The sequence below is a fragment of the Thioalkalivibrio sp. AKL6 genome, assembly GCF_000376905.1.
GTDB classification, from domain to species: domain Bacteria; phylum Pseudomonadota; class Gammaproteobacteria; order Ectothiorhodospirales; family Ectothiorhodospiraceae; genus Thioalkalivibrio; species Thioalkalivibrio versutus.
Window position 1 is genome coordinate 392,170 of the sequence record NZ_AQXS01000009.1, and the last position, 56,428, is coordinate 448,597.

The following is a 56,428-nucleotide window of genomic DNA, read 5'->3' on the forward strand; positions in this document are numbered from 1 at the left end:
CGCGTGGACATCCTCGACTTCCTTGATGGTTGCTCGACCTCGTCGATGATCGAGCGCATGCGCAAGCCCGCGGACTCCTGACGGACCGCTGCCCTGCACGTCGCTTTCCCCGCCTTTCGTGCGCCGCGTACAATGCGGCGCATCCCCAGCTTTTTCAGGAGTCGTCCCCGTGATCATCGTTACCGGCGGTGCCGGATTTATCGGCAGCAATCTGGTCAAGGAACTCAACCGTCGTGGTCGCACCGACATTGTCGTGGTCGACAACCTGACCCACGGCCAGAAGGCGCTGAACCTGACCGACTGCATCATCGCGGACTATCACGACAAGGAAGACTTTCGCGACCTGATCGAGGCCGATGCCCACCTGGGGCCGGTGGAGGCGGTGTTCCACATGGGCGCCTGCTCGGCCACCACGGAGTGGGACGGGCGCTACATCATGCGCAACAACTTTGCCTACACCCGCGAGCTGTTCCACTGGTGCCAGGATCGTCGCATTCCGTTTATCTATGCCTCCTCGGCCGCGGTGTACGGCGGCAACGACACCTTCCGCGAGGAACCCGCTCACGAGCGCCCGCTGAATGCCTACGGCTACTCCAAGCTCGCGTTCGACCAGTACCTGCGCCGGCACATGGACTCACTGACGGCCCAGGTCGTGGGCCTTCGCTACTTCAACGTCTATGGTCCGCGCGAGGGCTACAAGGGGGGGATGGCGAGCGTGATCCATCACTTCAGCAACCAGTTGCGCGAGGGCAATACGGTCCGCCTGTTCGAGGGCTGTGATGGCTATGCCGATGGCGAACAGCGCCGCGACTTCGTCGATGTCCGCGACTGCGTGAACCTGAAGCTGTGGCTGCTGGAACATCCCGAAGTGAATGGAATCTACAATTGTGGGACCGGGCGCGCGCGGACCTTCAACGACATGGCGCGTGCGACGATCGACTGGTTCGGCCGCGGCGAGATCGAATACATCCCGTTCCCGGATCACCTGAAGGGCCGCTACCAGAGCTATACCCAGGCGGATCTGTCGCAGCTGCGTGCGGCCGGCTGCGACCTGGAGTTCCACGATATCGAGGACGGTGTGCGCGCCTACCTCGATGCGGTCGCGGCCGATCAGGCCGACTGACGCCGGAGAAGGACCATGACTGACCAGCCCCTGCATCGCGTTCGCGCGGACGAGTACGAAAGCCCCGGTGATCGCCTGGAACGCTCGCTGGAAGAGGGCCAGGTGCTGCTATTCGAGCCGGGGCGGCTGCCACTTCCGAACGAACAGGACCTGGCGTTTCTGCGAGACGAGGTCGGCCGGCTGCTCAGCCTGAAGAACATCAGCTATCACCCGCATGGCGACTTTATCAGCGGCCTGAAAAACGAGGGCGATGCCGGCGAGCGCGTGCGTCGCATCCTGCGCGAGTATGGCGAGCGGGTGGAGGGTTTTCTAGGGCACTTGCTGCCGGGGTTCACCAGCGGCTGGAGCCCGCGCAAGATCAACTTCCGCCCAGTGCAGGAGAAGGGCCGGGTGATCAAGCGACACTCCAACAACGAGCTGCTGCACGTGGACGCCTTTCCGGCCGGGGCCACCCACGGCTGGCGACCGCTGCGCTTCTTTACCAACATCAACCCGGAGGAGGCGCGCATCTGGCGGGTGGCCGAGGAATTCGGCGAACTCTACCGCCAGTTCGGCGGCGCCGCCGGCATCGCCCCGCCGCCGCGCCTGCGTCAGGGGCTGGCGGAGCGCGCCTGGACCGGCAGTCTTCGGGCGTTGTCCGCCCTGAACCTTCCGCAGCTCGAGGTGGTCGGCGACACCTCGCCCTATGACCGCGCGATGCGGCGCATGCACAACTGGATGAAGGACAGCGACGAATTCCAGAATGCCCCCGGCCGCGGGACCGAGCTCGCCTTCGATCCCTACCACAGCTGGTGTGTGCTGACTGACCAGGTCAGCCATGCCGCGCTCGCCGGCCAGCACGCGCTGGTGGCGACGTTCTATGTGCGTCCCGAGGCCTGCCATCTGCCCGAGCGCTCTCCGTGGGGAGTGCTGGAGGCTGCCGGCCGGGCCGCCTGAGCGTGGAGGGGCGCCACTGGCGTCGCGGGCGGGTCCGCGTGCTTTTTGACGCAGCGTTGCCCGCACCCCCGGAGCCCTGGTGGTTCGATTTCGCCGCGCTGGAGCAACGTGGTCTCGTGACCGGGCGAGGCGGTGGGCGTGGCAGCGTCGTGTTCTTCCGCAGCCCGCTCGAAAATGGCGAGGAGTGGGTGCTGCGGCATTACATGCGCGGTGGCACCGTTGCGCGAATCCTCGGTGATCGCTACCTGTGGCAGGGCCTTGACGATACGCGACCGTGGCGCGAATGGTTCTATACCGCGCGCTTGTTCGACGAGGGTTTGCCCGTACCGCGTCCGATCGCCGGACGGGTGGCACGCGCCGGGCCGCTGTACGTTGCGGACCTGATTACGGTTCGGGTTCCGGGCGCGCGTTCGCTGGACGAGAACCTCGGCGAGGCCGGGATTCCGGATGCGACGTGGCATGCAGTCGGGGCCTGCATCCGGCGTTTCCACGATGCCGGGCACTGGCACCCGGATCTCAACAGCCGCAATATCCTGGTCGCCCCCGACGGTGAGATTTCGATCATCGACTGGGATCGCGGCCGGTATCGCGCAGGCACGGATGGCGACTGGCGGGAGGCCAACCTGCAGCGACTTCGGCGCGACCTGGAAAAGCGCCTGCGAATTCGCGAACGCTGGGTCTACACCGACGCCTGCTTTGCGCAGTTGCGCGCCGGTTACGAGGCAGGGGCGCCCTCGGGCGGTTGATCGGTGACCTCCGGCGGCAGGGCGCGCGGGGCACCGGCAGTCATCAAGGCGTCCAATCGTTCGATCACGTCCTCCGGGCGAATCAGTTCCATCACGCCGGGGCGTTCGATCTTGGTCCCCCAACGGATCTCGCTAGCCGGTTTGCCCAGTTCGCGGCGTGCTGCCTCGTCATAGCGATCCACGCACCACTGGCCGCTGTAGTAAGGGCGGGCCCGGGCCGGGTTGGTGCAGGCATACAGCCCAATTACCGGCGTGCCCATGGCGTTCGCCATGTGGGCGGGGCCCGAATCGGGGCTGACCACGGCCGTGGCGCGGCCCAGGATGGCCAGCATTTCCTTGATCGAGGTTCTCCCGGTCAGATTTTCGTGCTGTTCCTGGCTTTGTGCCAGCACCGCCTCGCCCATCTCTTGTTCGCTTCGGGACGGTCCTCCAGTGATCAAGACCTTCAAGCCGTGGGCCCGCGCTGCGTGGTCGGCGACCTTTGCGCAGCCCTCGGCAGTCCAGTTGCGCAGGCTGTGACTGGAGCACGGGCTGATCACCAGGGTGGGGACATCGTCCGGGATAAGCTCGCGAGCCCGTTCAGCCGCGTCATCCGGCACGGGGATGTCCCAGACCATGTGGCGCCGGGCGAGCCCCAGGGCCTCGATGAAGCTGAAATAGATGTCAATCACGTGCTGCCCGGGGTGCGGGGGGATGCGCGCGTTGATGAACAGCCCATGCAGGTCGCGCGAACGGGCGCGGTCATAGCCCAGGCGCAGGTCGGCGCGGATGCCGAGGCTCGCGATGTTGGCGCGCAGGGCAAACTGATTGTGCAGCAGCACATCAAAGCGCCGGCCTTTCATTTGGTGCCACAGTGCCCGGTAGCCGGCCCATCCTGCGCCCTTGTCGAAGACCACGAACTCCACACCCGGGATGTCGCCGACCAGGGCGCGTTCGGCCTTGCCGACGACCCAGGTCAGACGGGTCTGCGGCCACTCGCGCTGAAGCGTGCGAACGACCGGAGTCATGTGGGTGACGTCGCCCAGCGCGGAAAAGCGCAGGATGCACAGCGACGCCGGCGGCTCGCTCAGGGGGAGTTGCGGAGGCATTTCCGGGTCAACTCCCATCCCGATGGGACTGTCGCCGCTGGCGCCTTTCGCGGCGGTGATCCTTGACGCCAGGATACATGTCCACGTCGGGATCGGGCTGACTCTTGAACCGGCGATGGGCCCAGAAATACTGGTCCGGGTGTTCGCGAACGGCCTCTTCGACGATGCGGTTCATGCGCTCGGCATCGGCCTGGTCATCCCCGGTCGGATAGTTCTCCAAGGCGGGCTTGAGGACGATCTCGTAGCCTTTCCGGTCCGGCAGCGCGTGGTAGAACAGTGGCACTACCCGCGCCTTGCTCATGCGCGCGAGCCGCGGGAGCCCCGTCACCGTGGCGGCCGGAATGCCGAAGAATGGCGCAAACACGTTCTGCCGACTGCGGTAGTTCTGGTCGCCGGCATACCAGACCGGGATGCCTCGGCGGAGGGTGCGCACAATCCCGCGAACGTCGTCCTTGGACAGCACCGGCCCGATACTGGCGCGTCCCTTGCGCATGGTGGCATCAGCCAGGGGGCGGCGATCCATGGGCTTGTAGATCACCGCCATGTCGATCCGGCGGCTCAGCAGGCGGCCGGCCATTTCGATCGATGTGAAATGCCCCGACAGCAGGATTACCGGCGACCCTTCGGCCTGGGCGGCTTGCAGGTGCTCCAGCCCCCGGATCTGCAGGGGGATGCGATCGACACGCTGACCGCCAAACCAAGCCAGGGCCAGTTCGGCAAACCCGCGACCTGTATGCCGGAAGTTTCTCCGTACCATCGCCTCGCGCTCGGCCGGGGATGCTTCAGGAAAGCACAGGTCGAGGTTGCGCCGAATGATCAGGCGACGCTGGCGAGCGAGGGCATAGGTCACGGGACCCAGTGCTTCGCCCAAGCGCAGGACCAGGCTTGGGGGCAGGTGCCCCAGAAGCCACAGCAAGCCGACGCCGAGGCTGTGGCCCCAGTTGGACAGGTGTGCCGGATGCGTGCTTTGCGGCTTTGGCATGGGTGGGTGTCGCTGCTTCCAAACGCGCGATTATATCAGGCCCGTTCGAGCCCCCAGGGTACAGGGGCGCCTTGTGGAGGAAGACCGCCCGGATTATTGCGGACCGGTCGATGATGGGCTCAGTTTTGGAAGGATTCCGAGTACTGACGCGGGCCGCCCTTGAGGCGGCCGCCGACGCGCGCGGCCCTAGCTTGCGCGGACGAGAAGACGGCCAGCAATGGCTTGCCAAGAAGGGTGTCCTGGGGAGAAGCCATATCCGAACCTTCGGGGAGACGGTGTTAGGGCTCTTGATGCTCGGCGTCGGCTGATTCGCCTGCCCTGTCAGCTAAAGATGCGCGGCGCCGGTGCGTGACTCCATCTATTCTGGCTGAGGTCATCCAGCAGGGTTGGTCCTAGAAGAACCCCTCTTGGGCCCCACTGTTTCTAGTCCTTGGCGAACTGGACCTTTTGCAGGGCGGCGTAGGCGCCGTTCTGTGCGAGCAGTTCGGCGTGAGTCCCGGATTCGACGATCTGCCCAGCGTCCAGCACCACGATGCGGTCGGCGTCCTCGATGGTGGAAAGACGATGCGCGATGACCAGAGTGGTGCGGTTGCGCATGAGCGTCTCCAACGCGTCCTGGATTTTCTGCTCGGATTCTGAGTCCAGCGCGGAGGTGGCCTCGTCCAGGATCAGGAGGGGTGCGTCCTTCAGGAGTGCACGGGCAATGGCCACACGCTGGCGCTGCCCCCCGGAGAGCATGATCCCGTTCTCGCCGACGACCGTGTCGAAACCCGCGGGAAGTCTTTCGATGAATTCCAGGGCATTGGCCGCTCGGGCGGCCTCGCGTAGCTGCTGTTCGGTCGGCTTTTCCGGCAGGCCGTAGGCGATGTTGTTGGCCAGAGTGTCGTTGAATAAGACGACATGCTGGCTAACCAGTGCCATCTGGCTGCGAAGGTCCTTCAGGCGGTATTCCCGGACCGGGTGGCCGTCCAGCCGGATCTCGCCCCGTTCGGGCTCGTAGAAGCGTGGTAGCAGCCGTGCCAGGGAGGTCTTGCCGCTGCCTGATCGGCCGACCAAGGCGACGGTCTCGCCCGGTGCAATGTCCAGACTCACGTCCTTCAGAACCCACTCGGTCTGATGTGGGTAGCGCAGCCAGATACGGTCGAACTCGATTTGCCCCTCGGCGTGTTCCAAGGGGCGCTGGCCATGGTCGGGCTCCGGGGGCGTATCCAGTATTTCGAACACGCTTTCGCCGGCGGCCAGGGCCTTCTGGATCTCGGCATTCACCCCGACAATCCGTTTCAGCGGCGGCAGCATCAGCAGCATGGCCACGATGAACGAAATCATGCCGCCGGGCGTGATGGTTTCGAGCACCATGTCCATCGTGGCCAGGTACACGATGACCGCCAGTGCGACGATCGCACCCAGCTGTGACAGCGGCTGGCTGGCGGCCTGTACCGCCTTGTGTCGCATCAGCTGACGATGGTATCGCTCGTTGGTGCGCTCGAACCGATCCGCCTCGTAATCCGTGGCGCCGAAGATCTTTACCTCCGCCTGCCCGCGGATGCCGTCCTCCGCGATCTGTGCATAGTCGCCCACGGACTTTTGCATCCGCCGGCTGATCTTGCGGAACTTCTTGTTGGCGCCCACCACCACTAGGCCGACCAGCGGGGCGATGCTGAACACAATCAGCACCAGCCACCCGCTCAGGTAGGTCATGTAGGCGAGCAGGAAGATGACCGTGAACGAATCGCGGACCAGTACGATGATGGCCTTGGACGCCGCTGCATTGATCTGGGTGACGTTGTAGGTGAGCTTGGCCAGCAGGGTGCCCGGGGAGTGGCGGTCGAAGAACGCTGCTGGCAACCGTAGATACTGTTCAAATACAGCCTGCCGGACATCCTTGACGACCTTTCGGCCAATCCACGCCACACTGTAGTCGGACGCGAACATGGTAGCGCCATGGAACAGGAAGATCCCGATGAGCGCGGCCGGAACCCAGATTCTGGCGGCAGGATCCTGCTCGATGAATGTCCCGTCCACCAGCGGCTGGATTACCCAGGCGAAGGCCGCCTGACCGGCCGCCGCGAGGATCATCGCCACAATCGCGAGCACCCCCAGGCGCCAGTACGGCTTGACGAACGCAAAGATCCGCTTGTATAGCCGCCAGGATTCGCTGGCCGTCGGATGTTCCGGGTTCTGATCGCTCGAGCGTTCGCCCATCAGGGGTTCCTTACCAGGCTAAGGGCCTCCCGCCAAGCGCGCGGTCCAACCCAGGTCAACCGGTATCGGGCGGGCGCAGGCAGCGGGAATTAAGGGATGATATCAGAGCAAACACTTTTGTCCCCGGCGACGACGCCGGCATGAGCGCGTGGTAGTATTCCAAGCAGCTTGTCTCCTTGTTGCCAGCGCCACCGACACCCCGATCGGTCTCTATTATGTCCTGCCACGTCAACGTTTCTGTCCGCATAAGTGTTTCGATACCTGCTGAGGCGCTCTGCCGCCAGCTTGTGCCCCGACGCGGAGTCGCAGGAGTGCGCCATCTCGCAGGAGCACTCAGGAGCGCCGACCAGTCGGGCGCTGTTCATGAGTGCTGACACTGTCGCAAGAACAGCTGCATGCTCGCCGGTCCTATGCGGAAGGCTAAGGCTCGATTGTTTATATGGCGGTTAGAGAGGTTCTGATGGATAGAGCCGGGCTGTGGTCCGCGAAGCGCCAGTCCGGCTTATTGCCGGCATTTATCGGTTGGATGCTGGCCGTTTTTCTTGCCGGTTTTATTGCGGCCTGGGATACAAGAATCCACCGTGACATCTTGTATTTCGGGGTCTTTTTTCCGTCAATTGTGTATTTCTCCTCCTTTCATTGGCGAGCGATCGGCTCCAGCTGGGTCATCAGGCTTTCGGCTCTTTTTTTGTTCTATTTGGTTCTCACTCTACTGTGGGGCGGGGGCGCCCCGATCGGGGAGGCGTACGATAGGGTCCGTTACGCCTTTATTATTTTGGGCGCGATTGCCGTGCTCGCATGGATGTTTTCCGTAGATGAGCAATGGTTGAGTCGGTCTCTCGTTATTATGCTCCCCGTCGGGGGGGGCGTCCTCGCGTATTCTATATTGACGTTTTACGCTGAAGAGCCGTTTCCTTATGCTCGGCTCCAGAACCAAGTATTTTACCATGAAAACCCCAACTCTGGTGCTGTTGGGTTTTATCTCTTGTCTATTATTGGGGCCTACGGAGTTCTGGCAGGAAAAACGGTAGTTCAGAAGTGCTGGGGGTTACTTGCCTTGCTCGTCGGGTCGGTGTTTATTGTTCTGGCACAAAGCCGAGGTCTGTTGCTGGGTGCCGTGCTCGCGATCTTTGTGCAACTGATCTATCTGAGGTACTGGAAAACCATAGGTGGGCTGCTGCTTGGGAGCGTGGTGTTTGTAGTCGCTTTCGAGCTCTTTGACTGGACGGGTCGAGGGCTTCTGGCGAGGGCCGATGCGCATCGTATTGAGATCTGGTCGATCACTGTAGACAAGATCCTCTCCGCTCCTATTTTGGGGCACGGAGTTGGCAATGGTTTGGAGATTGTCCTTGAGTCCGGCAAGGCCATGATCAGCCCTCACAACTTTTTCCTCGCAGTGCTTCTCGTCGGAGGAGGGGTGGCCGGGATCCTTTTTTCTGTACTTGTCGGGAGGTCTCTTTGGGTGCTGCGCGATGGCTTAGTACGAGGCCTCCCGGGTGCATTGATTGCGACGTCGTTGCTGGCTGGTGGATTGGTGATTATTGGTTTTGATAGTCACGAAATCGTCACGAGGGTTCATCCTCATTTGTGGGTTGGCCTATGGCTTCCTCTCGCGGCTGTGGCAGGTCTTGAGTTGAGAAATCGGGTTGTTTTCCGCGATGATTGCGGGATTCGAAACGCCGGTAAAATAAGATGATGGACGAGGCTGATTCCGATGGTATTCAAGGGATCCTGCACTATCTGAATCTCAGCGTGGTGGGCGGGGTCGAAACGCTGTTTAGCGATCTCATTGAATCCGGGTGGATGAGTGAGTTCTTCGCGCATCATGTGGTGAGTGGGACGTCTGTTCATGAACAGTTTCTGCGCCCTCTAGCTCACAGAGTGTCAACGTTATCCTATTTGAAGAAAACCCGTTTTGGCGTTTATCTTCCACGCCGCCCCCGCGTGTTCAGGGAGGCGAGGGCGCGGCGGTTGTCCCGGCGTATTGCGCCGATGGTTATAGTTGCATGGAACAACTTGGGTCGGCCCGAAACTCTTGGGATGAAACGATCGTCGCCCAGAGCGTCATTGGTGTATTTGGAACACGGCGCATGTTGGGATGCGGAGCCGATAAAGACTCGGGTTTTCCTCGAGCAGTGTGATCGGGTGGTTTGTAATTCCCATGCAGCGAAACGGGTGATGGAGGAACGGTTTGGGGTAGTCGCGGACAAGGTGATTCGAGTGCCCCTTAGGCTCGGGGCGTTAGCCGGCGGTGGGGCGCCGCAGCCAAGGCCTGCTCTTGGAAATCGCTCGCTGCAGTTGGGGATTGCGGGACGACATATCCCGCTGAAGGGCTTCACTGTGGTGCTTCATGTTCTGAAGGCACTTGTTAGCTGGGGATATGATGCGGAGTTGCAGGTGGCGGGGAGCGGGCCGGAGCTCCCGCGGTTTCAGGACCTGGCCACGCGTCTGGGTATGGCGAAGCGGGTTCATTGTCACGGGCATGTCAGTGACATGGGGCGCTTCTTCCGGCGCATCGACATGCTTCTGGTGCCTTCCGTCAGGGAACCGTTCGGTCTTGTTAGCGTGGAGGCGGCGGCCCATGGGTGCGTTGTGATTGCATCCGCGGTGGACGGTCTCCCAGAAACGATGAGCGATGGTTACTCCGGAATTCTGGTGAGACCGACCGAGCCCTTGACTGTCCTGAAGGAACTGGGAGGCACCTGTGATCGGATTCCTGATCGAGTGTACGATCCAGCCACAGATGCGCTGGGGAACCCAAAGATACTAGATCCAGGCACGTTGGCCAGGGCCGTGTCAGCGCTTGTGGATGATAGTGCTCGCTTCCGGTCCATAAGCCGATATGCCATCGATTATGCCCGGAGCGCTCATTGTTTCGAGGCCTATGCGCGGGCACTGGGCGATGAGATACGGGCTTTGTCGGCTACGTTCGCCCGCTGATGGTGGATTGAAGACACCCGGGGATACTTGCATGGTAGACGCAGTGGTGACTTGGGTGGACGGCGACGATCCGGAGCACTGTCGGGAGAGGATTCGGTTTCTGGATGGTCGTGCCGAAGGATTAGGGCGGGAGGCCACGGATGCGACGCGCTTCCGCTCGAAAGGGGAAATCTATTACTGCCTGCACCTGCTAAGGCAGAACGCGTCTTGGATCAGGAAGGTGTTTCTTGTGACTGATCGCCAGCGGCCCGACTTTCTCACCCCTGAGGAGGAGGTTAGGTTGGGGGTGACCGTTGTGGACCACCGGGAGATATTCCGTGACTACGAGGACGCCCTCCCCACGTTTAACTCTTTGTCTATCGAGACAGTCTTGCATCGCATCCCTGGCCTTGACGATGAGTTTCTGTATCTCAATGATGATATTTTCTTACTGAAGCCGGTTGTCCCTTCTGAGTTCTTCGCGGATAGAGTCGCATTGTGGCGCGGGCTGATCTGGCCCGGTAACCCTGTGGCCTTCCGTGTGCAGAGAAAGCTGAGACGGTTGCAGAAGCGCTGGGCGCGGAGATGGTATGTCGATGGTCTAGTGGGGTTCTGTTACGAGAGACACTGGCTTCGGGGGCGAGATCACCTGCAGCTGGGACATGCCCTGCATCCGATGAGGCGGAGTTTACTGACGGAGTGTCTCGAGGGGCGTATCGCCGCCAACGTACGGTATCGATTTCGACACGCCGATCAGTTCAACCCGGTTACGTTGGCGGCGAATTATGAGCTGGGCAGGGGAATGGCTAGACTCGGACCGAGGGACTGGGGGTACCTGGACTGTAAGAAGGAGCCGGGCGAAGCGATATGTCGAAAGATGGCCGAGTTTATTGATGATCCGAAGGTTCGGATGGTGTGCGTGCAGTCGATGGATAGGGCTAGCCCAGAAGTGGCGGAGGAATTGAAGTCTATGCTGCAGCAGGTATTGGACGGTGGGGGAGCGCTACATGAGTAGCTACACTGGTTTCAGCTGGGCAGCTGCTGGCGGATAGCTTCGATTACTGGATTCAGCTCGATACTGTCCATTGCGCGCCCATCAGGGTAACTCTTTTTGCCTTGGCCTGGGGGTATGGGCCGGGTTCCACGGACGATGAGCGCTCGGTCCGTCAGGGGCCCCCAGCGCGAGGGATTGGTAGGGCCGTACAAGGCGACAATTCGACATCTCGAAGCAGCAGCAACGTGCATGGGGCCGCTATCGTTACCGACGAACAATTGGCACTGGCTGAGAAGCGCGATCAAGGTGCCGATCGGTAGCTGTTCTACCAAGTTCAGCGGGCGGTGCTGACAGTGTTCGAGTACCTGATTCGCGGCCAAGCGATCTGGTGCGGCACCGACCAGCGCTGGGCGCAGGCCTTGATTGGCTAGCCAGTCGATGACCCGAGCGTATTTTTCCAGCGGCCAGTGCTTGTAGCCCTTGCCCCCTGCGACGTGGAGGCAGACGATGTCACCCGGATCGCCCAAGCCCCGGCTTGCAAGGTCTGTGTGGTCCTCCTCGGTGGCCTGAAGGCTGGGGTGCCCCCAACCGGAGCCGTGACCTGCGGCGGCGGCCAGGGCGCCGTATGTATCGATCCGGTGATGGCCGAGTGCCTCAGGGTCGGCGTGGCGGCTATATAGTCGCGCGTGAGGTGCTCCCTGGTGGCAGATGCGCCACGTCGCTCGCGACAGTCCGCCGGCAAGGGCTGCGGTCTTGCTGCCGCCGAAGTCGATGACCAGCTGCGGTCGATGCTGGCGGATGCCCGATAATGTTTGGTGAAAGAGTCGCGCCCGAGACCAGAGGTTATCTCTAGAGGCGGAAATGAGGTGTGGCTTGGGTAACCCGGGGATTCTCTGAGCCAATGCGGCATGGGGGCTGTGCAGTATCAGCTGCGCCGTCTGGAACTGGCGGGCCAGGTGCCGAAGCACCGGGCTGGCAACCAGGAAGTTGCCCAGGTGGCGGTCTAGCATTACGAGGACGGCGGATTGGTTGTTGGTCTTCATTTGCTGTTCGGTACGTTATCGTTCGGCGGATACTCCGGATGGGTATCCAGGGAGACGGGCCGCCGACCGTAGCGCCGCTGGTGGCGGAGACTGATGCGTCGAACGACCGGGCGCATGGTTTCGTAGATGGTGGTCTCCGAGAGAACACGGGTTTCGCAGTACACGCTGCAGATTCGGGCTGCCCAGGTGGTGTTCAATCCCTGCTCCAGGCCACCGACTATGAAACGCGCCAGATCTTTGGCCCCTGCGCGCGCACTGACGCGCCAGCGCTGTCTGGCGCTGTCCAAGTCCACCAGTGCGGGCGTCAGCTCCTCGGTGACCAGTATATTCCCCCACTTCAGGTCGCCATGGATGACGCCCAGGGAATGCATGTGTGCAATGGCTCGGGTGGCCTCGATCGTGACCGTTTGCATTTGGCCTGGTGTCAGGGCGTCATCTGCCAGGCGATCGGTTAATGCCGCTGCGCCTTCTATGGCCTCGGTGATCAACCATACACCCGAGTTTCCGGTAATGAGAGCGTGGGGGCGCGGAACCGGCACACCATGGTTATGAAGGGACCAGTTGATTCTCCAGATGCGTTCGGCCGCTCGGCGGGAGAACAGACTGGGCCGGGTCAAGTAGTGTTTGAAAAACAAACCAGGCAAGTTCTGCTGTGCCGTTTGAAGGAAACCGCTAACAACTTTTCGATTGCGCTTGACCACCCGCAGTTCGTGATCCGCAGGAGGCCAGTCACCGGTAGACACGCGCGTTGCCACGATGGACCCCGGAAGGTCATGGGTCTTGCGGTTTCCGGAAATACGGACGAGGCGGTCCATCTAATCGGAGGCCTGGGACGAGTAACGCGCCTTGGGCCCACCTCGTGCGCGGCGGCGTTTCCAGCGTCGGGCTCGCGCATGCTCGACGGCCCGGGCCAATGCGCGGGATTGCTCGCGGCTCATTTTCTGGGCTTTTGCGTAGCCTTGCAGCAGCCGGTACTGATCGAAACGGCTGAGTAGGCTGCGAGGGGTCATTAGAAGCTGGACGAGGTTTCGCATGCGGTCGCTGGTTCGTCGCGAGCGCCGATTGCCCTCGTTGTCCAGGTACCAGAACTTGGGCGCGCCATCAGGGCCATGCCATTCGCACAGGATGTTGCCCAGGCGGAGATCGCCATGTATCCACCCAGCGGTATGTAGGCGGGCGATCTCGGCGCCGACTTGGTTCAGGAGCTGCCACCGTTCCCTCGTGCCCAGCGCGATGGCGCCGCCCTCATGGGTTGCCAGATCATTCACCGTGGGATGCTGAATGGCGTCGGTTGCAACATACTCGATTGAGCCTCGGATCCAGCCGTGGCACCGGGAAGTGGGTGTGGCAAAGCCAGATTCGTTCATCCGAATGGATTGATCCACTGCTCGTACACCTCGGCTCCCCCGCACCAGTGCCTTGACAGGCTCTGATCGGCTTCTGGGGATGAATAACTTTAGGAAGACCGGTCGTCCGTTCCACTCGCCTGTGGCCACTCTGGTTTGAGCGGAGCTGCTCAGTACCCGCCAGCCGTCGAATTGCCGATTACACGCGATCGCCTTCGCCACAGCGGCGAGCTCTGGGCAGCGGTTGGCGGCGGCGAGGTGGCGTGGGGCGAATCCTATCGACTTGAAGATACGGTGACGGATCATCGCGGTAACCCCTCGGGCACGCGGCCATGTTCGCGTTGATATTGCCAGCGGGCGCGTTGTGTGACGCGCTGCCACAAGGTGGAGTCGATGTCGAGGGTGACACGGACGGAGTTCTGACGGTACTCGCGGATGAAGCGCAGCAAGTCGCGGTGGCCAAGACCAATGTCCAGTGCCGAAAAGTACAGCCCGCCCAAGTCCTTGATGCGTGCACGTTTTGGGAGGCGGGTATGGCACTGCACGCGGTGCAGGTCCATCAGATGCAGGCGCGGCGGGATGCGGCCGGACCGGATGGCGTTCTCGTCCGTGTTCAGGTCGAGTCGGAAGTGGCACAGGTAGAAGTCGCGGTGGTTCATGCCGTTTCCGTGCAGTACGCGGGCGATGCGCGCGACCTCTCGGATCAACCGAAGGCGAAAAGCGAAGGCGGGCGGTTTTTCGTGCCAGGTCAGGCATTCCTGTTCCAGGGTGCGGGTGCGCCCCAGGTCGCGGGTGATTACGAACGAGCGTTCCCGTGCCGGGTTCAGTCCGCGCCGGATGCCGAACGCGACTGGAGGCGTGGTCGGGATGCCGAGTTCCTGCAGGCGGTGGATCGCGCGCCATTCAGGGGTGGCGCCCAGCACCGGGATGCGGAACTGGCTCAGTTTGCGCAGGATGCGTCGCCAGGGCATACCGTTATGCACTTTGGCAAAGTAGTGCTGCCCGCCCAGTTCGAAGCGGAACGTACGTCGCCCGTCAACATTGCGAACCACTTCACCATCCAGTGCCATGGCCTGTTCGAAGGGGTCTCCCGGGCCGCAGCGTGCGGTCAGCGCCGCGTGGAAGGCATCGTCCATCACCAATTCGTTGCGCCGGCGTGCGCTCATGCCGCCGCCTCGCCATACCGGGGGCCTTCGATGACCTGCAGTGCGTGTTCGGCGCGGGCGCCCAGTTCGGTGCGCTCGGTGTAGCGCAGGGCTGCATCGTGCCAGGTCTGCGGATGCGGGTGGTTCAGCATGCGCAGCAGGGCGGCGTCCATCGCGGATTGCTCGAACGGCATGGGTAGCACCATCCCGCAGCCGGCGCGCTCGACGTGGAAGCCGTACCCGCAATTGGCGGTGACCAGGGCCGGAAGACCGGCGGCGATGGCCTCGACAATCGCGGTCCCGGTGTTCTCCTGATAAGCGGGGTGCAGCAACAGGTCGGCCGCGAACAGGAAGTCGGCAACGTCGTCGCGACCCTGCAGAAAATGCACCTGTCCGGCGACACCGAGACGGCGCGCCAGCCGCATCAGCGGGGCCGAGCGTCCCTTGCCCAGTACGTACAGCGAGGCCCGTTCGCGCAAGCCGTCCGGCAGGGCGGCCAGGGCGCGGATGCTGCGATCCACACCCTTGCGCCGGAAGTCGGAGCCGACCATCAGCAGCATGCGGGCGTCATCGTCCAGGCCCAGATCCGACCGCAGCTTGCGACCGCGCGCAGTGGAGCTTTCAGCGGCAAAGCGGTCCGCGGAGACGTAGGGCGGCATCGAATGGAAGCGGTCGTCGGGGGTCGCGTACCAGTGCTGGAACAGCGGCTTTTCGGCTTCGGACAGCAACAGGATATGGTTGCGTGCATCCGCACGAAAGACCGCGTGCTCGAGTTCGGCATGTACGCGATAGCGTCCCGACAGCCGGTACAGCGGGCTGCGTGCCTGGGCGCGCTCGATGAAGCACGGGTCGGCGTTGTAGTACACATCCACGCCGGGCAGCTTGTTGAACCCGACGACGCGATCCGGGCGGGAGACCGCCATGTCGTCCTGCATGCGGCGGGCGAACTGGCGGTAGCGCGTGTGGTTGCGCCAGCCGGGCACGCGCACGACCTGCACTGTCAGGTTCGGATGATCCGCGGCCCAGCCCTCCCAGGACAGGGTGTACACCTCCACCGTATGCCCGCGTTCCAGTGCCAGTTCGGTAATGCGCCGAAAGTTGCGTTGCAGCCCGCCGTGCGGGAAGTACTTGAACAAGAGGAAAGCCAGCCGCATCAGGCATCCCTCTTCGTCAACTCGCCCGCCGCGTCGAGCACCTGCGCTGGTGCGAGCTGGCGCAGGCAGTTCAGGTGCCCCAGCGGGCATTCGCGCTGGAAACAGGGGCTGCAGTCCAGTCCCAGGTGGAGGATCCGGGCGCGTTCGCTCAGCGGCGGGGTGTAGTTCGGATCGGAGGATCCGTAGATGGCCACGACCGGGCGCCCGGTCGCTGCGGCGATGTGCATCAGACCCGAGTCGTTGCTGATGACGAGATCCGCGCAGGCCAGCAGATCGATGGCCTGGCCGAGCTGCGTGCGTCCGGCGAGGTCCCGGCAACCGGGGGCAGCCTCGGCGATGGTCCTGGTTACCGGGGTGTCCTTGTCGGACCCGAACAGCCAGACTTGCCAGCCATCGGCGAGATACTCGCGTGCCACTTCGGCGTAGGAACTGGCCGGCCAGCGCTTGGAAGGGCCGTATTCCGCGCCAGGGCAGAGCGCCAGCACCGGCGCGTCGTCCATATCCAGCCCGGTGGAGCGCCGGGCCTCCTGGCGCCCGGCGTCCGATACGGCGAGCGCGGGATGCGAGATCGGTGGCGGCAGGGCGGTGTCAGCGGTATGCCCGAGGGCGACAAAACGGTCGACCGTGCGGTAGAGAATCGCGCGGTCCAGCGGCCGGATGTCGTTCAGCAGGCCGTAGCGGGATTCGCCACGATAGCCGGTGCGTCGCGGGATGCGAGCCGCGAACACGGGCAGTGCGGCCTTGGCCGAACGCGGCAAGACGATAGCCTGATCGTAGCTCGCACTGCGCAGAGAACGCCCCAGCCGCCAGCGTTTGCCCAGCCCCAGTTCGCCGTGCCCCACCGGCAACGGGATCGCGCGGCGGACTTCCGGCATGCGTTCCAGTAGCGGCAGGCTCCAGGCCGGCGCGATCACGTCCACTGCGGGCGCGGGCTGGCGGGCGCGCAGGGTCATGAACAGGCTCTGCGCCATCACCATGTCGCCGACCCAGGCCGGGCCGACCACCAGCACCGCGGGCGGCCGCTGTGAGGTCGGTGTCTTCACCATGTGCGACAAGGGCCGTTCGCGCCCGGATGGCGCCGCGGGGTTGGGGTGTCGAAATGAGAACAGAAACCGCGCACCATGCCTTTCAGTCCAGGGGGCGTAATTGCAACCGCTTTATTGTACATGCGTCCGTACCTACCGCCCCCGTGTTGGCTTGTGGCTTGTGGCTTGCCGGATGCGCGGTGTACTTTGCCCGCCACTGGCGCCAACGACGTGGCTCAGACGGAGAAATAGCGTGCACGACGGAATCGTAGAGGAGCTGACCGCAGCCAGCCGACTGTTCGGGCGGCTGGCTGGGGATGTGGCATTCGTGGCCGAGGTCGAGGCGGTCGCACAGCTGTGGCTGCACTGCATTCAGGACGGGGGCAAGGTGTTGTTGGCCGGCAATGGTGGCAGCGCGGCGGATGCGCAGCACATCGCGGCGGAGATTGTTTGTCGTTATCGGGCGGTGCGGCCGGGCGCGGCGGCGATCGCGCTGACCACGGATACTTCGGTGCTGACCGCGATCGCGAATGACTTCGGTTATGAGCACGTCTTCTCGCGCCAAGTCGAGGCGCTGGGGCAGCCGGGGGACGTGTTCGTCGGGCTGACCACCTCCGGGCGCTCGCCCAACGTGCTGCGCGCCTTCGATATGGCGACCGAGCGCGGTCTGACGACCGTAGCCCTGACTGGTGAAAAGGGGCTGGCGGATAGCCATTCGGCGGACCATGTGTTGCGTGTGCCGGATCCGGCAACGGCCCGGGTGCAGGAGGTGCACGGGCTGATCGGTCACCTGCTGTGTGGCGTGGTGGAGGACGCGCTGGTGGCGGCTCAGGGCGATACGGGTTCGGAGTGACGGTACGCGCGCTGTTTCTCGATCGCGACGGGGTGGTCAATGTCGATCATGGCTACGTGCACCGCCCCGAGCAGGTCGATTTCGTCCCGGGGATTTTCGAGCTGGTTGCAGCGGCCCGCGCCCGCCAGTGGGCCGTGGTGGTGGTGACCAACCAGTCCGGTATTGGGCGCGGCTATTACGACGAGCCTGCGTTCCGACACCTCAGCGAATGGATGCGGGGCCGGTTTGCCGAAAACGAAGGGTGGATCGACGCCGTCTATCACTGCCCCCATCATCCGCGCGATGCGCTTCCCGAGTACCGGAAGGATTGCACTGATCGCAAGCCGGCCCCGGGGATGTTGCTGCGTGCGCGAGACGATCTGGGGCTCGACCTGGCCGGTTCGGTGCTGATTGGTGATCGCCCATCCGATCTCGAGGCCGCGCGGCGGGCCGGGGTCGGGACGCGACTGTTGTTCGATCCGGAGGGCACGGAATCTCTGCCCGATGAGCCAGGCGTGGCACGCATCCGCACCCTGCCCGAGGCGATTGCGTGGCTCGACTGAGCGTGCATGTGGATCCATGTCTCCCTGAGCGCCCGGAGTAGTTCGCGATGCGCCACGCGCTGTACACCACCCTGTTGCGCCTGGCTGTTCCCGTGTTGCTAACGCGGCTGGTCCGGCGGGCGCGGGCCAGCGGTGTGCCGGCAGACCGCTGGCGCGAATGGATTGGGTTGGGTGAGCCCGTGCCGCCCGGCGCGATCTGGCTGCATGCGGCCTCGGTGGGTGAGGTGGAGGCGGCCCTGCCCCTGGCGCGAGCGCTGCAGGAGAAACACCCGGGACGTCACCTGCTGGTCACGACCACTACGCCCGAGGGTGCGATGCGGGTGACGGCGGCTCTGGGGGATGCCGTGAGCCACCGCTTCCTGCCGCTGGATCTCCCGGGGGCGGTCCGGCGCTTTCTTCATCGCGCCCGCCCGGCCGTGGCGGTGATGTTCGAAACCGAGTTATGGCCCAATCTCTATCGTGGCTGCGAGCGCGTGGGTGTGCCCCTGCTCCTGGCCAGCGCGCGAATGTCGCCGCGGTCCTCCAGGCGCTATCGCCGACTGCAGCCGCTGGTGGCCGAGACGCTGGCGCGGCTGGGGGTCCTGCTCGTCCAGGACGAGAGTGCCGCGCGGGCATTTCTTGATCTCGGGGCTCCGGCTGAGCGCCTCCGGGTCGGAGGCAATCTCAAATTCGACAGGGAACTGCCACCCGGCCATGAACAGGGCGCGGCCTTCCGGCAGGAGTTCGCTGGGGCGGCGCCGGTCTGGGTTGCGGTGAGTACCCGAGAGGGCGAGGACGCGGCGGTGCTGTCGATTCACCGACTGTTGCGCGCCGAGTTTCCGGACGCGGTGCTGGTGTGGGTGCCCCGCCATCGGGAGCGGTTCGAGCCTGCATTCGAGGCTGCGCGCGCCGCAGGTTTTCGGACCGGGCGGCGAAGCGACGGGCCGACCGGGCCGGTGGATGTGCTGATCGGCGATTCCATCGGCGAGGTGGGTCTCTACCTCGGGGCCGGGGACGCCGCATTTGTGGGGGGCAGCCTGGTCCCGCTTGGTGGTCAGAACGTGCTGGAACCGGCGGCGTTGGGCCTCCCGGTAGTGACCGGCCCGAGTACCGAACACTTCGAATCCGTTGTGGCGCGGATGGAGGCGGTCGGGGCCTTGCACCGGGCGCAGGATGCCCATGGAGTGGCCTGCGAGCTGGTGCGTCTGCTGAAGTCGCCGGATGCACGCCGAGCGATGGGGGAGGCGGGCCGTGGAGTTGTGGACTCGGGGCGTGGAGCTGTGGGGGAGGCGGTCAGCGCGATCGAGCACTGTCTGGAACGCGGACGTGCGAATTAATCAGCGTTTCCCTGGCTGTTTCGAACACGGGCGGCCGCGGTGTGGCAGCTGCATTCTCAACACATTCCCCGTGTGACCGATGCCTTGTTTGTCCGGGCCGGTTTGTCGAGAGTTCGATGAACCGATTGTTCGGGGCGCCGGTTTGCGTGTGTCGCTCGATTGCGGAGTATTCACGAGGGCGAGGCCGCGAGCAGAGTGGATCCGTGCGTAAACCGGCAGACTAATCAGCCGCTCCCCTGGTGTTGTTTCCGAGCCTGAGCGTTGCCCCGCACTGCCGGCACTGATAGCGGTAATGCTTGCGTTGAATCAGGTGGTGCCGTCGGGCGCTGAGCAGGTGGTGTCGGCAGTCGCAGGCGTAGTCGTGGGTTTTCATTTTGCGCCCGGGCAGGGGCGTGTCATGTGTGACCCGGGGTTCGCAACCGAACGCCCGCATGCGGGCCTGCCACTCGGGACCGTGGGGGCGCGCGCCGCGCGGCCCATGATCGCGATACACGAGCGAGTGGGCGATTTCGTGTGCCACGGTGGCGGGGAAGTGGGCGTCCCAGTCCAGAACAAAGGCCTGTGGGTTGAAGCGCAGCTGCTCTTGTCCTCCCGTCATTCGCCATTGGCCCGCTGCGCGCCCTTTCAGGTTGAAACACACCTCGGGGACTTCTCCCTTCGATCCCGATTGGTTATAAAGTTCGCGGGCCTTTTCCAGAATTCGTTTCTTCTTTTCATCGGGTAAGGTCCCCGCGGGATCTTGTAATCCTCCGCGTGAGTTATCATATTGTCCGTCTCGGCAGGTCCCAGACTGGACTTTGGTTTTTTCTGCTGCGGATTTCATCTTTTCAACTCTACTCGAAACCCCGGGAGTTCTGTATGAGCATGGATAACAAGAAGGCCTCCGATCTGTCGGCCGAAGAACTGTACGCCCTCGCGCGCCAGCGGGAAAAGGAAGAAGCCGAGGGCAAGGAAGCCGAACGCCGCGAGAAGCGCGAGAAGCTGATGGAAAAGCGCAAGGAGATGGTGGCACGGCATCGCAAGGAACTCGGCGAGCTCGAGCGCCAGATCCGTGAACTGGGCGGGCGCGTGGGTCGTACCGCGGGCGGCGGACGTCGCGGGCGCCGGGCCGGTGGCGAGTCCATCAGCCAGAAGCTTTGCGATATCGTCGCCACTCAGCCGGAGATGGGCATCAAGGAGATCAAGGCACAGGCCGAGAAGGCCGGCCTGGATACCAAGAACATCAGCCAGACCCTGGCCTACCTGAAGCGCCAGGGTCGCCTGACCTCGCCGCGCCGCGGGATCTACAAGGCCGCCTGACGCTACCGCTGCAGGTCCGCCAGGACGGCGATCACGGGCGGATCTGCAGCCCTTCCGCCGTACGTGTCAGTTCACCATCGCCCGCAAACCAGCGGGCGATGGTCTTTCCGGCGATCTCGTGACGCCAGCCGCTGCCCAGGCGGCCGCTCGTGCCGTCGCCCTTCAGGAGTTCGATGACATCCTTGCGCTGCGCAATAGCGCCGGCGGTGATCTGGTTGCGTCGCGCGCACTCGCGCAGCAGGGCCATGCCGATGTCCGCCAGGACCTCTTCCGCCTCGGTCAGCTTCGCCTTGTCCGGCAGTTGTGGCCATTCCTCGCGGGGCAGGGCCTGGCCCTCGCGGATGGCCTCCAGCAGCTCTTCCTGACGCGGCGGCTTCATGCCGTCGGGGAAGCCGCGCAATTGGTGCAGGGCGGCGGCGTCCTCCGGCGTGCGCCGGGCGATATCGACCAGGATGTCGTCGGCCAGGATCCAGCGGCGCGGGCGATCGCTCGCCTGCGCCGCGCGTTCGCGCCAGGCGGCCACGGTCTTGAGTACGCCGCGTTCGCGTGGCTTGAGCCTTTTGGCCCCGGAGACCCGCTGCCAGGCCGCCTCGGGGTTTGGTTCGTACAGGGCCGGGTCGCTCAGGGCCTCCATCTCCGGGCGCAGCCAGTGCATGCGGTCATGGCTTTCCAGTTCGTGCAGCAGGCGCATGAACACGGTGGCCAGGAAGCGTACGTCATCGGCGGCGTAAAGGATCTGTTCCTTGCTCAGGGGCCGGCGTGCCCAGTCGGTGCGGGTCTGGCTCTTGTCGAGGTCGCGATCGAGGATGGCCTTGACCAGGTTGGCGTAGCCGATCTGCTCGCCGTGGCCGAGCATGCTGGCAGCGATCTGGGTGTCGAACACCGGGGTCGGCACCCGCCCGAGTTCGCGATAGAGCACCTCGAGATCCTGCGAGGCCGAGTGGAAGACCTTGGTCACGCCGGCATCGAACAGCAGCGGTTCAAGCAGCTTGATGTCGAGTTGCAGCGGGTCGACGCAGGCGATCTGGTCCAGAGTTGCCAGCTGGATCAGGCACAGGCGCGGGTAGTAGGTCTTCTCGCGCATGAACTCCGTATCCAGCGCGATCCAGTCGGTCCCGGCGATGGTGTCGAGGAAGCCCTGAAGGGCCTCCGGGGTCTCGATCAGGCCGTGATCATGCATGGGGCGATTTCTGGCTGGCCTCGAAGGCGGCCTTCTGCTCCGGCGTCGCCTCCTTCTGGTAGCGCGCCTTCCACTCGCTGTAGGGCATGCCGTAGACGATCTCGCGCGCGCCCTCGTAGTCGATGGACTCGCCGCGCTCCTCGGCGGCCGCCACGTACCACTTGGATAGGCAGTTGCGGCAGAAGCCGGCCAGGTTCATCAGGTCAATGTTCTGCACGTCCTTGCGTTCGTCCAGGTGCTGCAGCAAGCGGCGCAACACAGCGGCTTCGATCTCGGTTTGCTTGTTCGGGTCCATGCAAGGCTCCTTGTTTCGGTTCGGACACAGTATGCGTGACAGCCCCGGTTTGCTTCGACCGGGATGGGATCGGCGTTTTCCTCAAGTGAGGTGCAGCAGCCAGCGCCGACGCAGGTCGCGCAGCAGGGAGAAGATCAGGGGCCAGACCAGGGCGCTGGTGAGGACCGGCGCCCAGTACCAGAGGCTGCCCGGCGGAAACCCGGTGATGCCCTGTGGCCACAGGGCCAGCAGCTTGAACAGGGCCATCAGGATGGCGATCACCATCATCTGTTGCCAGACCGGATAGACCCGCAGGCGCGGGTGAATCTGCAGCACGATGTAGATGACCACTGCCAGGGCGATGGCGTTCTGTCCCAGCAGCTGGCCTTGCAGGGTGTCCAGCAACAGGCCGGCGACGAAGGCGGTCAGGATGCCGATGCGCGACGGGAAGGCCATGGCCCAGTAGATCAGGATGAGCGCCAGCCACTCCGGGCGCGCCGGGCGCAGGATATCCGGGACCGGCACGATGGCGAGGGCCAGAGCTGCCAGCAGGGTCAGCGCCACCGGCCAGGGGATGCCGATGGCACGGGTCACGGTGTCCCTTCGTCCGGTTCTGATTCGAGCGCGTTCGGAGCCGCCTCCAGGTCGTTGTCCAGGTTGAGCGGGGCGATCGCTGAAGCGGCGCCGTCGGTCCACAGCAACAGGACCTCGCGGGAGCGGTCCAGGGCCGCCAGCGGTTCGGCCTCGATGCTCAGGAATGGTTGGCCCTGTGGCCGCTCGACCGAGGTGACCCGGGCCACTGGGTAGTCGGCCGGGAAACGGCCGCCCAGCCCGGAGGTCAGCAGCAGGTCGCCGGGCTCCACATCCTCCTGCAGCGGAACGTGGCGCATCTCCAGGCGTTGCGGGTTGCCGGTGCCGACCACCAGACCGCGCAGCCCGGTGCGCGCGCTCAGTACCGGCAGCGCGTGGCTGGGGTCGGAGATCAGCAGAGCGATCGAGCTGGTCAGACGGGTCGACAGAACCTGACCGATCACGCCGTCGGCATTGATGACCGGCTGGCCGGCATAGACATCGTCATTGCGCCCCTTGTTGAGCACGATCTGCTGGCGAAAGGGGTCGAGATCCACGGCCAGCAGCTTGGCGATCTCGACCCGCTCTTCGGCCTGCTCGGCGGTATTCAGCAGGGCGCGCAGGCGGTCGTTCTCCAGCTGCAGGGCCTCGAAGCGCAGCTGACGCGCGCGCAGCTCGGCATTCTCGCTGCGCAGGATGCGGTTCTCGGTGATCAGGTCTTCGCGGCTGGTGAACGACTCGAACACCCGGCTGACCGCGCGGACCGGTGCGTCCACCGCGACCTGCAGCGGGTAGGTGACGGTGGCCAGGGCGCCGCGGACAAACTGCAGTTCGTTGACGCGGTGATCCAGCGCCATCAGCGCCAGGCCCAGCAGGATCACCGCGAGCAGGCGCAGAGTGGGCGAGACACCCAGTCTGAACAGCGGCTTGCTGATGGCGTGACCTCCGGTTCCGGATCGCGTCGACAAGGCAAAGCCGCTGCGGAACCCCGTCCCGTGCGGCTTTGCCGACCTGTTGCGGCCCGGAGTGTAACCCGAACCAGACCCGCGCCGTGGCGACGCGGGCGGGGTGGTCCGGCCCTATTCCATTGCGAGGAAGTCGACCCGTTTCTCGTCGAGCATCTCCAGCACCCGGCCGCCGCCGCGGGCGACGCAGGTCAGCGGGTCGTCGGCGATGACCACCGGGATGCCGGTCTCTTCCATGATCAACCGGTCCAGCTGCTGCAGCAGGGCGGAGCCGCCGGTCAGCACAATGCCGCGCTCGGCGACGTCTGCGCCGAGTTCCGGCGGGGTCTGCTCCAGGGCGGTGCGTACGGCAGAGACGATGCCGTACAGCGGATCCTGCAAGGCTTCCAGGATCTCGTTCGAGTTCAGGGTGAACGAGCGCGGCACGCCCTCGGCCAGGTTGCGGCCCTTGACCTCGATCTCGAGCAGTTCCTTGCCCGGATAGGCCGAGCCGACGGTGTGCTTGATGCGTTCGGCGGTCGCCTCGCCGATCAGTACGCCGTAGTTGCGGCGTACATAGGCCATGATGGCCTCGTCGAAGGTGTCGCCGCCGATGCGTACGGATTCGGAATAGACAATGCCGTTCATCGACAGTACCGCGACTTCGGAGGTCCCGCCGCCGATATCCAGCACCATGGAGCCGACCGCCTCGTCCAGCGGGATGCCGGCGCCGATGGCTGCGGCCACGGGTTCCTGCAACAGGTAGACCTTGCGTGCCCCGGCGCCGAAGGCGGATTCGCGGATCGCGCGGCGTTCCACCTGGGTGGCGCCGCAGGGCACGCAGACCAGCACGCGCGGGCTGGGGCGGAAGATCCGCCGCTCGTGCACCTTCTTGATGAAGTACTGCAGCATCTTTTCGGTGGTGGTGAAGTCGGCGATGACGCCATCCTTCATCGGGCGCACCGTCACCACGTGCTCCGGCGTGCGGCCGAGCATCTTCTTGGCCTCGATCCCCACGGCCTCGATGGAGCGCGGGCCGCCCGGGCCGCGATCCTGGCGAATGGCGACCACGGAAGGTTCGTTCAGGACAATGCCCTGGCCGCGCATATAGATGAGGGTGTTGGCGGTGCCGAGATCGATGGAGATGTCGTTGGAGAACAACCCCAGAAGGCGTTTGAACATGAAGAAGAAACCTGCTTGAGTGGGCGGGCGGGAAAGCCGTCGACTCTAGCAAGCGCCCGGGGTTTGGGCAACAACGGCTTTGTGGTAAGTTTGCGCTCCGTTTCGCCCAATGAATCCGAACGCTACAGGACCCACCCTGCCATGTCCGTCGATACCTCCGAAGTCCGGCGCATCGCCCATCTCTCCCGTCTGGCCATGGACGACGACCAGGCCCGGGATTTCGCGGGTGGGCTGAGCGACATCTTTGACTTTGTCGAACAACTGGATGGTGCGGCCATCGAGGGTGTCGAGCCGATGGCCCACCCGCTGGACGCCGAGCAGCGCCTGCGCCCGGATGCGGTGACCGAGCCGGATCGGCGCGAGGTCTTCCAGGCCATCGCCCCGGCTGTCGAGGGTGGTCTGTACCTGGTCCCGCGCGTCATCGAATGATCCGCGCCGTCGCCGTTCTGTTGAACCCGTCACGCTTCTAGCCAGCAAGAGTCCCCGAAACCATGGCCCAGGAAACCCTGTCCGGCTGGGTGCGCAAGCTCCAGGCCCGCGAGATCAGCTCGCGCGAATTGACCCAGCTGTATCTGGACCGGATCGAGCGTCTCGATCCGCAGTTGAACAGCTTCATCACCGTGACCGCCGAGCAGGCGCTGGTGCAGGCCGATGCGGCCGATGCGCGCCTGGCGAAAGGTGAAAAGACCCCGCTGCTGGGCGTGCCGGTCGCGCAGAAGGACATCTTCTGCACCGAGGGCGTGCGCACCTCCTGCGGCTCGCGCATGCTGGATCCGTTCGTCTCGCCCTACAACGCCACCGTCGTCGAGCGCATGAATGCCGCCGGTGCGGTGATGCTGGGCAAGACCAACATGGACGAATTCGCGATGGGCTCGTCCAACGAGACGAGTTTTTATGGTCCCGTTCGCAACCCCTGGGATACCGAACGCGTCCCGGGTGGTTCCTCCGGCGGCTCTGCCGCCGCGGTGGGGGCGCGCCTGGTACCGGGCGCCACGGGTACCGACACCGGTGGTTCGATCCGCCAGCCAGCCGCATTTTGTGGCATCACCGGGCTCAAGCCGACCTACGGGCGCGTCTCGCGTTACGGCATGATCGCCTTCGCCTCCAGTCTCGACCAGGGTGGCCCGATGGCCGCGACCGCCGAGGACTGCGGGCGGATGCTGAACGCCATGGCTGGCTTCGACGAACGCGACTCCACCAGCGTCGAGCGCCCGGAAGAGGACTTCACCGCCGGACTGGAGCAGGACCTGAAGGGCCTGCGCATCGGCCTGCCGACGGAATTCTTCGGCGAGGCCGGACTGGACGAGCGCGTGCGCGGCGTGATCGACGCCGCCATCGAGGTGCTCAAGGGCCGCGGCGCCGAGGTGCGCGAGGTCGGCCTGCCGAACAGCCACCTGTCGGTGCCGGCCTACTACGTGGTCGCCCCGGCCGAGTGCTCCTCCAACCTCGCGCGTTTCGACGGCGTGCGCTACGGCTACCGCTGCGAGAATCCCGAGGACCTGATGGACCTCTACACCCGCTCGCGCGGGGAGGGCTTTGGCGACGAGGTGAAGCGCCGCATCATGGTCGGCACCTACGTGCTGTCCGCCGGCTACTACGACGCCTACTACCTGAAGGCGCAGAAGGTCCGGCGCATCATTGCCGACGACTTCCGCCGTGCCTTCGAGGACGTCGACGTGCTGCTGGCGCCGACCACCCCGGAGCTGCCGTTCGCGCTGGGTGCCAAGGCCGATCCGGTCAGCATGTACCTGTCGGATATCTACACCATCGCCGCGAACCTCGCGGGGCTGCCGGCGATGTCGCTGCCGGCCGGCGAGATCGACGGCCTGCCGGTCGGGTTGCAGTTGATCGGCAACTACTTTGACGAGGCGCGCCTGCTGGGCGTTGCTCACCAGTATCAGCAAGAGACCGACTGGCACGCCCGCGTGCCGGCGGCCTTCGCCTGAGGGCCCTGCACATGGAATGGGAAACCGTCATCGGGCTGGAGATTCACGCCCAGCTCAATACCGTCTCCAAGATCTTCTCCGGGGCGCCCACCGCCTACGGCGCCGAGCCCAACCGCCAGGCCTGCCCGGTGGATCTGGGCATGCCCGGCGTGCTGCCGGTGCTGAACCAGGGCGCGGTGGAGCGGGCCGTGATGCTGGGGCTGGCGATCAATGCCGAGATCACCCCGCGCTCGGTGTTCGCGCGCAAGAACTACTTCTATCCGGACCTCCCCAAGGGTTACCAGATCTCGCAGTTCGAACTGCCGATCGTGGGCCTGGGGCATCTGGATATCGAACTGGAAGACGGCACCATCAAGCGCGTTGGCGTGACCCGCGCGCACCTCGAGGAGGACGCCGGCAAGAGTCTGCACGAGGGCTTCGAGGCGATGACCGGCATCGATCTCAACCGCGCCGGCACCCCGCTGATCGAGATCGTCTCCGAACCGGAGCTGCGCTCCGCGAAGGAGGCCGTCGCCTACATGAAGAAGATGCACTCGCTGGTGCGCTATCTGGATATCTGCGACGGCAACATGCAGGAAGGCAGCTTCCGCTGTGACGCCAACGTCTCGGTGCGGCCCAAGGGTCAGACCGAGTTCGGCACCCGCGCGGAGCTGAAGAATCTGAACTCCTTCCGCTTCGTCGAGCGCGCCATCAACTTCGAGGTCGAGCGTCAGATCGACCTGATCGAAGGCGGCGGTTCGGTGGTGCAGGAGACCCGCCTGTACGACCCGGATCGCGACGAGACGCGCTCCATGCGCAGCAAGGAAGAGGCAAACGACTACCGCTATTTCCCCGATCCGGACCTGCTGCCGCTGGTCGTGGATAACGCATTCATCGACTCCGTGCGCGAGAAACTGCCCGAGCTGCCGGACGCCAAGCGGGCGCGCTTCGTCGAACAGTACGGCCTGTCCGACTACGACGCCGGCGTACTGACCGCTGCGCGCGACATGGGCGATTTCTACGAGGTTGTGGCTGCCGGTTGCGGCGCGCCCAAGCTGGCCGCCAACTGGGTGATGGGCGAGTTCTCCGCCGCGATGAACCGCTCCGAGGTCGAGCTGGCGGATGCCCCGGTCAATGCCGAGGGTCTGGCCGGCCTGCTCGCTCGCATCCAGGACGAGACCATCTCCGGCAAGATCGCCAAGGAAGTCTTCGAGGCGATGTGGAATGGCGAAGGCGACGCCGATGCCGTGATTGAGGCCAAGGGGCTCAAGCAGATCACCGATACCAGCGCGATCGACACCATCATCGACGAGGTGATGGCCAACAACCCGCAGCAGCTCGAGCAGTATCGCGGCGGCAAGGACAAGCTGTTCGGTTTCTTCGTCGGCCAGGTGATGAAGGCGACCCAGGGCAAGGCCAACCCGGCCCAGGTCAACGAGCGCCTCAAGGCCAAGCTGGACGGTTGATGCAGTTGCGTATTCCGGAGTCCTGCCACCATGCGTGAGACCGACACCCTCCACCGCTTCATGCTGGAGGAGGCCGGGGTCCGCGGCGAGTGGGTGCACCTGGACGCCTCCTGGCAGGCCCTGCTGGAGCTTCACGAGTACCCGCCCGTGGTGCGCGACTTGCTGGGCCAGGCCTATGCGGCCGTTGCCCTGACCGCCGCCACGCTCAAGTTCGATGGCTCGCTGATCCTGCAGATCACCGGCCCCGGGCCGGTGCACATGATCGTCGCCCAGGCCGATGGCCAGGGGCGGCTGCGTGGCCTGGCGCGCTTTCGCGAGACCCCGCCGGAGGGCGCGACCCTGGCCGAATGCGCCGGCGAGGACGCACGGCTGATGCTGACGCTGGACCCGGGCGACGGCAGCGAGCGCTATCAGGGCGTCGTGGAGCTGGAGGGCGATTCGCTGGCGGAGGCGATGAACGTCTACTTCGAGCGCTCGGAACAGCTGCCGACCCGGTTGTGGCTGGCGAGCGGGGCGCAGTCCGCCGCCGGTCTGCTGTTGCAGGCGCTGCCGGCCGAGGGTGGCAATGCGGTGACGCGTGACTCGGAGGAGTGGAACCGCGCCACGATCCTGGCCGAGACCACCACCGCCGACGAGCTACTGAAGCTGGACGCTGGCGCCCTGCTCGGCCGGCTGTTCGCCGAAGAGCGGGTGCGCCTGTTCGACGGCACGCCGGTGACTTTCCATTGCCCCTGCTCGCGCGAGCGCATCGCCGAAACCCTGCGCAGTCTGGGGCGTGACGAGATTCGCAGCATCATCGAGGAGCAGGGCGCCGTGGAGGTGACCTGCGAGTTCTGCAACGCGCATTACCACTTCGATCCGGTCGACGCCGAGGCCCTTTGTGCGCCCGAGGTTGCCCAGCCGCCGATCCCGGATACCCGCCAGTAAGCAGGGCTTTCCGGGGTGCCCCCCGATCCTTAGGCCTTTCCCGGACTCCCCTCGTTAGCCTGTCGTGACCTTCGGCAACTCTGCCGCAGGGACCCGTGGTCCCCGTCGTCCCCCGGTCTTGCTATAGAACAGACTGACCTTGCAGCAGTCTGCAGACGAGGGCGCAATGTATTCCCGGCACACCGAAATCCCGACCCTGGATGTCCGCCCCGGCTGGCTGGTGGAGGCGCGCTATTTCAACCAGGTGCGCCGCGCCCTGGCCCGGCTGGGACCGGAGATCCGCCTGTCGCCGTCGGGGCTCAAACAACTGGATCTGATCCTCCAGCGCGATGCCTGGATCGTCGTGGACCGGGTGCTGAACGACATGCCGGTGGTCGCCTGGACGGCCTTCCATTCCCGTGGCCGGCGCAGCCTGCATCGCCCGGTGGCCTGCGAGCTGTTGCTGTTCCATGCCATGGCGAGCATGGTGATGAACCGCACGCTGTCTGCGATGGAGGCGGAGCTGAACGCGGCGATTTCCGAGGTCGCTCCACCGTCATCACCCGGCAAGGTCCTGCCCTTTCATCCCCGCTCCTGCGCCTGATTCGCGCGTATCCGTTCGCTTCAGGCCGGGGCGTGGCGGTGGCTGCACGCCGGGCAGGCGGGGTCGCGGCGCAGCCGGATCTCGCGGAACTGCATGGCGAGCCCGTCGAGGATCAGCAGCCGGCCGCTCAGGATCGGCAGACCCATGAGCAGCTTCAGGGCCTCGGTTGCCTGCAGGCTGCCGACCACACCGGGCAGGCTGGCCAGCACGCCGTTGGCGGCGCAGGTGTCCTCGTCGCCGCCCCCCTCGCCGTACAGGCAGTGGTAGCAGGCCGCCTCCGGATTGCGGTAGTCGAAGGTGGTCAGTTGTCCCTCGAAGCGGATTACCGCGCCGGAGACCAGCGGCGTGCCGGCCGCCAGTGCGGCGCGGCTGATGGCCCCGCGCGCGGCGAAGTTGTCCGTCCCGTCCAGTACGACGTTGGCGCTGGCGAACAGCCGGGTCATCGCCGCGTCATCCAGGCGCTCGGCGCGCGTCTCCACCTGGCAGCCGGGGTTCATGGCCGCCACGCGATCGGCGGCCGAGGCCACCTTGTCGCGGCCGATGTCCGCATCGGTATGCAGGATCTGGCGCTGCAGGTTGGTCACCTCCACATGATCCGGGTCGACCAGCGTCAGCCGGCCCACCCCGGCGGCGGCCAGGTAGGCCGCCACCGGTGAGCCCAGCCCGCCGAGCCCCATGATCACTGCATGCGCCTGCTGCAGGGATTCCTGCCCTTCGATGCCCACGCCGGGGAGCATGATCTGGCGGCTGTAGCGCAGGAGCTGGTCGTCATCCATGGAGCAGGTCTCCGGAGAAAGGCAGAAATTGTAACCGGCGTCACGCTCGCAGACGGCTTCAGTTGGGTACCGTTCAGGAACACGCAATAGGCTGAATCCTGGCAATCCTGCCACAACCGGGGCCGGCGGACGCTTCAGGTGTTGCCCCGCAGGACCCGAATGGAAGGAGGGAACACCCCATGAAACGACTCGCGGTACTCGCGCCGGCGGCCCTGCTGGCGCTCGCCCTGTCCGCTCCCACCCACGCGGCCCAGCCGGTCACTGGCGCGTTGCCGGCGGTGAGCGGCGCCAGCTTCGACGCCGCCGCGCTGCAGCCTGTGCGGCATGGCCACTCACGGGGCCACAAGCACTACCGCGGCCACCCGGGTGCCCACGGCCACAAGCAGGCCAAGCGTGCGAATCAGCGCGGCCGTGGCCATCACAAGCGCTCGCGCAGCTACGAGCATCACCACTACCACTACTACGACAACCGCTCGAGCCGCTACCGCCACCGCTCTTCGCCCAGCGGCTCGGTCAACCTGCACCTGCGCCTGCCGCTCTGATCCGGACGCAGCCTGATGCAACCCGAGCCCCGGCCCCTGGCCGGGGCTTTTTTGTGGTGAAGATCGAGGGCGTCGTGAGACGCGGTGCTTCGCGTTTCCCTTATCTTCCAAATCGATCACATTTATGTAAATATTAGGATATAAGACCCCGCCGATGGAGCGGGGTTTTTTTTGGGGTGGCTCCCCATGGTGGCACCGGTATCTCGGGGCCGCTTGTCTGTGCGGAATGGCGAGAGCGTTTGGTTTGGCGTTTTGGTTCCGCGCGTCTAACAGGGTTTTATTGATCAGGGAGAAAAAACACATGAAGAAAGGACTAGGTGTCCTTGCGGTATCGGTATTGCTTGCAGGTTGTCTGGCTGCACCAGAGCCCCGTCCTGTGCAGCAGGCGGAACCGGAAAAGTCGTCTGGTGGCGATGATTACGAACGAGCCCTGGCCCTTCTCGAGGCGATGGGGGCGGCGCAGCAGCGGCATCCGCAGCAGTCATCGGGCGTTGCCGCATCCGGATTCGGGCAGATGGGTTCCGAAGAAGTTGCTGAACGGTTGGCACCTATGTGGGCATCCGACAACCAGGGCGCCCGGTTTGAACGTCGCCGAGACGGTTTCCTGATCGATGGTGTCGCATATGTGGAACCGCAGGGAGAGATTTCCTCTTACGGATTCGATACGACGACCGGTGCGGTCACCTACCTGATGGCTCTCACGGACCGCCAGTACCAAGTGAGAACTGCGAATCCATCCAATGGCCTTGCGCCGGTCACGATTGCGTACGCCGAACGTGGCCGCACAAACTGGAGTATCCGGACGGTGACAGGGGAGACGCTGAGGGGGTCGCACTTGATGCCGACATCACGAGGCTTCGCTGTCGCGCGAGACGCGAATGCCTTTGTCTATGCTCCGGGCGAGGGTGTGAGTACGGTTGGCGTCCCGAACGGGTTTCACCTTGCGGCTCACCAGAATGGCGATATTGCCTCCACTGGATACATTCTGATCGAGCGGAATCGGGCGCGAAGCAGTGGAGAGTCGATGATGCGCACGATGCGCGCTCTCGGGGATGCACTGGGAGGTAGCTCGGCCGAAGATTACGCGTTGATCAACTACCGTGACCAATCAGTGGTTCCGATCAACATTTCGGCCGAAGGTGGGAAGGTAAATGTGTACTCCGAGTGCCGGCAGCGCAATTCGATCGTGAACGAATGCGCCAATATGCACTCGTTCGAGTCTTTGTATGACCCTCGAACCGGGCGTCGCAATGAGGGCCACTATTTTTGGCGACTGCACTGGTTTGCGACTGAGCAAGGTCCGATTGCCGTGACTCATGAAGCCGGATTGCGACGCATTGCGGTAACGCGTCTTGATACCGGCGAGAAGGGCGTGGCCTTCAGTCGTGGTATGGGAATTGCCTCCATGGACGCCGAGCAGTATCCGTCGGGACGGGTCAAGGTCACAGGAGGCTGGGCTTTCAGAACCCATGAACTCACAGATGCATTCGAGGCTTTCGACACAAGCGATGGCTGATGAGGCCAGGGGCCGTAGGGATTACTGCATTTGACCGGGCTGTCTAACCCGAGTTGGGGAATACCCCGTCACGGAGGCCTGGTGAGCGGTGATTTGATGGTTTGTGCCCCGTCGTTTGTGCGCGATTGGCCCCGGTACTTTGTGCCGGGGTCTTTTTGTTGGGGGTGCGTCGAACGAAGGGGCCTCCATGCTGTTATCCATCATGTGCGCCCCAAAACTCACCGGAAGGGGGCAGCCTGTGGTATGCGACAAGGGTGCGGGGTGGCCCGCGCCTCGGTTATTCAGGCTCGTCTTTGTGGTGCAAGGCCCTTTGTGATGCGTTCGTGTCCGCCGGTGTCGATGTGTGACCGGATGGCGGTGTAGCCGGCATCCTCGAACATCGAACGTACGGCATGGGCCTGGTCGAAGCCGTGTTCCAGAAGCAGTGGGGCGGATGGCGCCATGTGCTCGCCGGCGGTGTGGATGATGGTGCGCAGGTCCGCCATGCCGACATCGGCCGCGACCAACGCAGAGGGAGGCTCGAAGCGCAGGTCGCCGCGGGTCAGGTGAGGATCGTTCGGCGCGATGTAGGGCGGGTTGCTGACGATCAGGTCGAACGTGTCCCCTGGTTTGAGTGGCTTAAGCCAAGACCCTTGCAGGAAAGCCACATCGAGCCCCAGTGTGGCCGCGTTGGCGCGAGCCTGGCGCAGAGCCTCCAAGCTGCGGTCGGAGGCGACGGCCTCGATGGCCGGACGTTCTGCTTTCAGTGCCAGAATGATCGCCCCGCTCCCGGTGCCAAGATCCAGCACCCTCGGGTGCCTGTGGCTGCAGTTGTCAATGGCCGCGAGGGCCTGTTCCACCAGCAGCTCGGTTTCGGGGCGCGGGATCAGGCAGGCGGGGGAGACCCCCAGGTCCAGTGTCCAGAAGCTGCGTCGGCCGAGGATGTGGGCCATCGGTTCGCCGGCGCAGCGGCGCTGGCAGAGCGTGTCGGCGCGGGCGGCCTGCTCGGCCGTGGCGGGGTCGGTGCCGTGGGCGATCAGCTGCGCGGTGTCCAGGCCGGTGGCGGCGCCCAGCAGCATGCGGGCCTCCAGTCCGGGCGTCTCGATCCCGGCGGCCTGCAGGCGGCTGCGCAGTTCCTGCAGCAACGCGTCCAGGGTCGAAGTCGCGGGCATCAGGCTTCGGCGAGGGTGGCGAGCTGCTCGGCCTGGTATTCGTGGATCAGCGGGTCGATGACCGGGTCGAGGTCACCGGCCATCACCTGTTCCAGCTTGTACAGGGTCAGGTTGATGCGGTGGTCGGTGATACGGCCCTGCGGGAAGTTGTAGGTGCGGATGCGCTCGGAGCGGTCGCCGCTGCCGACCAGACCCTTGCGTTCAGCGCTCTGCGCGGCCGCCTGGGCCTCGCGCTCGGTCTCGAAGATGCGCGCCGCCAGGTAGGTGAGCGCCTTGGCCCGGTTCTTGTGTTGCGAGCGTTCTTCCTGGCACTCGACCACGATGCCGGTGGGCAGGTGGGTCAGGCGCACGGCGGAGTCGGTCTTGTTGATGTGCTGTCCGCCGGCGCCGGAGGCGCGGAAGGTGTCCACACGCAGGTCGGCCGGGTTGATCTCCGGCATCTCGACCTCCTCCAGTTCCGGCAGGATGGCGACCGTTGCGGCGGAGGTATGGATGCGGCCCTGGGATTCGGTCTCGGGGACGCGCTGCACGCGATGGGCACCGGATTCGAACTTGAGCCGCGAGTAGGCGCCTTGCCCTGCCAGGCGTGCGATGACCTCGCGGTAGCCGCCGTGCTCGCCTTCGCTGGCGCTGAGGATCTCCAGCTTCCAGCGCTGGTTTTCGGCGTAGCGGGTGTACATGCGTAGCAGGTCGCCGGCGAAGATCGCGGCCTCGTCACCGCCGGTCCCGGCGCGGATCTCCAGGAACACGTTGGCGTTGTCGTGCGGGTCGCTCGGGATCAGGTGGCGGTAAAGCTCCGCCTCCAGCGCCTCGGTCTGTTCGGTCAGGGATTCGATCTCGGCCTCGGCCATGGCGCGCAGATCGGCGTCGTCGTCCTCGAGCATCGCGCGCGCCTCTTCCAGCGCCGCGTGGTTGTCGTGCCAGGCCTTCCAGGCCTCGGCCACCGGTTCCAGCTGGCTGTATTCCTGTGACAGGCGGCGCAGCTGGTCCGGGTCCTCGGCGGCGTCGGGGGTGGCCAGCAGCTGCGCGATCTCGGCGTGGCGTTCGGTCAGGCCCTCGAGCTTGGTGCGGAACGAGGCCTTCACGAGCGGGCGCCGGAGTCGGAATCGTCGCCGGGGTCGTCTTCCGGGGCGGGCAGCTGGAACAGCCGGTGCGCGGCCTCCAGCAGGCGGGCGTCGCCCTCGTGCGCGGCGGTGTTCAGCGACTTGCAGGGGGCATGCATCAGCTTGTTGGTCAGATTGTGCGCCAGCAGCTGCATGGCCTCCTCGGGCGACTTGCCGGCGCGCAGCATGGCCTCGGCCTTGGCCAGCGCCTCGGCCTTCACGCTGTCGGCGCGCTGGCGCAGCTGGCGGATGCTGTCCACCGAGTCGCGGGCACGCAGCCAGCGCATGAACTCGCCGGCGCGCTGGGTGATGATCTCTTCGGCCTGTTCGGCAGCGGCCTGGCGCGAGGCCATGTTCTCGTCGATGACCTCCTGCAGGTCGTCCACGGTGTAGAGGTAGACGTCCTCGAGCTGGCCGACCTCGGGCTCGATGTCGCGCGGCACGGCGATGTCCACCATGAACATCGGTTTGTGCCGGCGCTTGCGCAGCGCGCGTTCCACCGCGCCCTTGCCCAGGATCGGCAAGGGTGCGGCGGTGGAGGAGATGACGATGTCGGCATCGGCCATGCGATCGGGGAGCTGGTCGAGGCTGATGGCCTCGGCATCGAAGCGTCCGGCCACCGCGCGGGCGCGCTCCACCGTGCGGTTGGCGACGATGACGTTGCCGATGCCGCCCCCGGAGAGATGCTGCAGGGCCAGTTCGATGGTCTCGCCGGCGCCGATCACCAGGGCGGTCAGCGGCTTCAGGTCGCCGAAGATCTGGCGTGCCAGTGACACCGCAGCGAAGGCGACCGAGACCGCGCTCTGGCCGATGGCGGTCTGGGTCCGCACGTCCTTGGCGGTGGCGAAGGCGTGCTGGAACAGACGCTCCAGCGAGCGCCCGAGCGTACCGGCGTTGTGGGCGTGCTGGTAGGCGGTCTTCATCTGCCCCAGGATCTGCGGCTCGCCGAGGACCATGGAATCCAGCCCGCTGGCCACGCGCAGAGTGTGACGCACGGCCGAGCCATCGTGGTGCAGGTAGAGGTAGGGTTTCAGTTCGTCGCGGTCGATGCCGTGGTAGCCGCCGATCCAGTCGATGACGCGCTGCTCGCTTTGCTGATCGTCCTCGCGGAAGTACACCTCGGTGCGGTTGCAGGTGGACAGGATCGCGGTTTCCGGCAATAGCACGCCGGAACGCAGCGAGTGCAGGGCCTCGCCGAGTTCGTGCTCGTTGACGGAGAGCCGTTCGCGAATGGCGACCGGAGCCGTCTTGTGATTGATCCCGAGAGTGAACAGCATGCTGGCGCGTATTGTGCCGGAAAACGCGGGCGCGTGGCCGAATTTCCCGATAGTGTACTGTGCTGTACGGTTAGCAGGAGGTGGCGCGCGCCGGCCGGACGTCTCCGTATACCCGTTGTGTGGAACCCGAGCTGTGGAACCCTGGGGGCCGCTGCCCCGTCCCATCCGATATGGCCGCAATGATCCCGATTGGACACAACATGATTCGAAGCCTGCTCGCGCTCACCGCCGTGTTCTCCCTGGTGGGTTGTGCGCATACCCCGCTGGACGCCTCCGAACCGCCGGAGTCGGATCGCCCCGAGGTGCTGCCCTTGATGCAGACCCAGGATCCGGAGGCTGTGCTGATGTTCAGCGTCCTGGCCGCCGAGATCGCGGTGCGCTCCGGCGAGCATGCCGAGGCGGCGCGCTATTACGGAGCCGCGGCGTTGCTGAGCGACGATCCGGCCATCGCCGAGCGTGCCACCCGGATCGCCTTGTTCGCGCGCGAGCCGGAATACGCACAGCGTTCGGCCGACCGTTGGCTGCGTCTGGCCCCCGAGAGCACCGATGCCAGCCAGGTTTCGACGGTCCTGCGGATCAACGCCGGTGATGCCGGGCAGGCGGCCGAACAGCTGGATTCGCTGATGAATCGCGTCGTGGTGCAGGGCGGCGACCCCTACGCGACCCTGGGTGGTGTGATTGGTCAGGCTCAGGACCAGCAGGCGGCCATGGAGACCATGCACCTGCTGGCCGAGCGCCGCCGCGACGACGTGGGCGTGCATCGCGTGCAGGCCGAGGCCGCGCTGCGCTTTGGCGAGCCAGGTGAGGAGGTGCTTGCGGTGACCGAGCGGGCCGCCGAGCGCTTCCCGGAATCGGTCCAGCTGCGTTTGCTGCATGCGCGGGCCCAGAGCGAGGCCGGGCATGACGATGCGGCGGTCGAGACCCTGCGCGCGACCGTGGAGGCGCACCCGGACAGTCGCGAGGCCCGTCTGGGATACGCGCGGGTCCTGACCGAGATGGAAGATGACGTCTTCGCCCGCGAGGAGATGGACCGCCTGGTGGAGATGGCGCCGGAGGATGCCCAGCTCCTGTTGGCGCTTGCCCTGATGAACCTGGAGGCGGAGCAACTGGGCCCCGCGCGGGATTACCTCGAACGCCTGGATGCCATGGGTGAGCGCGAGAACGACGTCGCGTACTACCTGGGGCGCTTGCACGAGATGGCCGACGAGCCGGAGGCCGCCCTGGACGCCTACGCCCGCGTGGAGGCCGGCGACCATGCCGAGGATGCCCACCTGCGCAGCGCGCGCCTGACGCTCAAACACGACGGGGCCGAGGCCGCTCGTGACCTTTTCGACCCCATGCAGCAGGGCGTGGATGAGGATCTGGCCCGGCGCGCCTATTTGGCCGAGGCGAACGCCCTGCGCGAGCTGGGCGAGTATGCCGAGGCCCGCAGCCGGTTGAACCGCGGTCTGGTGCAGTTTCCGGGCAGTACGCAGCTGCTGTACCTGCGCGGGCTGGTCCACGAGCGCGAGGACGACATTACGGCGGCCGAGGCCGATTTCCGCGCGATCCTCGAGTCCGATCCGGAGAATATCGCCGCGCTGAACGCCCTGGGTTACACCCTGGCGGACCGAACCGATCGTTATGACGAGGCCTACGAATTGATCCTGCGCGCCTATGAGCGGGAGCCGGATGACGCCGCGATCATCGACAGCTATGGCTGGGTCCTGTACCGCCTGGGCCGCCTCGAAGAGGCCGAGACCCAGCTGCGGCGTGCCTACTCGCTGTCGGACGACGGCGAGATCGCCAGCAACCTGGCGGTGGTGTTGTGGGAGCGTGGCGAGCGTGCAGAAGCCCGGGAGGTCCTCGAGGCCGCGCTGGAACGCGAGCCCGGGCATAAGCGCCTGCAGCGCGTGCGCAACGATCTGATCGAATGAACGGGCACGGGACGACGCGATCGCCGCGACGGATCCGGGGCGCGGGGTGGCTGGCCGGGCTGGTGGGTGGCTGGGGGCTGTTGCTCGCGGGCTGTGCTGCCCCTCTGCCCGAGGCGGACACCTCGCCAGCGGCCGAGGCGGCCTTCGAGGAGCGCACCGAGCAGCTGGCGGCACTGGACAGCTGGCGGCTGGTGGCACGTCTGGGGCTGGCCTCCGGGGAGGAATACTGGTCGGCCCAGCTCAACTGGCGGGTGCAGGAAGGCCAGCATGTGCTGGACCTGTCCGGCCCGATGGGGCGCGGCGGCGGGCGTCTGACGCTCTCGGATAACGGGCGCGCGCTGCTGGTCACGCGGTCCGGCGAGCGCTTCCAGGCGCAGGACCCGGATACCTTGGTGGCCCGGGTGCTGGGCGAATCCATCCCGGTCAGCGGGATGATCTACTGGGTGCGCGGCCTGCTGCACCCGGAGGCCTCCTACCAGCTGGATATCGATGCGGACGGCCGCCCCCTGGAGATCCTGCAGTCCGGCTGGGCCATCGAATACACCGAGTTCGAAGAGATCAACGGCGTGCCCATGCCGGTCGCGATGGTCCTCGAGCGCGACGAGGTCGAGCTGCGCGCGCGCATCGGCCGGTGGCAGCTAGGGCCGGACGAGACGTGGTGAGTGCGGCGACGGGCGGGGGGTTCGGGATGCCGTTTCCGGCCCCGGCCAAGATCAACCGTTTCCTGCACATCACCGGCCGCCGGCCGGATGGTTATCATGAGCTGCAGACGGTGTTCCAGTTCCTCGGGCTGGAAGACCGCCTGCGCTTCGATCCCCTGCCCGAGGGACGCTTCGAGATGGCCGGCGAGGCCATCGATGGGCAGGACAACCTCTGCCTGCGGGCGGCCCGGCGCCTGGCCGAGGTGGCGGACAAGTCCTTCGGCGTGCGCATCCACCTCGACAAGCGGATCCCGGTGGGCGGCGGCCTGGGTGGCGGCAGCTCCGATGCCGCCACCACGCTGGTGGCCCTGAACTACCTGTTCGATCTGGCGTGTCCAGTCGAGCAACTGGCGGCGATCGGGCTGGAGCTGGGCGCCGATGTGCCGGTGTTCGTCGCCGGGCATGCGGCGTGGGCCGAAGGGGTGGGCGAACGACTTGCGCCCGTGGCCCCGGACACGGGCTGGATTCTGCTGATCGACCCGGGCGTTTCGGTTGCCACGGGGGCCATGTTCGGGTGTGCGGAATTGACACGCGACTGCGCCACCGAGACAATTTCGTCCGCGATCGATGCCGAGCGGTTCGTGAACGTGTTCGAACCGGTCGTTCGGGCACGCTATCCGGAGGTCGATCACGCGCTGGCCTGGCTGGCGGATCAAAGCCCCCGGGCGTATTTGAGCGGGAGCGGCGGCTGTGTGTTCGGGATGTTTCCCGATGAGGGGACGGCCCGGGCAGCGCAGTCCGCGCAGCCCGCCCCGTGGAAAAGTTGGGTGACGACGTTGCAGAACGCGTCACCCTTGCAGGCCTGGTTACCGCCATGCGGCGGTAACACCGAAAAAGAATAAGTCCACCTAAGGGTGGCGCGCAGCGCCATCATCCTGCCGGCCCGGATCGGCAACGCCGATCCGTGGGATGGACCGGGCACGGTGCCGGCCAGGCAGTACAATTAGAGTTCAGCGAGATATTGGGCCGTAGCCAAGCGGTAAGGCAGCGGGTTTTGATCCCGCCATGCGCAGGTTCGACGCGAGCGGCGAAGCCGCGACCGACCGTCGCCGAAGGTGACGGCCCGTAAGGGTGGCGCGTAGCGCCATCATCCTGCCGGCCCGAATCGGCCTTGCCGATTCGCGGGGTGAGCCGGGCACGGCGCCGGTCAGGAAGTACAATAGAGTTCAGGGAGATATTGGGCCGTAGCCAAGCGGTAAGGCAGCGGGTTTTGATCCCGCCATGCGCAGGTTCGAATCCTGCCGGCCCAGCCATACAATCAGACCCGCGCCTCGGGCGCGGGTCACCCAAACTGCCGGGACGGCAGGATGAGAACCGGGTTCGACTCGAGCGGCATCGCCGCGAGAGAACGCCGCCGCAGGCGGCGGCCCGAAGGGCGGCGCGCAGCGCCGTAATCCTGCCGGCCCAGCCAACAATCGCTTCGCGCCAGAAGGGCGCGAAGCAAAACCACCAAGACCCCGGTCCCGATCCGGGGTCTATAATTTGGAGCTCGGGCGTTCTAGCGCGCTCGCTCCACTCCATCCAGACCGGGACGAACCGTGGTCGACAAGAATCGCATGATGATCTTCGCGGGCAATGCCAACCCGCGTCTCGCCCAGGCCGTTGCGGAGCACCTGGGGCTGCCGATGGGCAAGGCCATCGTGGGGCGTTTCAGCGATGGCGAGGTGCAGGTCGAGCTGCTTGAGAACGTGCGCGGCCGCGACGTCTTCCTGATCCAGCCGACGGGGCAGCCGACCAACGAAAACATCATGGAGCTGGTGATCATGGTGGATGCGCTGCGCCGCGCCTCGGCCGGACGCATCACCACGGTGATCCCGTATTTCGGTTATGCGCGCCAGGACCGTCGTGTGCGCTCGGCGCGGGTGCCGATCTCGGCCAAGGTGGTCGCCAACATGATCGAGGCGGTGGGCGCGGATCGCGTGCTGACCATCGACGTGCACGCCGACCAGGTTCAGGGTTTCTTCAACGTCCCGGTGGACAACATCTATGCCTCGCCGGTGCTGCTGGGCGACGTCTGGCGGCATGTCTCGGGCGATCTGACCGTGGTGTCGCCGGATGTCGGCGGGGTGGTGCGTGCCCGCGCCATCGCCAAGCGGCTGGATGACGCCGATCTGGCGATCATCGACAAGCGCCGCCCGCGTGCCAACGAGTCCGAGGTGATGCACATCATCGGGGATGTGCGCGGCAAGTCCTGCATCATCATTGACGACCTGGTGGATACCGCCGGTACGCTCTGCCAGGCCGCGAAGGCCCTGAAGGCACACGGGGCGCACTCGGTGATGGCCTATGCCACGCACCCCGTGCTTTCCGGCGCGGCAATTGATAATATAAACGGTTCGGCGCTTGACGAGCTGGTGGTGACCGACACCCTGGCCCTGCAGCCCAATGCGCAGGCCTGCGAAAAGATTCGTCAGCTGTCGGTCGCGGAGATGCTTGCGGAGACCATCCGCCGCATCAACCTCGAGGAGTCCGTCAGCTCGTTGTTCATGGACTAGGCCCGTGTGGGCTGGAGCTGTGGACCGGCGATAACCGATTTCGGGAGGCTTGCCTCCCATTCAGCGCCCCGCCTGGTCGCGGGCGGGGTGTGTTCAAGGCGCTTCGGGTGAAGCGCCTTTCATTTTGGAGACCGTAGCAATGAGCATGAGCTTTACCATTGAAGCCGAGAAGCGTGACGAACAGGGTTCGAGTGCGAGCCGCCGCCTGCGTCGCGCTGGCAAGCTGCCCGCCATCCTGTACGGAGCGGACAAGGACGCCGTGGCCATCACGCTGGATCACAATGCGATGGTCCATAACCTCAAGGAAGATGCGTTCTATTCGCACATCCTGAGCGTGAAGCTGGGCGGCAAGACCGAGAAGGCGATCCTGCGTGATGTACAGCGCCATCCGTTCAAGCCGACCATCTACCACGTCGACCTGATGCGCGTGAGCGCCAATCAGCCGATCCGCGTCAGCGTGCCGCTGCACTTCCACAACGAGGAAGAGTGCAAGGGCGTGAAGCTGGGCGGTGGCATGGTCAGCCGCATGATCAACGAGCTCGAGGTCGAGTGTCTGCCGGGCGATCTGCCCGAGTCCATCGATCTCGATGTGATCGAGCTGGATGTCGGTGACACCTTGCACATCTCCGAGCTGAAGCTGCCGGAAGGCGTGCAGAGCGTGGCCCTGATGCACGGCGAGGAATACGACTACGCCGTGGTCAGCGTGCTGCTGCCGCGTTCCGCGAAGGCGGAAGAGGAAGAGCTCGAAGGCGAAGAAGCCGCGGAAGCCGAGGGTGGCGCAGAAGCCGAGGGTGGCGACGAGACCGCTTCCGGCGACGAGTCGGAGTCCGGGGACAAGGAGTAAGCCTTGCGGCTTGCCGCCTGACTGATGGCGATCCAACCCGAACCGATCCGTCTCGTGGTCGGGCTGGGCAACCCGGGCCCGCGTTATGCCGAAACCCGGCATAACGCGGGTTTCTGGTTTGTGGACACCCTGGCCCGCCGCTATGGCACGGAGCTCCGCCCCGAGAGTCGCTTCGATGGCGAGGCGGCACGTCTGACCCTGCCGGACGGCGACTGCTGGCTGCTCAAGCCCATGAGCTTCATGAACAAGAGTGGCCTGCCGGTACGCAAGTGCGCGGATTTCTACCGCATCCCGCCCGCGGCCATCCTGGTCGTGCATGACGAGCTGGATCTCGATCCTGGCGTAGTGCGGCTGAAGCTGGGCGGCGGCCATGGTGGACACAACGGGCTGCGCGATCTGCACCGCCACATGGGCGGGCCGGACTACGCCCGGCTGCGGGTCGGGATCGGCCACCCGGGGCATCGTGACGACGTGGTGCCGTTCGTGCTCGATCGCCCTGGGCGGGATGATGCCCGGGCCATCGAGGAGGCCATCGATACGGCCCTGGACCAGATCCCGGCCCTGGTGGCCGGGCGCTGGGACGAGGCCGTGCGCAATCTGCATGGGGGTGGGTCGAAGCCGACCGGCCCCAAGAACTCCGAGGAAGCCCGATGAGTCTGAAATGCGGGATCGTGGGCCTGCCGAATGTCGGCAAGTCCACCCTGTTCAATGCCCTCACGCGCGCGGACATCGCGGCGGAGAACTATCCCTTCTGCACCATCGATCCGAACGTGGGCGTGGTGGAGGTCCCGGATCCGCGGCTGACGCAGCTCGCCGAGATCGTTAAGCCCCAGCGCACGCTGCCGACCACGGTCGAATTCGTGGACATCGCCGGCCTGGTCGCGGGCGCCGCCCAGGGCGAGGGGCTGGGCAACCAGTTCCTGGCGCATATCCGCGAGACGGATGCGATCGCCCAGGTGGTGCGTTGTTTCGAGGATGACGACATCGTGCATGTCGCCGGCAAGGTCGATCCGCTCGCGGATATCGAGACCATCAGCACCGAGCTGATGCTGGCGGATCTCGAGACGGTGAACAAGGCGCTTTCCCGTCTGGCGCGTGCGGCCAAGTCGCAGGACAAGACCGCCATCGCCCAGTTGCAGGCGGCCGAGAAGGTGTCGGCGGGCCTTGATCGGGGCATTCCGGCACGGGCGCAGGGTCTGGACGAGGACGAGCGGCGGGCCCTGTACGACCTGCACCTTCTGACCCTCAAGCCGGCGATGTACATTGCCAATGTGGACGAGGCCTCGCTGTCCGCTGGCAATGCCATGGTCGAGGCCGTGCAGGCGAAGGCGGCCGAGGAGGGCGCCGAGGTGGTCAGTGTCTGCGCCGCCATCGAGGCCGAGATCGCGGTGCTGGATCCCGGGGAACGTACCGAGTTCCTGGCCGACCTGGGTCTCGAGGAGCCGGGGCTGGACCGGGTGATCCGGACGGCCTACCGCCTGTTGAACCTGCAGACCTTCTTCACCGCGGGCGAGAAGGAGGTGCGTGCCTGGACCGTGCGCCAGGGCTCCACTGCGCCGCAGGGGGCGGGGGCGATCCACACGGATTTCGAGCGCGGTTTCATCCGTGCCGAGGTGGTGGGGTACGACGACTTCGTCGGATACAACGGCGAGCAGGGTGCGAAGGACGCGGGGAAATGGCGCCTCGAAGGCAAGGAATACGTGCTGAGAGAGGGCGACGTGGTACATTTCCGCTTCAATGTCTGAGCGTTATACTAGGAAATAGGTTTGGGGCGTGCCGCGATGCGCGGCTGCGCCCTGTTTTGGCACCAAATTTCGGGAGTACAGTAATGGACGTAATGGATCGCATCCGCCAGCAGGTGGAAGACAATCCGGTGGTGATCTTCATGAAGGGCACCCCGCAGTTCCCCATGTGTGGGTTCTCCAGCCGTGCGGTGGAGGCGCTCAAGCGCTGCGACCAGGAATTTGGCTACGTGAACGTGATCGCGGATCAGGAAGTCATGCAGAATCTGCCGCGCTTCGCCGACTGGCCGACTTTTCCGCAGGTCTATATCGACGGCGAACTGGTCGGGGGCTGCGACATCACCCTCGAGATGTTCGAGAGCGGCGAGCTGAAGAAGATGGTCGACGAGGCCCACGCCAAGCGCGCGGCCAGCTAGGCTGAACCGGCCCGGCGGCCATACGGTCGTCCGGCATATGACCCGTCACCCGGGCGCCCTTGTGGCGGCTCGGGCGGCGGGTTTTTTGCGTTCAACTCCCGGGCGGGAGCTCTTCCGGGTCGGGCAGGCGCAGGGCGTTTTGTGGCACCCCGATCCCGTCCTGCCAGCGGTTGGTGATCTGGCAGAAGATGTCCGCCGTCTTTTCCGCATCGAAGGCCGCGCTGTGCGCCGACTCGGTGTCCCAGCCCAGTCCTGCGGCGTCCGCCGCGCGCGCCAGCACGGTCTGGCCAAAGGCCAGTGCCGCCAGGGATACCGTGTCCAGGCTGCTGAACGGGTGGAACGGGTTGCGCTTGATGCCGCAGCGCTCGGCCGTCGCGTGCACGAAGCCCAGGTCGAAGTGGGCGTTATGCCCCACCAGCACCGCGCGCTTGCAGTGATTGACCTTCACCTCCCGACGTACCTCGCTGAACACCTTGCCCATCGCCTGATCCTCGGGGTAGGCCGCGCGCAGCGGGTGGTAGGGGTCGATGCCGTTGACCTCCAGCGACTTCGGGTCCATTTCCGAACCCTCGAACGGCCGCACATGCACGCTGACCGTGCGGTCGCGCACCAGGTGGTCGTTCGCGTCGCGGCGCAGAAACACCGCAGCGATCTGCAGCAAGGCATGTCGGTGGCAGTCGAAGCCGCCGGTCTCCACGTCGACGACCACCGGCAGGAAGCCGCGGAAGCGGTTCGCCATCGGGCGGTGATTGGGGTCCAGCTGCAGAGTTTCGGGCATTGAGGTACTCGGTTTCGGGTGCGGCGGTGGTTCGGGATGTCGGCGGCGCCGGGCGGGGCATTGTCCCGCGTTCCGGCTGTTTAGGCGGGTTGCGCGCACTTTGCGCACGTTCCCGCAGATTTCCCCGACGATCGGCGCCATAGCGGGCTTTCGCTTGACCTGTTGGCGGGACAGTCGGGATACTTGCGCCTTTTATGCCCGCCCAACACCGGCGCATGGTAGCAAATGCCCGCCTGCCCGGTGGCCCGGCCCCGTAGTGGCAACCCGATTCCCAACCCGTTTTCAGGGGTAGAGCGCATGGACCCGAACGCGACCGAACACGATATCGACCCGCAGGAGACCCAGGAGTGGATCGACGCCCTGGCCTCCGTGCTGGAGACGGATGGCCCGGAGCGGGCCCATGCCCTCCTCGAGCGACTGGTCGACAAGGCGCGCCGCAGCGGGGCCTACCTCCCGTACTCCGCCAACACTGCCTATGTGAACACGATCCCCACCCACCTCGAACCGGAATATCCGGGCGATGGCGCGGTGGAGCATCGCATCCGTTCCTATATCCGCTGGAACGCGATGGCCATGGTGGTCAAGGCCAACCGCGCCTCCGCCGAGCTGGGCGGGCATATCGCGACCTTTGCCTCGGCCGCGACCCTGTACGACGTCGGTTTCAACCACTTCTGGCATGCCCCTGCGCATGACCACGGCGGTGACCTGCTGTTTGCCCAGGGCCATTCCTCGCCGGGTATCTACGCCCGCGCGTTCATGGAGGGGCGCTTGAGCGAGGAGCAGCTGGACCACTTCCGCCGCGAGGTGGACGGCAAGGGCCTGTCCTCGTATCCGCACCCCTGGCTGATGCCGGACTTCTGGCAGTTCCCGACCGTGTCCATGGGGCTTGGTCCGATCATGAGCATCTACCAGGCGCGCTTCATGCGCTACCTGCAGGACCGCGGCCTGGCGCAGACCAAGAACCGCCGTGTGTGGAGCTTCGTCGGGGACGGCGAGGTGGACGAGCCGGAGACCCTGGGGGCGATCACCCTGGCCTCGCGCGAGAAGCTGGACAACCTGACCTGGGTGGTGAACTGCAACCTGCAGCGCCTGGACGGCCCGGTGCGTGGCAACGGCAAGATCGTGCAGGAGCTGGAGGCGATCTTCCGCGGCGCCGGCTGGAACGTGGTCAAGGTCCTGTGGGGCCGCTACTGGGATCCGCTGCTGGCCAAGGACACCGACGGCCTGCTGCAAAAACGCATGATGGAGGCGGTCGATGGCGACTATCAGAATTACAAGTCGCGCGACGGCGCCTACGTGCGCGAGCACTTCTTTGGCAAGTATCCCGAACTCCAGCGCATGGTGGCCAACATGTCCGACGAGGACATCTGGCGTCTGAATCGCGGGGGGCACGACCCGGTCAAGGTCTATGCGGCTTACAAGGCGGCAGCCGAGCACACGGGGCAGCCGACGGTGATCCTCGCGCACACCGTGAAGGGCTATGGCATGGGCGCGGCGGGCGAGGCCCAGAACCGCACCCACAGCCAGAAGAAGATGGATTCGGACGACATGAAGCAGTTCCGCGACCGCTTCAATATCCCGCTGTCCGACGAGCAGGTGGAGAAGGCCGAATACATCAAGCCGGATCCCGACTCCGAAGAGATGAAGTACATGAACGCGCGGCGCAACGACCTGGGCGGGCATCTGCCCGTGCGCCGGCCGCTGGCCACGCCGCTCGAAGTGCCCGGGCTGGATGCGTTTAACGGCCTGCTGGAGGCTTCCGGCGAGCGCGAGATGTCGACCACCATGGCCTTCGTGCGGCTGCTGACCCTGCTTGCCCGCGACAAGAAGATCGGCAAGAACGTGGTTCCGATCGTGCCCGACGAGGCCCGCACCTTCGGCATGGAAGGGCTGTTCCGTCAGCTGGGGATCTACTCCTCGGTCGGTCAGCTCTACGAGCCGCAGGACAAGGACCAGGTGATGTATTACAAGGAGGACAAGAAGGGCCAGATCCTGGAAGAAGGGATCAACGAGGCCGGTTCCATGTCCTCCTGGATCGCGGCGGCGACCTCCTACTCCACGCATGGCGTGGCAATGGTGCCGTTCTACATCTTCTACTCGATGTTCGGCTTCCAGCGCGTCGGCGACCTGATCTGGGCGGCCGGGGACATGCGCGCCCGCGGCTTCCTGATGGGTGCCACCGCCGGGCGCACCACCCTGGCCGGGGAGGGCCTGCAGCACGACGACGGCCACAGCCAGATGATGGCGGCCAACGTCCCCAACTGCATCGCCTACGACCCGACCTTCGCCTACGAGCTGGCGGTGATCGTGCAGGACGGCATGCGCCGCATGTACGCGGAGCAGCAAAGCGTCTTCTATTACATCACCGTGATGAACGAGAACTACCCGCAGCCGGCCATGCCGAAGGGCGCCGAGGAAGGTATCCGCCGCGGGCTGTATCGCTTCCAGGCGGGCGGGCGCAAGAAAAAGAAGGTGCGCCTGCTGGGCTCCGGCACCATCCTGCGCGAGGCTATCGCCGCCGCCGAACTGCTGGACAACGACTTCGGCGTGGCCGCCGAGGTGTGGAGCGCGACCAGCTTCAACGAACTGGCCCGCGACGGCCGCGATGCCGACCGTCATGCGCGCCTGAACCCGGAGGCCAAGCCGCGCAAGTCCTGGGTGGAGGAGTGCCTGGGTGGTTCGGATGACCCGGTCATCGCCGCGACCGACTACGTCCAGGCCTACGCCGATCAGATCCGCGCCTTCGTGCCGGCCGACTACCGCGTGCTGGGCACCGACGGCTTCGGCCGCTCGGACACCCGCGCGGCGCTGCGTCGGCACTTCGAGGTCGATCGTTACCACATCGCGGTCACGGCCCTGAAGGCCCTGGCCGACGCCGGGACCGTCGAGGCCAAGACCGTCTCCGACGCGATCAAGAAGTACAAGATCGACGTCGAACGGCCCAACCCCTTGCAGGCCTGAGGCCGCCGGTACCGAGGCAGGAGCAGACATGAGCAACACGACTACCGTGCACGTACCGGACATCGGTGACTTCAAGGACGTCGAGATCATCGAGGTGATCGTGAGCCCCGGGGATACCATCGCCCCGGAGGATCCCCTGATCACGCTCGAATCGGACAAGGCCTCCATCGAGATCCCGGCCCCGCAGGGCGGGACCGTGAAAGCAGTCAAGGTAAAGGCCGGCGACCGCGTCAACGAGGGCGATCCGATCCTGGAACTGGAACCCTCCGACGAGGGCGGGGCCGAAGCAGCCCCTGCGAAGGACGACGCCGGGCAAGACGAGCCGTCGAAGCAGGAGGCGTCGTCTTCGGATGCCGGGGGTGAATCGGCCCCCGCCACCGAGAAGCCGAAGCAGCCCGAGGCATCAAAACCTGCCGACCGGGCCGACCCGCGCCCGTCGCCTACCGAGCACATCCGTGACGAGTCGGCCTTCCGCAAGGCGCATGCCTCGCCGGTGGTGCGCAAGTTCGCGCGCGAGCTGGGCGTGGACCTGAGCAAGGTCGACGGCTCCGGGCGCAAGGGGCGCATCCTGCGCGAGGACGTGCAGGGCTTCGTCAAACGCGCCTTGAGCCAGGGCGCTGGCGGTGGCCTGGGCGTTGAGCCGATGCCGGAGATCGACTTCTCCGAGTTCGGCCCGGTCGAGACCCAGCCGCTGTCGAAGATCAACAAGCTCACCGGCAAGAACCTGCACCGCAACTGGGTCACCGTCCCGCACGTGACCCAGTTCGACGAGGCCGACATCACCGAGCTCGAGGATTTCCGCAAGTCGCTGAAGGCCGAGTACGAGAAGAAGGGTGTGAAGGTCACCTTCCTGCCGTTCCTGATGAAGGCGGTGGTCTCCGCGCTCAAGCAGTACCCGCGTTTCAACGCCTCGCTGGACGCGACCGGCGAGAATCTGATCATCAAGCAGTACTACAACCTCGGCATCGCGGTGGACACCCCGGACGGCCTGGTCGTCCCGGTGGTGCGCGACGTGGACCGCAAGAGCCTGGTCGATATCGCCTCCGAGCTGATGGACCTGTCCCAGCGCGCCCGCGACAAGAAGCTCAAGCCGGCGGACATGCAGGGTGGATGCCTGACCATCTCCAGCCTCGGCGGGATCGGCGGCACCCAGTTCACCCCGATCGTGAATGCCCCCGAGGTCGCGATCCTGGGCGTATCGCGCTCCAGCATGAAGCCGGTCTGGAACGGTAAGGACTTCGAGCCGCGCCTGATCCTGCCGCTGGCGCTGTCGTACGATCACCGGGTGATCGACGGCGCCCTGGGCGCGCGCTTCGCCACCACCCTGAGCGGACTGTTGTCCGACATGCGCCGCATGCTGCTGTAACCGAATTCGAACCGGAGCGATTGGATGAGCCAGACCAAGACCATCGAGGTCCCGGACATCGGGGATTTCAAGGACGTCGAGATTATCGAGGTCCTGGTACAGCCGGGCAGCGAGATCGCGCCGGAAGACCCGCTGATCACCCTGGAGTCCGACAAGGCGACCATCGACGTGCCCGCCCCCGAGGCCGGCACGGTGAAGAAGCTGCATGTGAAGGTCGGGGACAAGGTGTCCAAGGGCAGCAAGCTCCTCGATCTCGAGGCCAGTGGCGACGCTGCGGGTGGCGCGGATGCGCCGGCGTCCGGCGGCGGCGAAAAGGCCGAATCCTCGAAGGCGGAGTCCGGCGCCGCGAGTGAGTCGAAAAAGGCGGCGGCCCCCAAGGCGGCTGCCGACCCGAACACCGACAGCCAGTGCCAGGTGCTGGTGCTGGGTTCCGGCCCCGGTGGTTATACCGCCGCCTTCCGCGCCGCGGATCTGGGGCTGGACGTGGTGATGGTCGAGCGCTATCCGCAGATCGGCGGCGTGTGCCTGAACGTCGGCTGCATCCCGTCCAAGGCGCTGTTGCATGCCGGCGAGGTGCTGCACGAGGCCGAGCGCTTCGCGGCGCTGGGCATCAAGTTCGGCGAGCCGGAGATCGACCTCGACGGGCTGCGTGGCTACAAGGGCAACGCGGTCAAGAAGCTGACCGGCGGCCTCAAGCAGTTGTGCAAGCAGCGCAAGGTGCGCGTGGTGCAGGGCACGGGCGAATTCGTCGGTGCCAACAGCATCGCGGTCGAGGGCGATGACGGTCGCGAGGTGATCGGCTTCGAGCACGCGATCATCGCGGTCGGTTCGCAGGCGATCAAGCTGCCCGGCTTCCCCTGGGACGACGAGCGGGTGATGGATTCCACCGACGCGCTGGACCTGGCCGAGATCCCGGAGCGCATGCTGGTGGTCGGCGGCGGCATCATCGGCCTGGAGATGGCCTGTGTGTACGAGGCGCTGGGTTCCAAGGTCACGGTGGTGGAGCTGTCCGACACCCTGATGCCGGGCGCGGACCGCGACATCGTGCGCCCGTTCGAGAAGCGCGCGAAGAAGCGCTTCGAGAACATCTTCCTCAAGAGCAAGGTGTCCGAGGCCAAGGCCACCAAGGCCGGGATCGTCTGCCAGTTCGAGGGCGAGGCCAAGGGCCTGCCGGAAGAGGACACTTTCGATCGCGTGCTGGTCGCCGTGGGTCGCGGCCCGAACGGGGCGAAGATCAAGGCCGAGGCGGCCGGTGTGCAGGTGAGCGAGCGCGGCTTCATCGAGGTCGACAGCCAGCAGCGCACCAACGTCGAGCACATCTTCGCCATCGGCGACGTGGTCGGCCAGCCGATGCTGGCGCACAAGGCCACTCACGAGGGCAAGGTTGCCGCCGAGGTGATCGCCGGACACAAGGTCCACTTCGACGCCCGTGCCATCCCGTCGGTGGCCTATACCCACCCCGAGGTCGCCTGGATGGGCGTGACCGAGGAGCAGGCCAAGGTCGACGGTATCGAATACACCAAGGGCGTGTTCCCCTGGGCTGCCTCCGGGCGGGCGATCGCGCTGGGTGCCGAGGACGGCCTGACCAAACTGCTGTTCGACGCGGATGGCCGCGTGATCGGAGCCGGTATCGTCGGCCCGTCCGCCGGCGACCTGATCGGCGAGGCGATGCTGGCGCTGGAGATGGGCGCCGAGATGGAAGACATCGGTCTGACCGTGCACCCGCACCCGACGCTCAGCGAGACGGTGGCCTTCGCCGCCGAGGTCGCGCACGGCTCGATCACCGACATCCTGCCGCCGAAAAAGCGCTAGCGGGTCATGGCCCGCTTGCGCCAGTGGCTGCGTTGCGCACTCCCGGGATTGGTGCTGCTGGGGGTGGGTATGGCCACGGCGGGTGCTGCGCCCTACAGCGAACCGCTGGAGCGTAGTGACTGGCAGCTGACCGAGGAAGATGCCACCTGTCGCATCCAACAGACCGTGCGTCACGGCGGTACGCTGCGTTTCGAGGCCCGGCCGGGCCTGTTGACCGCAGTCTTCTGGCAGGCCCCCTACGCGATGCCGGCGGGCGGCGCGCCGCGGCTGCGTACCGGCGCGCCGGAATGGCTGCGCCCGGCGACGCAATCGCCGCTAGATGTGCGGTTGCAGCCCCGCGACGCCCACCTGTTCCGGGTTCCCCAGGCGTTGGCGCAGCCCCTGAAGGCCCGTCTTCTGGCCGGCCATGACGTGCGCATTGATTTTCCCGATGGCGACGACTCGGTGCACTTCCGGGGTATCCGCTTTGCCCTGCGGGCGCGGGATTTTCGCGCCTGTTACGGGGAGCAGGACACGCCTGCCGCGACCCCGGAAACGGGGGCCCTGGACCGCTGGAGTGTCTATTTCGAAACGGGTAGCCATCGTCTGGATGCCGAGGCGCGCGAGGTTCTGCAACGTGCGGCCCGAGTCCTGGCGGCTGCGGAGGCCCCACGCATTCGGGTCGTTGGCTGGACGGATGCCGCCGGCCCGCTGGAGATCAACCGCCCCCTCAGCCGCAATCGTGCCGAGGTGGTGCGTGAGGCCCTGGTGGAAGCGGGCGTCCCGGCCGCGCGCGTCGAGATCGAGGCCCCGGGTGTGGATCCGGCCGCCGATAGCGCGCGTCAGGCCTCGCGGCGCAGTGATATTTGGTGGCTGGATACGGGCGATTCGGGCGCGGGCGGCGCTTCGGTTGAGGTGCTGCCGGGCGCCGGCCCGGAAGAGCCTGAGGGCCACGATCCGCGCCCCGATTCGGCCCCGGCTGCGCCCTCCGAGACCCCGGCGTGGTAGTGACGCTAGCCGTCAAAACGACTATATCTTTACCTTAGGAAAAGGATAGAAATTCTTATGAGCTCCTCGATCAAGCGCGTCGTCCTTGCATACTCCGGCGGTCTGGATACCTCGGTCATCCTCAAATGGTTGGAGGATCAATACGGCTGCGAGGTCATCACCTTCACCGCCGATCTGGGCCAGGGCGAGGAGGTCGAGCCGGCCCGCGCCAAGGCCGAGGCCCTGGGGGTGAAGCAGATCTACATCGAGGACCTGCGCGAGATCTTCGTGCGCGATTACGTGTTCCCGATGTTCCGCGCCAACACGATCTACGAGGGCGAGTACCTGCTGGGTACCTCCATCGCGCGCCCGCTGATCGCACGGCGCCTGGTCGAGATCGCCGAGGAGACCGGAGCCGACGCGATCGCCCACGGCGCCACCGGCAAGGGCAACGACCAGGTGCGTTTCGAGCTGGGCGCCTACGCGCTGAAGCCGGGCATCAAGGTGATCGCCCCCTGGCGCGAGTGGGACCTGAACTCGCGCGAGCGCCTGATGGCCTACGCCGAGCAGCACAACATCCCGGTGGACTACAAGAAGCAGGGCACCAAGTCACCGTACTCCATGGATGCCAACCTGCTGCACATCTCCTACGAAGGTGGCCCGCTGGAGGACCCGTGGACCGAGGCCGAGGAAGATATGTGGCGCTGGTCGGTCGCCCCCGAGGCGGCCCCTGACGAATCCGAGACCCTGACCATTGGCTTCGAGAAGGGTGATCCGGTCTCGATCAACGGCGAGCGCCTGAGCGCGGCCGAGCTGCTCGCGAAGCTCAACGAGCGCGGCGGGGCCCACGGTGTTGGCCGGCTGGATATTGTCGAAAACCGCTATGTCGGCATGAAGTCGCGCGGCTGCTACGAGACCCCGGGTGGCACGATCCTCTTGCGTGCCCGCCGGGCGCTGGAATCCATCACCCTGGACCGCGAGGCCGCGCACCTGAAGGACGAGCTGATGCCGCGCTACGCCAGCATCATCTACAACGGCTACTGGTGGAGCCCGGAGCGACGCATGCTGCAGGCCGCGATTGACGACACCCAGGGCGTGGTCAACGGCGAGGTGCGCCTGCGCCTGTACAAGGGCAACGTGATCGTCGCGGGGCGTCGTTCCGAGGACACCCTGTTCGACGATGCCATCGCCACCTTCGAGGATGACGCCGGCGCCTACGACCAGAAGGACGCCGAGGGCTTCATCCGCCTGAACGCACTGCGCCTGCGTATCGCCGCCAGCCGCAACCGCAAGCCGACATGACATGAGCGGGGCGGGCCGCCAGCGCTCCTCATTGAGGGTTGCCCCGCTCCGGCGCCCGGGAAACGCGTGGATGTCTGGTGGCCTGGCGGTGTTCCTGGTGGGTTTTCTGTTGCTGTATCCCTCGGCGCCCTTGTTCGCGGAGGAAACGGCGGCGGTGGACGAGCAGCGCCTGGTCTTCGGGGTGCTCGCCCACCGCGGCGACGATGTGGCACGCCAACGCTGGACGCCATTCGTCGAGTACCTGTCGGAGCAGATCGACGGGGCCCGTTTCGTGCTGGAGCCGGTGGACAACGACGGGTTGCAGGCGGCGGTAGCAGACAAGCGCTTCGATTTGATCCTGACCAACAGCGGTTCCTACGTGATGTTGGAGCAGCAGCACGGGATATCGCGCATCGCGACCATGCAGCCGCGTCAGGTGGGCCGTGACGAGGACCGGTTCGGGGCCGTCGTGATCGCCCGTGCCGATCGGGATGACCTGGTGGAGCTGGACGACCTGCGGGGGCAGCGCTTGTCCGCGGTGCATCCTGATGCCTTTGGGGGCTGGTGGATGACCTGGCGCGAATTGCAGGCGGCCGGGCTGGACGTCGAGAGTGATCTGGCGTCGGTGGTATTTACCGGCTTTCCGGTCGGCCGCGGCCTCGACTGGGTGCTGCAGGGGGAGGTCGATGCCGCGACCTTCCGGACCGGCATCCTGGAGGACCTGGAGGCACGTGGCGATCCACGGGTGGAGCAGGTCCGGGTGGTCGGCGAGCGCGCCTTCCCATCGTTCACTTACCGCGCCAGTACCCGTTTGTACCCCGAGTGGCCGCTGGCGATGCGTGGTGACCTGGATACCGGGCTGGCGCATGCCATCCTGCTGGCGACCCTGTCGCTGGATGCGGAACATCCGGCAAGTCAGGCGGCCGGTATCGGCGGCTGGGCGGCACCCCGGTCCTACGAGGACGTGCACGGGCTGATGTACGAACTGGGGGTTGGCCTGTATGCGCCGCAGCCCTTCGATATCCTGGTCTGGCTGCGTGACAACATCCTGTGGCTGGTCTCGGCGCTGGCAGTGGTCGCGCTGCTGGCGCTGCTGTATGTCTCGCGGGTGCACACCCGGGTGCGCCGCTCCGGGCGCAACCTCGAGCGCAGCATGGACGCGATCCCGGATGCGGTGATCACCCTGGATGCACGTGGCGGGATCTCCTACGTGAACCCTGCGGCCCGCGAGCTGGCGGGCCTGACCCGGGATCAGGTTCTGGGTTGTTCCCTGGATCAACTGCTCGACTTGCGCGAACTGGGTACCGGCCGCCCCCTGCTGCCGGCGGATGCCCGGGGCGAAGCGCTGAACCAGGCCCTCGGCGAGCGTTCGGATGCCCGTCTGGTCCGGCGTGACGGTCACGAACTGATCGTGCGTATCGCCCGTACCGCGCTTGACCCGGTAGCCGGCAGTTCCGTGCGGACCCTGCTGGTGCTGACGGATGTCTCCGAGGAACGCAGGCTGGTGGATCGCCTGGTGCACGAGGCGAGCCACGATGGCCTCACCGGCTTGTTGAACCGGCGCGCCTTCGAGCGCGAGCTGGAGATTGCCATGCATGCCGCCCGCGACAATCGTGCGGTGGCCAGCCTGCTGCTGGTGGACCTCGACTACTTCAAGGACGTGAACGACCACCATGGCCATCGGGTCGGCGACGAACTGCTGCGCCAGGTCGCTCATGTGCTGCGCCAGCTGACCCGTGGTCACGATGCCGTGGCGCGGATTGGGGGTGACGAGTTCGCCGTGATCGCGCGCGATACGAACGCGGAGTATGGGCGTATCCTTGGTCAGCGGATCTGCTCGGCCCTCGCCGACCGGCCGTTGCAGGTGGAGGCCCGGGACGTCACCATTGGCGCCTCGGTGGGCGTGGTCGAGCTGGGACCGGACGTGCCGGGGGTGGACGAGGCCTTTGTCGCCGCGGATCGCGCCTGTTATCAAGCCAAGGATCAGGGCCGCGGTCAGGTCGGGGTTGCCCGCAAGGCGGACATCTACCCGATCACGGGGGCCTGAGCGTAACCGGCTCGGCGCCGGATCGAAAAATTAAGGAATCACATGTCTGTTGTCTCCTGTTTGCGCCCGGGCCTGCTGGCCCTGATGTTCCTTGGCCTGGCCGGTTGCGCGACGGTGCCCAGCGAGGACCGCCACCCCGATGATCCCTGGGAGTCCTACAACCGGGCGGTGTTCGAGATCAATCAGGACTTCGACGAGTCGCTGCTGCGCCCGGCTGCAGTGCAGTACCAGCGCCTGCCGCAACCGGTGCAGACCGGGGTGGGCAACTTCTTTTCCAACCTCAATGACTTCACGGTCCTGTTCAACAACCTGTTGCAGGGCAACCTGGAAAACGCCGCCTCGGATACCGGGCGAATCATGTTCAATTCGACCTTCGGGCTGTTCGGGCTGATCGACGTCGCCTCGCCCATGGGGCTGGACAAGAACAACGAGGACTTCGGCCAGACACTGGGCGCCTGGGGCGTGGCGCGAGGCCCCTACCTCCAGCTGCCCTTCCTCGGACCGAGCACGGCACGGGATGCCCCAGCGCGGCTGGTGGATGGCTACACCAGCCCGCTCTATCACACCAACCTGCGCGACGATCACACCGGGTGGTGGATCGGCCTGATCGTACTGGACGTGGTCGACATGCGCGCCGGCTTGATCCCCACCGAACGCATGCTGGCGCAACTGTCCGACGACCCCTACATCGCGATGCGCCAGGGTTACCTGCAGCGCCGGGACTTCCTGGTGCGGGGCGGCAGGCCGGATGGCGAGTCCGATGCCATGCTGGACGAACTGGATGAGCTCGAGGCGCTGGAGGCCATGGAGGCCGAGGAGAGCGAACGTTGAACGGCCTTGCCTCGATGCTCAACATCCTGCGCCTGCACGCCGGGCCGCAGGACCTGCCGGCGGATAACGGCACGCTGGTCTTCTGGGTCGGCATCGCCCTGATCGCCGGCATGGTGATCGGGATCCCGCTGTACGGCTTCGGC

53 protein-coding genes, 1 tRNA gene, 1 other RNA gene and 1 pseudogene (2 of these 56 running past the window's edge) are annotated in these 56,428 nt (G+C 65.6%); 36 read left to right on the forward strand and 20 right to left on the reverse strand.

The window, feature by feature from the left end:
• From hldE to D575_RS0107085, 4 genes are all read left to right on the forward strand, one after another.
• Nucleotides 1-81, forward strand: partial view of a bifunctional D-glycero-beta-D-manno-heptose-7-phosphate kinase/D-glycero-beta-D-manno-heptose 1-phosphate adenylyltransferase HldE gene (gene hldE / locus D575_RS0107070; protein ID WP_026182083.1) — the 3' portion only. Its footprint begins 1,353 nt before the window's first position; only the last 81 of its 1,434 coding nucleotides appear in the window; its start codon lies off the left edge, out of view; it ends in the stop codon at nt 79-81.
• 88 nt (nt 82-169) lie between these two features.
• Nucleotides 170-1,123 (forward strand): ADP-glyceromanno-heptose 6-epimerase, encoded by a 954-nt coding sequence (rfaD, locus tag D575_RS0107075; protein WP_018145223.1) that lies wholly within the window; start codon nt 170-172, stop codon nt 1,121-1,123.
• Between the two features lie 15 nt (nt 1,124-1,138).
• Nucleotides 1,139-2,059, forward strand: a complete 921-nt coding sequence (locus D575_RS0107080) for a Kdo hydroxylase family protein (RefSeq protein ID WP_018145224.1) — start codon at nt 1,139-1,141, stop codon at nt 2,057-2,059.
• Between the two features lie 2 nt (nt 2,060-2,061).
• Entirely contained in the window at nt 2,062-2,805 is a 744-nt protein-coding gene (locus tag D575_RS0107085; protein ID WP_018145225.1) for a 3-deoxy-D-manno-octulosonic acid kinase, read from the forward strand.
• Here D575_RS0107085 and D575_RS0107090 read toward each other — a convergent pair.
• The 3 genes from D575_RS0107090 to msbA all read right to left on the reverse strand — a co-directional run bounded on the left by D575_RS0107090 (nt 2,775) and on the right by msbA (nt 7,077).
• Nucleotides 2,775-3,893 carry a glycosyltransferase family 9 protein gene (locus tag D575_RS0107090; RefSeq protein WP_018145226.1) on the reverse strand — a complete coding sequence of 373 codons (1,119 nt, stop codon included), beginning with the start codon at nt 3,891-3,893 and terminating at the stop codon, nt 2,775-2,777. The two genes, D575_RS0107085 and D575_RS0107090, sit on opposite strands and share 31 nt — an antisense overlap.
• A 7-nt stretch (nt 3,894-3,900) precedes the next feature.
• On the reverse strand, nt 3,901-4,875 hold the full coding sequence (locus D575_RS0107095; RefSeq protein ID WP_018145227.1) for a lysophospholipid acyltransferase family protein: 975 nt from the start codon (nt 4,873-4,875) through the stop codon (nt 3,901-3,903).
• 423 nt (nt 4,876-5,298) lie between these two features.
• On the reverse strand, nt 5,299-7,077 hold the full coding sequence (msbA, locus tag D575_RS0107105) for a lipid A export permease/ATP-binding protein MsbA (protein ID WP_018145229.1): 1,779 nt from the start codon (nt 7,075-7,077) through the stop codon (nt 5,299-5,301).
• Between the two features lie 460 nt (nt 7,078-7,537).
• Here msbA and D575_RS0107110 point away from each other — a divergent pair, with 460 nt between their 5' ends.
• From D575_RS0107110 to D575_RS0107120, 3 genes are read left to right on the forward strand one after another with little or no spacing between them, the layout of a single operon-like run.
• On the forward strand, nt 7,538-8,773 hold the full coding sequence (locus D575_RS0107110) for an O-antigen ligase (RefSeq protein ID WP_155985174.1): 1,236 nt from the start codon (nt 7,538-7,540) through the stop codon (nt 8,771-8,773).
• Nucleotides 8,770-10,017 (forward strand): glycosyltransferase family 4 protein, encoded by a 1,248-nt coding sequence (locus D575_RS14380; RefSeq protein ID WP_155985175.1) that lies wholly within the window; start codon nt 8,770-8,772, stop codon nt 10,015-10,017. The genes D575_RS0107110 and D575_RS14380 overlap by 4 nt, the downstream gene beginning before the upstream one ends.
• A 31-nt stretch (nt 10,018-10,048) precedes the next feature.
• Nucleotides 10,049-11,011, forward strand: a complete 963-nt coding sequence (locus tag D575_RS0107120; RefSeq protein ID WP_018145232.1) for a stealth family protein — start codon at nt 10,049-10,051, stop codon at nt 11,009-11,011.
• 11 nt (nt 11,012-11,022) lie between these two features.
• Here the strand turns inward: D575_RS0107120 and D575_RS0107125 are convergent, their stop codons facing one another.
• The 6 genes from D575_RS0107125 to waaF all read right to left on the reverse strand — a co-directional run bounded on the left by D575_RS0107125 (nt 11,023) and on the right by waaF (nt 16,724).
• Nucleotides 11,023-12,033 (reverse strand): glycosyltransferase family 9 protein, encoded by a 1,011-nt coding sequence (locus D575_RS0107125; protein WP_018145233.1) that lies wholly within the window; start codon nt 12,031-12,033, stop codon nt 11,023-11,025.
• Nucleotides 12,030-12,848: a lipopolysaccharide kinase InaA family protein gene (locus tag D575_RS13990; protein WP_196799818.1), complete on the reverse strand. Its 819-nt coding sequence runs from the start codon at nt 12,846-12,848 to the stop codon at nt 12,030-12,032. Before D575_RS13990 ends, D575_RS0107125 begins: the two co-directional genes overlap by 4 nt.
• Nucleotides 12,849-13,418 (reverse strand): lipopolysaccharide kinase InaA family protein, encoded by a 570-nt coding sequence (locus D575_RS0107135; RefSeq protein ID WP_231367506.1) that lies wholly within the window; start codon nt 13,416-13,418, stop codon nt 12,849-12,851. It abuts the gene before it with no gap.
• 263 nt (nt 13,419-13,681) lie between these two features.
• On the reverse strand, nt 13,682-14,545 hold the full coding sequence (gene rfaP / locus D575_RS0107140) for a lipopolysaccharide core heptose(I) kinase RfaP (RefSeq protein ID WP_018145236.1): 864 nt from the start codon (nt 14,543-14,545) through the stop codon (nt 13,682-13,684).
• Nucleotides 14,542-15,678: a glycosyltransferase family 4 protein gene (locus D575_RS0107145; RefSeq protein ID WP_018145237.1), complete on the reverse strand. Its 1,137-nt coding sequence runs from the start codon at nt 15,676-15,678 to the stop codon at nt 14,542-14,544. The genes rfaP and D575_RS0107145 overlap by 4 nt, the downstream gene beginning before the upstream one ends.
• Nucleotides 15,678-16,724, reverse strand: coding sequence for a lipopolysaccharide heptosyltransferase II (gene waaF, locus D575_RS0107150; RefSeq protein ID WP_018145238.1), 1,047 nt, complete (start codon nt 16,722-16,724; stop codon nt 15,678-15,680). Before waaF ends, D575_RS0107145 begins: the two co-directional genes overlap by 1 nt.
• Nucleotides 16,725-16,956: 232 nt before the next feature.
• Between waaF and D575_RS0107155 the strand changes: the two genes are divergently transcribed.
• Genes D575_RS0107155 through D575_RS0107165 form a run of 3 tightly spaced genes read left to right on the forward strand, consistent with a single transcriptional unit; the run spans nt 16,957 to nt 19,414 of the window.
• A complete protein-coding gene (locus D575_RS0107155) occupies nt 16,957-17,556 on the forward strand; it encodes an SIS domain-containing protein (RefSeq protein WP_018145239.1) in 600 nt (199 codons plus the stop codon).
• A complete protein-coding gene (locus D575_RS0107160) occupies nt 17,553-18,098 on the forward strand; it encodes a D-glycero-beta-D-manno-heptose 1,7-bisphosphate 7-phosphatase (protein ID WP_018145240.1) in 546 nt (181 codons plus the stop codon). Before D575_RS0107155 ends, D575_RS0107160 begins: the two co-directional genes overlap by 4 nt.
• A gap of 47 nt (nt 18,099-18,145) precedes the next feature.
• Nucleotides 18,146-19,414: a 3-deoxy-D-manno-octulosonic acid transferase gene (locus D575_RS0107165; protein ID WP_018145241.1), complete on the forward strand. Its 1,269-nt coding sequence runs from the start codon at nt 18,146-18,148 to the stop codon at nt 19,412-19,414.
• A gap of 220 nt (nt 19,415-19,634) precedes the next feature.
• On the opposite strand, the gene D575_RS13995 is transcribed toward D575_RS0107165, so the two are convergent.
• A complete protein-coding gene (locus D575_RS13995) occupies nt 19,635-20,237 on the reverse strand; it encodes a SprT-like domain-containing protein (protein ID WP_081612108.1) in 603 nt (200 codons plus the stop codon).
• A gap of 35 nt (nt 20,238-20,272) precedes the next feature.
• On the opposite strand from D575_RS13995, the gene D575_RS0107175 reads away from it, so the two are divergent.
• The gene (locus tag D575_RS0107175) at nt 20,273-20,713 is read left to right on the forward strand and encodes a hypothetical protein (RefSeq protein ID WP_018145243.1); all 441 of its coding nucleotides are present in this window, start codon (nt 20,273-20,275) and stop codon (nt 20,711-20,713) included.
• Nucleotides 20,714-20,744: 31 nt separating this feature from the next.
• On the opposite strand, the gene rnd is transcribed toward D575_RS0107175, so the two are convergent.
• From rnd to D575_RS0107200, 5 genes are all read right to left on the reverse strand, one after another.
• Entirely contained in the window at nt 20,745-21,893 is a 1,149-nt protein-coding gene (gene rnd / locus D575_RS0107180; RefSeq protein ID WP_018145244.1) for a ribonuclease D, read from the reverse strand.
• Nucleotides 21,886-22,188, reverse strand: a complete 303-nt coding sequence (locus D575_RS0107185; protein ID WP_018145245.1) for a DUF1244 domain-containing protein — start codon at nt 22,186-22,188, stop codon at nt 21,886-21,888. Before D575_RS0107185 ends, rnd begins: the two co-directional genes overlap by 8 nt.
• Before the next feature lie 81 nt (nt 22,189-22,269).
• Nucleotides 22,270-22,761 carry a rod shape-determining protein MreD gene (gene mreD / locus D575_RS0107190; RefSeq protein WP_018145246.1) on the reverse strand — a complete coding sequence of 164 codons (492 nt, stop codon included), beginning with the start codon at nt 22,759-22,761 and terminating at the stop codon, nt 22,270-22,272.
• The gene (mreC, locus tag D575_RS0107195) at nt 22,758-23,705 is read right to left on the reverse strand and encodes a rod shape-determining protein MreC (protein ID WP_018145247.1); all 948 of its coding nucleotides are present in this window, start codon (nt 23,703-23,705) and stop codon (nt 22,758-22,760) included. Before mreC ends, mreD begins: the two co-directional genes overlap by 4 nt.
• Nucleotides 23,706-23,816: 111 nt before the next feature.
• Entirely contained in the window at nt 23,817-24,863 is a 1,047-nt protein-coding gene (locus tag D575_RS0107200) for a rod shape-determining protein (protein WP_018142132.1), read from the reverse strand.
• A gap of 141 nt (nt 24,864-25,004) precedes the next feature.
• Between D575_RS0107200 and gatC the strand changes: the two genes are divergently transcribed.
• The 5 genes from gatC to D575_RS0107225 all read left to right on the forward strand — a co-directional run bounded on the left by gatC (nt 25,005) and on the right by D575_RS0107225 (nt 29,764).
• Entirely contained in the window at nt 25,005-25,292 is a 288-nt protein-coding gene (gene gatC, locus D575_RS0107205) for an Asp-tRNA(Asn)/Glu-tRNA(Gln) amidotransferase subunit GatC (protein ID WP_018145248.1), read from the forward strand.
• Between the two features lie 62 nt (nt 25,293-25,354).
• Complete coding sequence (gatA, locus tag D575_RS0107210; protein WP_018145249.1) at nt 25,355-26,809, forward strand: Asp-tRNA(Asn)/Glu-tRNA(Gln) amidotransferase subunit GatA; 1,455 nt, start codon at nt 25,355-25,357, stop codon at nt 26,807-26,809.
• An 11-nt stretch (nt 26,810-26,820) separates the two neighbouring features.
• A complete protein-coding gene (gene gatB, locus D575_RS0107215; protein ID WP_018145250.1) occupies nt 26,821-28,254 on the forward strand; it encodes an Asp-tRNA(Asn)/Glu-tRNA(Gln) amidotransferase subunit GatB in 1,434 nt (477 codons plus the stop codon).
• A gap of 30 nt (nt 28,255-28,284) precedes the next feature.
• Nucleotides 28,285-29,181, forward strand: a complete 897-nt coding sequence (gene hslO / locus D575_RS0107220; RefSeq protein WP_018145251.1) for an Hsp33 family molecular chaperone HslO — start codon at nt 28,285-28,287, stop codon at nt 29,179-29,181.
• A gap of 166 nt (nt 29,182-29,347) precedes the next feature.
• A complete protein-coding gene (locus D575_RS0107225; RefSeq protein ID WP_018145252.1) occupies nt 29,348-29,764 on the forward strand; it encodes a hypothetical protein in 417 nt (138 codons plus the stop codon).
• 20 nt (nt 29,765-29,784) lie between these two features.
• On the opposite strand, the gene D575_RS0107230 is transcribed toward D575_RS0107225, so the two are convergent.
• Complete coding sequence (locus D575_RS0107230) at nt 29,785-30,540, reverse strand: molybdopterin-synthase adenylyltransferase MoeB (RefSeq protein ID WP_018145253.1); 756 nt, start codon at nt 30,538-30,540, stop codon at nt 29,785-29,787.
• A 179-nt stretch (nt 30,541-30,719) separates the two neighbouring features.
• Here D575_RS0107230 and D575_RS0107235 point away from each other — a divergent pair, with 179 nt between their 5' ends.
• Nucleotides 30,720-31,082: a hypothetical protein gene (locus D575_RS0107235; protein ID WP_018145254.1), complete on the forward strand. Its 363-nt coding sequence runs from the start codon at nt 30,720-30,722 to the stop codon at nt 31,080-31,082.
• A gap of 301 nt (nt 31,083-31,383) precedes the next feature.
• Entirely contained in the window at nt 31,384-32,598 is a 1,215-nt protein-coding gene (locus tag D575_RS0107245; RefSeq protein ID WP_231367507.1) for a hypothetical protein, read from the forward strand.
• A 281-nt stretch (nt 32,599-32,879) separates the two neighbouring features.
• Here D575_RS0107245 and prmC read toward each other — a convergent pair whose 3' ends face one another.
• Genes prmC through hemA form a run of 3 tightly spaced genes read right to left on the reverse strand, consistent with a single transcriptional unit; the run spans nt 32,880 to nt 36,129 of the window.
• Nucleotides 32,880-33,749: a peptide chain release factor N(5)-glutamine methyltransferase gene (gene prmC / locus D575_RS0107250; RefSeq protein WP_018145257.1), complete on the reverse strand. Its 870-nt coding sequence runs from the start codon at nt 33,747-33,749 to the stop codon at nt 32,880-32,882.
• Entirely contained in the window at nt 33,749-34,834 is a 1,086-nt protein-coding gene (gene prfA, locus D575_RS0107255) for a peptide chain release factor 1 (RefSeq protein WP_018145258.1), read from the reverse strand. Before prfA ends, prmC begins: the two co-directional genes overlap by 1 nt.
• Complete coding sequence (gene hemA, locus D575_RS0107260) at nt 34,831-36,129, reverse strand: glutamyl-tRNA reductase (protein WP_018145259.1); 1,299 nt, start codon at nt 36,127-36,129, stop codon at nt 34,831-34,833. The genes prfA and hemA overlap by 4 nt, the downstream gene beginning before the upstream one ends.
• A gap of 170 nt (nt 36,130-36,299) precedes the next feature.
• On the opposite strand from hemA, the gene D575_RS0107265 reads away from it, so the two are divergent.
• From D575_RS0107265 to grxD, 10 genes are all read left to right on the forward strand, one after another.
• A complete protein-coding gene (locus D575_RS0107265; protein WP_018145260.1) occupies nt 36,300-38,045 on the forward strand; it encodes a tetratricopeptide repeat protein in 1,746 nt (581 codons plus the stop codon).
• Nucleotides 38,042-38,707, forward strand: a complete 666-nt coding sequence (lolB, locus tag D575_RS0107270) for a lipoprotein insertase outer membrane protein LolB (RefSeq protein WP_018145261.1) — start codon at nt 38,042-38,044, stop codon at nt 38,705-38,707. The genes D575_RS0107265 and lolB overlap by 4 nt, the downstream gene beginning before the upstream one ends.
• A gap of 26 nt (nt 38,708-38,733) precedes the next feature.
• The gene (gene ispE, locus D575_RS0107275) at nt 38,734-39,588 is read left to right on the forward strand and encodes a 4-(cytidine 5'-diphospho)-2-C-methyl-D-erythritol kinase (protein ID WP_051069925.1); all 855 of its coding nucleotides are present in this window, start codon (nt 38,734-38,736) and stop codon (nt 39,586-39,588) included.
• 336 nt (nt 39,589-39,924) lie between these two features.
• A tRNA-Gln gene (locus D575_RS0107280) sits at nt 39,925-39,999 on the forward strand.
• 33 nt (nt 40,000-40,032) lie between these two features.
• Nucleotides 40,033-40,157: non-coding RNA, RtT sRNA (locus D575_RS14000), on the forward strand.
• Nucleotides 40,158-40,302: 145 nt separating this feature from the next.
• Nucleotides 40,303-41,241, forward strand: coding sequence for a ribose-phosphate diphosphokinase (locus D575_RS0107285; protein ID WP_196799408.1), 939 nt, complete (start codon nt 40,303-40,305; stop codon nt 41,239-41,241).
• A gap of 139 nt (nt 41,242-41,380) precedes the next feature.
• A complete protein-coding gene (locus tag D575_RS0107290) occupies nt 41,381-42,085 on the forward strand; it encodes a 50S ribosomal protein L25/general stress protein Ctc (protein ID WP_018145264.1) in 705 nt (234 codons plus the stop codon).
• A 24-nt stretch (nt 42,086-42,109) separates the two neighbouring features.
• The gene (gene pth / locus D575_RS0107295; RefSeq protein WP_018145265.1) at nt 42,110-42,739 is read left to right on the forward strand and encodes an aminoacyl-tRNA hydrolase; all 630 of its coding nucleotides are present in this window, start codon (nt 42,110-42,112) and stop codon (nt 42,737-42,739) included.
• Nucleotides 42,736-43,830 carry a redox-regulated ATPase YchF gene (ychF, locus tag D575_RS0107300; protein WP_018145266.1) on the forward strand — a complete coding sequence of 365 codons (1,095 nt, stop codon included), beginning with the start codon at nt 42,736-42,738 and terminating at the stop codon, nt 43,828-43,830. Before pth ends, ychF begins: the two co-directional genes overlap by 4 nt.
• Before the next feature lie 83 nt (nt 43,831-43,913).
• Entirely contained in the window at nt 43,914-44,243 is a 330-nt protein-coding gene (gene grxD / locus D575_RS0107305) for a Grx4 family monothiol glutaredoxin (RefSeq protein WP_018145267.1), read from the forward strand.
• Nucleotides 44,244-44,334: 91 nt separating this feature from the next.
• Here the strand turns inward: grxD and rnt are convergent, their stop codons facing one another.
• Nucleotides 44,335-45,021 (reverse strand): ribonuclease T, encoded by a 687-nt coding sequence (rnt, locus tag D575_RS0107310; RefSeq protein WP_018145268.1) that lies wholly within the window; start codon nt 45,019-45,021, stop codon nt 44,335-44,337.
• Between the two features lie 297 nt (nt 45,022-45,318).
• Here rnt and aceE point away from each other — a divergent pair, with 297 nt between their 5' ends.
• The 8 genes and pseudogenes from aceE to D575_RS0107350 all read left to right on the forward strand — a co-directional run.
• A complete protein-coding gene (aceE, locus tag D575_RS0107315; RefSeq protein WP_018145269.1) occupies nt 45,319-47,982 on the forward strand; it encodes a pyruvate dehydrogenase (acetyl-transferring), homodimeric type in 2,664 nt (887 codons plus the stop codon).
• Nucleotides 47,978-49,348: pseudogene (gene aceF / locus D575_RS0107320) on the forward strand (dihydrolipoyllysine-residue acetyltransferase); the annotation flags it as partial. The gene aceE and the pseudogene aceF, both read left to right, overlap by 5 nt.
• A 24-nt stretch (nt 49,349-49,372) precedes the next feature.
• Nucleotides 49,373-51,160 (forward strand): dihydrolipoyl dehydrogenase, encoded by a 1,788-nt coding sequence (lpdA, locus tag D575_RS0107325; RefSeq protein WP_018145271.1) that lies wholly within the window; start codon nt 49,373-49,375, stop codon nt 51,158-51,160.
• A 6-nt stretch (nt 51,161-51,166) separates the two neighbouring features.
• Nucleotides 51,167-52,147 (forward strand): OmpA family protein, encoded by a 981-nt coding sequence (locus D575_RS0107330; RefSeq protein WP_026182084.1) that lies wholly within the window; start codon nt 51,167-51,169, stop codon nt 52,145-52,147.
• 57 nt (nt 52,148-52,204) lie between these two features.
• Entirely contained in the window at nt 52,205-53,428 is a 1,224-nt protein-coding gene (locus tag D575_RS0107335) for an argininosuccinate synthase (RefSeq protein WP_018145272.1), read from the forward strand.
• 70 nt (nt 53,429-53,498) lie between these two features.
• Nucleotides 53,499-55,454, forward strand: coding sequence for a diguanylate cyclase domain-containing protein (locus D575_RS0107340; RefSeq protein ID WP_018145273.1), 1,956 nt, complete (start codon nt 53,499-53,501; stop codon nt 55,452-55,454).
• A 42-nt stretch (nt 55,455-55,496) separates the two neighbouring features.
• The gene (locus tag D575_RS0107345; RefSeq protein ID WP_038032090.1) at nt 55,497-56,285 is read left to right on the forward strand and encodes a VacJ family lipoprotein; all 789 of its coding nucleotides are present in this window, start codon (nt 55,497-55,499) and stop codon (nt 56,283-56,285) included.
• A protein-coding gene (locus D575_RS0107350; protein ID WP_018145275.1) for a hypothetical protein crosses the window boundary here: on the forward strand, nt 56,282-56,428 show its start. 378 nt of this gene lie beyond the right edge of the window; only the first 147 of its 525 coding nucleotides appear in the window; the start codon lies at nt 56,282-56,284; its stop codon lies off the right edge, out of view. Before D575_RS0107345 ends, D575_RS0107350 begins: the two co-directional genes overlap by 4 nt.

Coding starts and splice junctions, on each gene's coding strand:
- D575_RS0107080 (WP_018145224.1), top strand. CDS start 1,139: ATGACTGACCAGCCCCTGCATCGCGTTCGCGCGGACGAGTACGAAAGC.
- D575_RS0107225 (WP_018145252.1), top strand. CDS start 29,348: ATGTATTCCCGGCACACCGAAATCCCGACCCTGGATGTCCGCCCCGGC.
- lolB (WP_018145261.1), top strand. CDS start 38,042: ATGAACGGGCACGGGACGACGCGATCGCCGCGACGGATCCGGGGCGCG.
- rnt (WP_018145268.1), bottom strand. CDS start 45,021: ATGCCCGAAACTCTGCAGCTGGACCCCAATCACCGCCCGATGGCGAAC.
- prmC (WP_018145257.1), bottom strand. CDS start 33,749: ATGCCCGCGACTTCGACCCTGGACGCGTTGCTGCAGGAACTGCGCAGC.
- D575_RS0107110 (WP_155985174.1), top strand. CDS start 7,538: ATGGATAGAGCCGGGCTGTGGTCCGCGAAGCGCCAGTCCGGCTTATTG.
- D575_RS0107090 (WP_018145226.1), bottom strand. CDS start 3,893: ATGCCTCCGCAACTCCCCCTGAGCGAGCCGCCGGCGTCGCTGTGCATC.
- waaF (WP_018145238.1), bottom strand. CDS start 16,724: ATGGTGAAGACACCGACCTCACAGCGGCCGCCCGCGGTGCTGGTGGTC.
- D575_RS0107120 (WP_018145232.1), top strand. CDS start 10,049: ATGGTAGACGCAGTGGTGACTTGGGTGGACGGCGACGATCCGGAGCAC.
- D575_RS14380 (WP_155985175.1), top strand. CDS start 8,770: ATGATGGACGAGGCTGATTCCGATGGTATTCAAGGGATCCTGCACTAT.
- D575_RS0107285 (WP_196799408.1), top strand. CDS start 40,303: ATGATGATCTTCGCGGGCAATGCCAACCCGCGTCTCGCCCAGGCCGTT.
- D575_RS0107340 (WP_018145273.1), top strand. CDS start 53,499: ATGTCTGGTGGCCTGGCGGTGTTCCTGGTGGGTTTTCTGTTGCTGTAT.
- D575_RS0107345 (WP_038032090.1), top strand. CDS start 55,497: ATGTCTGTTGTCTCCTGTTTGCGCCCGGGCCTGCTGGCCCTGATGTTC.
- D575_RS0107165 (WP_018145241.1), top strand. CDS start 18,146: ATGCGCCACGCGCTGTACACCACCCTGTTGCGCCTGGCTGTTCCCGTG.
- D575_RS0107235 (WP_018145254.1), top strand. CDS start 30,720: ATGAAACGACTCGCGGTACTCGCGCCGGCGGCCCTGCTGGCGCTCGCC.
- gatC (WP_018145248.1), top strand. CDS start 25,005: ATGTCCGTCGATACCTCCGAAGTCCGGCGCATCGCCCATCTCTCCCGT.
- D575_RS0107330 (WP_026182084.1), top strand. CDS start 51,167: ATGGCCCGCTTGCGCCAGTGGCTGCGTTGCGCACTCCCGGGATTGGTG.
- D575_RS0107175 (WP_018145243.1), top strand. CDS start 20,273: ATGAGCATGGATAACAAGAAGGCCTCCGATCTGTCGGCCGAAGAACTG.
- D575_RS13990 (WP_196799818.1), bottom strand. CDS start 12,848: ATGGACCGCCTCGTCCGTATTTCCGGAAACCGCAAGACCCATGACCTT.
- D575_RS0107125 (WP_018145233.1), bottom strand. CDS start 12,033: ATGAAGACCAACAACCAATCCGCCGTCCTCGTAATGCTAGACCGCCAC.
- D575_RS0107185 (WP_018145245.1), bottom strand. CDS start 22,188: ATGGACCCGAACAAGCAAACCGAGATCGAAGCCGCTGTGTTGCGCCGC.
- D575_RS0107095 (WP_018145227.1), bottom strand. CDS start 4,875: ATGCCAAAGCCGCAAAGCACGCATCCGGCACACCTGTCCAACTGGGGC.
- msbA (WP_018145229.1), bottom strand. CDS start 7,077: ATGGGCGAACGCTCGAGCGATCAGAACCCGGAACATCCGACGGCCAGC.
- aceE (WP_018145269.1), top strand. CDS start 45,319: ATGGACCCGAACGCGACCGAACACGATATCGACCCGCAGGAGACCCAG.
- D575_RS0107200 (WP_018142132.1), bottom strand. CDS start 24,863: ATGTTCAAACGCCTTCTGGGGTTGTTCTCCAACGACATCTCCATCGAT.
- lpdA (WP_018145271.1), top strand. CDS start 49,373: ATGAGCCAGACCAAGACCATCGAGGTCCCGGACATCGGGGATTTCAAG.
- hslO (WP_018145251.1), top strand. CDS start 28,285: ATGCGTGAGACCGACACCCTCCACCGCTTCATGCTGGAGGAGGCCGGG.
- D575_RS0107335 (WP_018145272.1), top strand. CDS start 52,205: ATGAGCTCCTCGATCAAGCGCGTCGTCCTTGCATACTCCGGCGGTCTG.
- D575_RS0107230 (WP_018145253.1), bottom strand. CDS start 30,540: ATGGATGACGACCAGCTCCTGCGCTACAGCCGCCAGATCATGCTCCCC.
- hemA (WP_018145259.1), bottom strand. CDS start 36,129: ATGCTGTTCACTCTCGGGATCAATCACAAGACGGCTCCGGTCGCCATT.
- ychF (WP_018145266.1), top strand. CDS start 42,736: ATGAGTCTGAAATGCGGGATCGTGGGCCTGCCGAATGTCGGCAAGTCC.
- D575_RS0107290 (WP_018145264.1), top strand. CDS start 41,381: ATGAGCATGAGCTTTACCATTGAAGCCGAGAAGCGTGACGAACAGGGT.
- pth (WP_018145265.1), top strand. CDS start 42,110: ATGGCGATCCAACCCGAACCGATCCGTCTCGTGGTCGGGCTGGGCAAC.
- rfaP (WP_018145236.1), bottom strand. CDS start 14,545: ATGAGCGCACGCCGGCGCAACGAATTGGTGATGGACGATGCCTTCCAC.
- rnd (WP_018145244.1), bottom strand. CDS start 21,893: ATGCATGATCACGGCCTGATCGAGACCCCGGAGGCCCTTCAGGGCTTC.
- gatA (WP_018145249.1), top strand. CDS start 25,355: ATGGCCCAGGAAACCCTGTCCGGCTGGGTGCGCAAGCTCCAGGCCCGC.
- D575_RS13995 (WP_081612108.1), bottom strand. CDS start 20,237: ATGAAATCCGCAGCAGAAAAAACCAAAGTCCAGTCTGGGACCTGCCGA.
- gatB (WP_018145250.1), top strand. CDS start 26,821: ATGGAATGGGAAACCGTCATCGGGCTGGAGATTCACGCCCAGCTCAAT.
- D575_RS0107265 (WP_018145260.1), top strand. CDS start 36,300: ATGGCCGCAATGATCCCGATTGGACACAACATGATTCGAAGCCTGCTC.
- ispE (WP_051069925.1), top strand. CDS start 38,734: ATGCCGTTTCCGGCCCCGGCCAAGATCAACCGTTTCCTGCACATCACC.
- D575_RS0107145 (WP_018145237.1), bottom strand. CDS start 15,678: ATGCGGCTGGCTTTCCTCTTGTTCAAGTACTTCCCGCACGGCGGGCTG.
- grxD (WP_018145267.1), top strand. CDS start 43,914: ATGGACGTAATGGATCGCATCCGCCAGCAGGTGGAAGACAATCCGGTG.
- D575_RS0107245 (WP_231367507.1), top strand. CDS start 31,384: ATGAAGAAAGGACTAGGTGTCCTTGCGGTATCGGTATTGCTTGCAGGT.